Origin of the sequence: Kluyvera chengduensis (assembly GCF_044197065.1) — a bacterium.
Taxonomy (GTDB): Bacteria; Pseudomonadota; Gammaproteobacteria; order Enterobacterales; family Enterobacteriaceae; genus Kluyvera; species Kluyvera ascorbata_C.
In genome coordinates this window covers 507,548-562,939 of record NZ_JBIQOI010000002.1, presented here as the reverse complement: position 1 = coordinate 562,939, position 55,392 = coordinate 507,548, and the positions used below count along the sequence as shown (strand labels likewise).

The window sequence follows — 55,392 nt, the reverse complement described above, 5'->3', positions numbered from 1 at the left end:
TGATGCCCCGCACTACTGGCATTTTGTGAATATGCGCATTTGGCCACGCATCGTTGATGGGGTCGGGATCCTGCGCGGTATTGAGTCAAACATCAAAAACATTGAGGGTGAAATCGATTGTACCGGGCCGATGCTCACGTCGCTTGATTTCATCATCGCCGGTTTCCATGAGCCGGTGTTTGCGCCTCAGGATAAAGAGACGCATACCCAGGCGATGATTGCGGCGATGGCAAGTGGCCAGGTCCACATGATTAGCCACCCCGGTAATCCGAAATTCCCTGTTGATATTCCCGCCATTGCAGAAGCCGCAGCGAAATACCATGTGGCGCTGGAAATTAACAACTCCTCTTTTGTCAGTTCCCGCGTTGGCAGCGAAAGCAACTGCCGCGCAATAGCGGCTGCCGTTCGCGATGCTGGTGGTTGGCTTGCGCTGGGTTCTGATTCACATACTGCTTTTACGCTGGGTGAATTTACCGAATGCCAGAAGATCCTTGATGCTGTGGAATTCCCTGCGGAAAGGATCCTTAACGTTACGCCTCGGCGCTTCCTGAATTTCCTTGAATCGCGTGGAATGGCGCCGATTCCTGAATTTGCTGAATTTTAATGACTGAATGGATTAACCAATGAACGAGTTTTCAATCATCTGCCGCGTGCTTGGCTCCCTGTACTACCGTCAACCGCAGGATCCGCTGTTGGTGCCGCTATTCACGCTGATCCGTGAGGGGAAGCTGGCGGCGAGTTGGCCGCTGGAGCAGGATGAACTGCTGGCTCGTCTGCAAAAAAGCTGCGACATTCAGCAGATTGCGGCTGACTACAATGCGCTGTTTGTGGGGGATGACTGTCGAGTGTCACCGTGCCGTAGCGTATGGGAGGACGGCGCCACCGAAGCCGAAGTTCGTGAATTCCTAACGGAATGGGGCATGCCATTAGGAGATAGCCCAGCCGATCACATCGGCACGCTACTGTTGGCGGCTTCATGGCTTGAAGATAAAGCGGAAGAGGATGACACCGAGGCGCTAGAAACGCTGTTTGGTGATTATATCCTGCCGTGGTTTGAAAGTTTCCTGGGGAAAGTTGAAGCTCATGCGACCACTGCGTTCTGGCGTACGATGGCACCGCTGACCCGTGAAGCTATTGCTGCGATGTGGGATGAGCTGCAGGAAGAAGATAAAGAGTGATTTAAATCACAAATTTAGTGCAACTGAAATGATTGTCATGAGCATTATGTGCTCGTGATCTCATCAAAATGGCGCGCATCTGCTAAGATGCGCGCCATGAACGTTATCTTATCTATTGCAATCACAACAGGCATTCTCTCCGGTCTCTGGGGATGGGTTGCCGTGTCTCTCGGTTTACTGAGCTGGGCCGGATTTTTGGGCTGCACAGCTTATTTTGCCTGCCCGCATGATGGTCTTAAAGGGTTAGCTGTTTCAGCCTGCACGACGATGAGCGGTGTTATTTGGGCGCTGGTCATCATCTATGGCAGTGCGCTTGCTCCCCACCTTGAAATCCTTGGTTATGTCATAACGGGCATTGTCGCGTTTTTGATGTGTATTCAGGCTAAGCAAATGCTGTTGTCATTTGTTCCCGGCACTTTCATTGGCGCTTGTGCAACCTTTGCTGGGCAGGGCAACTGGCGGCTGGTCGTCTCATCATTAGCCGTGGGATTGATCTTTGGCTATGCGATGAAAAACAGTGGGCTATGGCTGGCAAATCGTAGAACGAGAACCATATCATCAAAAGAGTCCGTGCTGTAGAGCGCGCATAAGCGATAAAAGCGGCGACAGGGTAGACCTGCCGCCGCTTTTTTATTGCTGGTGTAGGGCGAATTAGCTCTTGAAATTATCGTTTGCCCAGGAGACAGCTTGGGTCCGATTTTTAACCGAGATCTTTTTAAATAAATGATATAAATGCGTTTTTACCGTACTTTCGCTAATGAATAACGAACGGGCGATTTCAATGTTAGAAGCACCGATGCGCAATTTATTCAGGATCTCTTTTTCTCTGAAGGTCAGGATAGTGCTTTCCTGAGTATCATAACGGTAATTTCCAGAATTCATAATAAGATAGCTCGCCAGCTTACGTGAGAAGTAACATTCTCCCTCCATCACTTTTTGTAAGCCTTTGATCAAAAAGTGTTCTTCATCATGTGCATAGAATATGCCGTGAATATGCGGCCAACTTTCAATATCCTGATAGGCGTAGTCTTCAGGGGTATTGAAAAGTAAGAGTTTTATGCCGCTATTTATTTTACAGAGTTCTTCCTGCCAGGCCTTTATTAACCTCTTATCAATTTCTATCATGTCGAAAAGCACGATACCTTGTGATAAGTTTTCCTGGTTAACAGTATGAATATTGACGATTTTACTGTTCATCCTTAGTGTTTTTTTCAGACTCTGAGAAAGCGCACAGGACTGGAGCGACGGCCTTGTGATGAGAGAAAGAGTCTGGTCCGTAAAACTGAGCTCTTTTTGCATGATGAGACCCCTAATTTCTAACAGCAGGCAAAATTATAAAGGCACCTGGTTAAGCATTGCTGAAATGTGGTTGCTGTTTTGACAAATGTTAAAATAAGCAATTAAAAAGAATGTCTGCTTAATTTAAAATTTAGACGCTGATATTTCTAAAGCAAGAAATAATCATGAAACAAAATGTAAAAATAAATTACAAAACGTAAATAAAGCTTATTTATTAAGTTTTTAACAGATTTTCTTAATGCTCATGTCTGGTGGGGTGTTTTGCTGCTAACTTCATGTAATTTAATATTTTTAATTTTATCATAAATTGTCTATCAGGATCCTCTTAACCAATATGTATGATGAAACCGTGTGATATTAGTCGCTTTTAAAACTTTCGTTGTGCCTGCCTTTTTTTAACGCTTTGTTTTCTGGTTATCTTATCAGGGTTTACTGCCATTGGAGTAGTTAATACTAAAGTTTGATAATATTAAAATTAAATCAAACTTTATTATGAGATCCTCATGTCTTCCAAATATGCATACTCATCCGTATAGCATCGAAACATGAATTATATCGGTGTATGAAGTTTTACATAATTCCATGTCGATATCATTGGCAAGGTGAGGCGGTGTATTTTCAAGAAATATTATGGTGTACACATCCTTGATAAATGTTGAACGGCGAAGTTGAGGGTATTCGTTTAAACCTTTAATTCGTAGGGTAAATATTTATTAATAATAATAACCTTTATAGGTTGTTTATGGATGGCTGTCTGTTTTTACGCCTGCATGTCATGCTTGTATTTATTTTAATCTATTGATAAATGAGGTTTTTACCAACGCTGGTACTTTTTTTATCGCCTGGAATATTTGTAATTCAATGAACGGGTGTCGTGATCATTACCGAACGGTATTTATTTGCATAACGAGTGTTCGGTTATTACGGCAATAGCACACAGCAACTAATAATGCGTGATAGGGCTCATCATGAAAATGAAGCAACTCGCCATAATGGTGGCGCTCACCGTTTTATACCCAGCAACCACAATATATGCCGTAGCGGCAAATGGTAACGGTAATAACGGTAACAACGGCAATAGCGGTCAGAACGCTAACGGGAACGGCAACGGAAATAACGGGAATGGTCAAGGCAATGGAGGCGGTGGAAACGGAAGCGGAAATAACGGCAATGGCAATGCTAACGGCAACGGCGGTGGTCAGGGCGGCGGCAACGGCGGTGGTCAGGGTGGTGGCAACGGCGGTGGCCAGGGGGGTGGCAACGGCGGTGGCCAGGGTGGCGGCAACGGTGGTGGTCAGGGCGGCGGCAACGGCGGTGGTCAGGGCGGCGGCAACGGCGGTGGCCAGGGTGGCGGCAACGGCGGTGGCCAGGGCGGCGGCAACGGCGGTGGTCAGGGCGGCGGCAACGGCGGTGGCCAGGGCGGCGGCAACGGTGGTGGCCAGGGCGGTGGTAACGGCGGTGGCCAGGGTGGTGGCAACGGCGGTGGTCAGGGTGGCGGTAACGGCGGCGGCCAGGGTGGCGGTAACAGCGGCGGCCAGGGTGGTGGTAACGGCGGTGGCCAGGGTGGTGGTAACGGCGGTGGCCAGGGTGGTGGTAACGGCGGTGGTCAGGGTGGTGGCAACGGCGGTGGCCAGGGTGGTGGTAACGGCGGTGGTCAGGGTGGTGGCAACGGCGGTGGCCAGGGCGGCGGTAACGGCGGTGGTCATGGCGGCGGCAGCGGTGGTGGCACAGGCGGCGGTCAGGGTCACGGTGGCGGTCGGGGCGGTGGCAATGGAGGCGGCTATGGCGGCGGCGTAGGAGGTGGTCATGGTCACGGTGGCGGTCAGGGCGGTGGCAATGGAGGCGGCTATGGCGGCGGCGTAGGAGGTGGTCATGGTCATGGTCACGGTGGCGGTCAGGGCGGTGGCAACGGAGGCGGCTATGGCGGCGGCGTAGGAGGTGGTCATGGTCACGGCGGCCAGGGCGGCCACGATGGTAATGGTGGCAGTGGTCATGGTGGTGGCAATGGTCACGGTGGGCATGGTGGACACGGTGGAGGCACCGGCGGCGGCGGTACTGGTGGAGGTACTGGCGGCGGCAGCGGCGGCGGTACTGGCGGCGGCAGCGGTGGAGGTACCGGCGGCGGCAGCGGTGGAGGTACTGGTGGCGGCAACGGTGGTGGTACTGGCGGCGGAAACGTCGGTGGTAACAGCGGAGGCAATGGTAATACCACCAGGGTTAATTTTGGTTCTTTGAATAGTGATTCGTCGAGCTTCGTGAATTCCGGCAGTGCGAATCTGTGCAATCAGCCGGGGGCAATTGGTTGTAACTTCCGTTAGCCAACATTATTTCTGGGCCGTAACCATAAAGGTTACGGCCTTTTTTATTGGCATCCGCACGATACAAAGAGAAGTGATGATCGGATATGCAGCTCTTAATCATATAAATAATCTATGAGAAAAATACTTGAAATCAAAGAGTAAGCACACTAATGTAAACTTAATGTTTACAAAATGTGTATTCATCACGGGTTTCAGATCAGGAAGGGTAGATTCACGGACGACCTTGAATGAGGGGCGTTACCATGAAAACAATTCTTCACTATTTCACATTACCTCTCTCACTGCTGCTACTTAGCAGTACGCCATCATTTGCTGCTTCGGATGGGATCATCCATTTCCGCGGACAAATTGTTGAGTCTCCTTGCGACTACCAACCTACCTCTCAGCGCATAAACGTGAGCTGCTATGAGAATGGAAAGTACAAAGTACAAACCACCAATGTCAGTGACTTGTTGCAAGGAGGTAAATTAACCAACGCAAAGGCGACTGCAAGCATGAAATGGGTCGATCCTAAAAAAAATCTTGCGATATTGACGGTGGTCTATGAATAGTCTGAAACGAAGTTGCGGTCAGTGTTGTCTATGGTAGACAATATTTCCGTCTTAGCTAGAGGATTGTGAGCATGACCGTACGAATTCAGGTGCTGCAGGGGGATATTACCCACCTTGAGGTGGATGTTATCGTCAATGCAGCCAATCCCTCATTGATGGGCGGCGGCGGTGTTGATGGCGCGATTCACCGTGCTGCTGGCCCCTCGCTGCAGGAAGCCTGTGCCGTCGTCCGCCAACAGCAGGGGACCTGTCCGCCCGGACATGCGGTGATTACGCACGCGGGTAACCTGAAGGCAAAGGCGGTCATCCACACTGTCGGACCTGTCTGGCAGGGTGGGGGTGAGAATGAAGCCTCTTTGTTGCAGGAAGCATACCGTAATAGTCTGCAGCTGGCGTTGGATAATGGCTATCACAGCCTCGCTTTCCCGGCTATCTCAACGGGAGCCTATGGTTATCCGCCGAAAGACGCAGCCGAAATTGCGGTGAGCACAGTAGCGGCCTTTCTGACCCGCCGCAGCCTGCCAGAAGTGGTTTATTTCGTCTGTTTTGATGATGAGACCACGCAGCTATATCAACAGTTGCTCAGCCAGACCCCTATTCCGGGTCTGGCAAATGATGCTAATACTTAATGGCTAGCGATCTGCGTTTTTGAGGACTTTTGCTGCGGTTTACCGGAAAAGAGGAAACGCAGCACAGGAATACGCAGATGAATCTCATAAAGGATTAACGCGCAGCCCACCACAAAAATCAGGCCGGTCAAGAAGCCAAGAATATTCGAGCTGATGGCCGGCATAATCCAGGCACCAAAGAACAGCGTCAGCGGATGGTGCACCAAATAGATAAATAAAGAAGCATTGACGAAATAGGTCACGCGGGCGGACTGGAAGTTCAGCATGCGGTGTCCAAACGAGAACACCACGTTCACCATCCATACCCCAAGTACCATCGTAATCACATATTCCGTTTCATACATCCATGCATCACCTGAGCCAAAATGCTGATTCAAGCGATAAGCAATGAAACCAAACAACGCGGCCACAATGCACCATGGTGAAGGCGTGACAAACAGCGTTTTCAGCTTGGGATGAATGAACGCCAGCGCGCCAAGAATAAAGAAGGGAACGTAGAACAGCGTCTGCATCACGACAAAGTTAAACAACCCATCGCTTAGTATTGGCGGGTAAAGCAGGAAAAGCGTCCGACGAATGGCGGCATAAACGATCCCCAATGCTAAAAACATCAACGTGAGCTTTGCCATCGACATATTGTCGAACATATCGGTTCTTCTACGCATCTGGCGGCGGCGCATCAGGCGAAACGCCAGAATACCAAGCGTGGTTAATACCACCAGAACTAATAGGAACCACAGGTGCGACACCAGTTCCCACGCGAGCGTATTATATTTGTCGTAAAAAGAGAGCGTATGCCAGCTTTCCGTCTTACCCTTAACGTACTGCAGCATTAAAAACTGCGGCAACGTCAGAAGAGGGATGGCGGTAAGCATCGGAATACCGACGCGCTCCACGCGTACCTTCCACCATTTTTTCATGGGATAGCGCAAAAACAGCATATACGAAAAGTAGCCGGAGATAACAAAGAACACCTGCATGCGAAAAGCATGAACAAAATCATTGAATAACGTTAGCCACCAGGAGGGTGACGCGCTGTTCATATGCCAGGTGTGGCTGGAGTAAAGCAGAGAGATGTGAAAGGGTATCCCCAGGAGCATCAGCCAGGCCCGAATGGAGTCGAGGAAATATTCACGCTGTGCGGGTTTGTTATTCATAGGGTTAGGTACGATTCTCGGACTAATCGCCTTACCTGATAAGACGATAAAGTTTACATTCGTTCGCAACCCTACACTAACTCTGGTTACCTGTCTCCAGGATAAGCACGCAAAGTGCAAAGCGCGGTTAACAGTTGTTTACTCCATAAGCCACCGCGCTGAACAATACGGGGATTATGTTGTCGGATTGCTTGAATTTCCAGTAAAATGGATCGGATCGATTTAAGCACACAAAGGGGGAAGTGCTTAGTTATATGAAACATACACCACAGATGATGAAACTGCGTTGGTTAGGCGCAGCCGTAATGTTGTCCCTGTGTACTTCATCTGCATGGGCATTCACTATTGATGACGTTGCAAAGCAGGCTAAATCGCTGGCTGACAAGAGCTATGAAGCGCCAAAAAGCAACCTGCCTTCCGTCTTCCGCGATATGAAATATGCGGATTACCAGCAAATCCAGTTCAACCACGATAAGGCATACTGGAGCAAGATAAAGACCCCATTTAAGCTCGAGTTCTACCATCAGGGTATGTACTTCGACACGCCGGTGACCATTAATGAAGTCACGGCAACTTCCGTGCGCAAAATTAAGTACAGCCCGGACTACTTCACGTTCGGCGATGTTCAGCACGACAAAGACACCGTGAAGGATTTGGGCTTCGCCGGTTTTAAAGTGCTTTACCCGCTGAACAGCAAAGACAAAAACGATGAAATCGTCAGTATGCTGGGTGCTAGCTATTTCCGCGTTCTGGGCCAGGGTCAGGTTTATGGTCTCTCTGCGCGCGGTCTGGCTATTGATACCGCATTGCCGTCAGGTGAAGAGTTCCCTCGCTTCCGTGAATACTGGATTGAACGTCCAAAAGCCACTGATAAGCGCCTGACTATCTATGCGCTGCTGGATTCTCCACGTGCGACCGGGGCATACCGTTTCGTTATTATGCCTGGCCGCGACACAGTGGTTGATGTTCAGACCAAAATTTACCTGCGCGATAAAGTGGGTAAATTGGGCGTTGCACCATTGACCAGTATGTTCCTGTTCGGGCCAAACCAGCCTTCTGCGACGACTAACTATCGTCCGGAACTGCATGACTCCAACGGTCTTTCTATTCATGCTGGTAACGATGAATGGATCTGGCGTCCGCTGAACAATCCAAAGCATCTGGCTGTTAGCAGCTTTGCCACCGAAAACCCACAGGGCTTTGGTCTGCTGCAGCGTGGCCGTCAGTTCTCTCACTTTGAAGATCTGGATGACCGCTACGACCTGCGTCCGAGCGCCTGGATCACGCCGAAAGGCGATTGGGGTAAAGGTACCGTCGAGCTGGTGGAAATTCCAACCAACGACGAAACCAACGATAACATCGTCGCTTACTGGACGCCGGACAAGCTGCCGGATGCTGGTAAAGAGATGAACTACAAGTACACCATCACCTTTACCCGTGACGAAGAGAAACTGCACCCGACCGATAACGCGTACGTGATGCAGACTCGCCGCTCTACCGGTGATGTGAAGCAGTCCAACCTGATTCGCCAACCGGACGGCACGCTGGCCTTCGTAGTAGATTTCACCGGCGCAGATATGCGTAAGATGCCGCAGGATACGCCGGTAACGGCGCAGACCAGCATTGGCGACAACGGTGAAATCGTCGAAAACAGCGTACGCTACAACCCAGTCACCAAAGGCTGGCGCTTGATGCTGCGCGTGAAGGTGAAAGATCCGAAGAAAACCACTGAAATGCGCGCTGCGCTGGTCAACGCCGATCAGACGCTGAGTGAAACCTGGAGCTATCAGCTGCCTGCTAATGAATAACACAACGAAGTATATCGACGCATTGTCGCTTACGGATGCAGAAAAAGCGGCGCTCCCGAACAGCTCGCTTCGTGCTGTGCACGAAGCGCTGGACGATGAGCATCAGGCGATTGCCCGTGATGATGACACGCCGCTGGCCTCGGTTAAGGCGCGTCTTGAAGAGAGCTGGCCCGATTCTCTGGGCGGCGATCAGCTTATCAAAGACGATGAAGGGCGCACTCAGCTGCAGGCGATGCCGAAAGCCACGCGCTCCTCAATGTTCCCGGATCCGTGGCGTACCAACCCGGTAGGCCGCTTCTGGGATCGTCTTCGCGGCCGTGACGTCACGCCGCGCTACCTGTCTCGTCTGACCAAAGAAGAGCAGGAACGCGAACAGAAATGGCGAATGGTGGGCTCGCTTCGCCGCTACACCCTGCTGATTCTGACGATTGCGCAGACCGTGGTGGCAACCTGGTACATGAAGACCATTCTGCCCTATCAGGGCTGGGCGCTGATCAACCCGGCGGATATGGTGGGGCAGGACTTATGGGTCTCCTTTATGCAGCTGCTGCCGTATCTGCTGCAAACCGGGATCCTGATTCTGTTTGCGGTGCTCTTCTGCTGGGTCTCCGCTGGTTTCTGGACCGCCTTAATGGGCTTCCTGCAACTGTTGATTGGCCGCGATAAGTACAGTATTTCGGCCTCGACGGTGGGCGATGAGCCGCTGAACCCGGAGCACCGGACGGCGCTGATCATGCCTATCTGTAATGAAGACGTGTCTCGCGTATTCGCCGGTCTGCGTGCGACCTGGGAGTCGGTGAAAGCGACCGGCCAGCAGAAGCACTTTGACGTCTACATCCTGAGCGACAGCTACAACCCGGATATCTGCGTGGCAGAACAAAAAGCCTGGATGGAGCTGATTGCCGAGGTGCAGGGCGAAGGGCAGATCTTCTACCGTCGTCGTCGTCGTCGCATGAAGCGTAAAAGCGGTAACATCGATGACTTCTGCCGTCGTTGGGGTAACCAGTACAGCTACATGGTGGTACTGGATGCTGACTCCGTGATGTCCGGCGACTGTCTGACCAACCTGGTGCGTCTGATGGAAGCGAACCCGAATGCGGGTATTATCCAGTCTTCCCCACGCGCTTCCGGGATGGATACGCTGTATGCACGCTGCCAGCAGTTTGCCACGCGTGTTTATGGGCCGCTGTTTACCGCGGGGCTGCACTTCTGGCAGTTGGGTGAATCCCACTACTGGGGTCACAATGCCATTATTCGCGTGAAGCCATTCATTGAGCACTGTGCGCTGGCACCGTTGCCGGGCGAAGGTAACTTTGCCGGTTCAATTCTGTCGCATGACTTCGTGGAAGCGGCGCTGATGCGTCGCGCAGGGTGGGGCGTCTGGATTGCCTACGACCTGCCGGGCTCTTATGAAGAACTGCCGCCGAACCTGCTTGATGAGCTCAAACGTGACCGTCGCTGGTGTCAGGGTAACCTGATGAACTTCCGCCTTTTCCTGGTGAAAGGCATGCACCCGGTTCACCGTGCAGTGTTCCTGACCGGCGTTATGTCCTACCTTTCTGCGCCGCTGTGGTTTATGTTCCTGGCCCTGTCGACCGCATTGCAGGTGGTACATGCGCTAACCGAGCCGCAGTACTTTCTGCAGCCGCGTCAGCTGTTCCCGGTCTGGCCGCAGTGGCGTCCTGAGCTGGCGATTGCACTCTTTGCCTCAACGATGGTGCTGCTGTTCCTGCCGAAGCTGCTGAGTATCATTCTGGTGTGGTGCAAAGGGTCGAAAGAGTACGGCGGATTCGTTCGCGTGACGCTTTCGCTGCTGCTCGAAGTGCTGTTCTCCGTCCTTCTGGCACCGGTTCGTATGCTGTTCCATACCGTATTTGTGGTCAGCGCGTTCCTGGGTTGGGAAGTGGTCTGGAACTCGCCACAGCGTGACGATGACTCCACACCATGGGGCGAAGCCTTTATGCGCCACGGTTCTCAGCTGCTGCTGGGTCTGGTGTGGGCGGTTGGTATGGCATGGCTGGACCTGCGCTTCCTGTTCTGGCTGGCGCCGATTGTCTTCTCGCTGATCCTGTCACCGTTTGTTTCGGTGATCTCCAGCCGTTCGACTATCGGTTTGCGGACCAAGCGTTGGAAGCTGTTCCTGATCCCAGAAGAGTACAACACGCCGAAGGTGCTGGCCGATACCGAAGCGTATCTGGAACAGAACCGAGCACGTGTGCTGGACGATGGTTTTATGCATGCAGTGTTTAACCCATCGCTGAATGCCCTGGCAACGGCAATGGCTACCGCACGTCACCGCGCAAGCCATGTGCTGGAAATTGCCCGCGATCGCCACGTTGAGCAGGCGTTGAACGAAACGCCGGATAAGCTGAACCGCGATCGTCGTCTGGTGTTGCTGAGCGACCCAGTTACGCTGTCGCGTCTGCACTATCGCGTATGGGCCGCACCGGAGAAATACTCTTCGTGGGTGGCTGAGTACGATAAGCTCAAGTTGAATCCGATGGTGTTAAAAGCCAAATAGCGCGGTGCTTCCCCGGCGGCGCTTCGCTTGGCCGGGCTACGTAACCTGTAGCCCGGACGAGGTGCAAAGCACCGACTCCGGGGAGGACTCAGCGCAACGATTTGCCGTAAGGAAATACCGGCCATCAAGCCGGTATTTTTTTGTCTGTTTAATGAGGTAAACGACGTGATAAGAATGATACTGGTGGCCGCCATGGCGATAATGCTCACCGGATGCGGCAGCATTATCAGCCGGACGATCCCGGGCCAAGGTCACGGGAATCAGTACTATTCGGGTGTGAAGTGGGATCTGCGTGATTCAGCCTGGCGCTATGTCACCATTCTGGACCTGCCATTCTCGCTGGTTTTCGACACGTTGCTGCTGCCGATTGATGCGAGTCACGGCCCTTATGAGTGATTAACGCTCATCCCACTCATCTGCGGCGGCCTGGCCCTCTTCGGTATCCAGCGAGGGCTCAAGCTGATATTCGTCTTCATCCCATTCGTGCAGCGTATTTTCTTCCAGCCATTCCTGACGCAGCTCTATCTCGTCAAAATCACCATCAAACACGCTCTGTGCGGCCTCACCGCTGAGCATTGGCACGCACTCGCCTTCTTCATCCTCTTCGGCGAAGAACTCGGCCTGCCACATGATGTCACCATCCTGTAGAACGTACTTTTGCATATTGAACTGCTCTACGTCCGCTTCACTTTCCTCAAGTCCGGGGTTATCGGCGAGGAAGGTTTCACGTGCCGCATCAATAGCTTCTTCAAGCGTGGCGTATAAAGTCATCTCAACTCCCTGCAATGTGACGAGGTATTCAGGGAAATAATAGCTTAACTTTTGAGTTGTACACGCCCGACGACTTGATTTAACGCAAATCGCCGGGCGTTGTGTTTAAGGACGGGAAGGTTCGGGGCTACGGCGTAGGCTAAAACCGGTATAAATCGCGTTAAATAAGACCACGGCGGCGGTCACGCAGAAGACGGCACGGAAACCATAGTTGGCCGACACGGCAGCGCCGATAAGCGGCCCGGTGACGTTACCAATATCGCGGAACGACTGGTTATAGCTAAAGATACGACCAGCAATCTGGTTGCTGGAGTTATATACCAGCAGCGTCTGCACGGCGGGCAGCAGCGCACCGTCGGCGGCGCCGAGCAGGAAGCGCAGGATACCGAGCTGCAGCGGGTTCTGCACAAATGACATCGGGATCAGCAGCAGTACGGAGACCACCAGCGCTACGATAAGAATTTTTTCCGGGCCGATACGGTCACCGAGTTTACCCAGCCGCGGTGCACAAATCAGCGCCGCCACGCCGGGCACCGACGCTATCATGCCGCTGATAAAAGCAATGTTGCTGATGTTGCCCGCGAGATCGCGCACATAGAGCGTCAGAATAGGGGCGATAGAACCGGTTGCCACCTGGATTATCAGCGTGGTCACGAACAGGCTCAGCACCAGTTCGCGGTTTTTCAGCGAGCCAAACACCTCTTTGACGTGCAGCATCTCTTTTTTCGAAACCGGCGTGAACTGCTCGCGAATGAAAAACAGCGTCATCACGAAGCAGACAAACAATACCGCGGCGGTCATAAAGAACACCGGGCGTAGGCCGTAGTTATCGGCAAGGAAACCGCCGGCTAGCGGCCCTAACAGCGCGCCGCTGACGGCACCCGTCGAAAGTGTACCCAGCGCCCAGCCGCTCTTATGGCGCGGGATCTGCGTGGCGATAAGCGCGTTGGCATTCGGAATAAAACCACCCAGCAGCCCCAGCAGTGCACGGAGGATCAGGAACTGCCAGATATTTTGCGCGAGCCCCATTAACAGCATGACGATGGACATGCCCAGCGCCGAGCGTAGCAGCATTATCTTACGCCCTTTGCGGTCGGCCAGGCCGCCCCACAGCGGTGACGCGATGGCGGAGAACAGGAAGGTAATACTGAAGACCAGACCGGACCACATATTCAGCGAGCTATGGCCGGTAACGCCGAGCGCTTCAACGTAAAGCGGCAGGAAAGGCATGACCAGGCTGAACGCGGCGCCGGTTAAAAAACAGCCGAGCCAGACGACAGCGAGATTACGCTTCCAGTTAATGGGTACATCTGAGGGTTGCATAGGGTTCCGCAGGCGAAACGTCGCCAAAAGAGAGTGTATTTATAAGCCTGCTAATTATGCGCCTGTGTTTATATCACTGCAATGTGGGCAGCTTTTAAAGCTAAAACAAAAACGCACAGCCAGGGCTGTGCGTTAACGTGAGCTAGTAGAGCGATGGAGCGCCTTCCGGTCGTGTTTTGAAGCGCCGGTGCAGCCACATATACTGCTCTGGCGCCATCATGATGCACTTCTCAACAATAGTGTTCATCCATGCCGCGGTTGTCTCGGCATCGTCCAGCGGCGGGCTACATTCCGGCTCAAGGATAATGAGCTCGTAACCTTTACCGTCCGGCTTCCGGCGCGGTACAAAAGGCACCACACACGCTTTTGACATTTTTGCCAGCATCCAGGTGCCAGAGGTGGTTGCGGCATCCTTGACGGCGAACAGCGGCGCGAAGACGCTGGCGCGCGGGCCGTAATCGTGATCTGGGGCGTACCAGATAATTTCACCGTTCTTCAGCGCCCTGATCATGCCTTTCAGGTCTTTGCGGTCAATCATATCTTTGTTCGAGCGCATGCGACCCCAGGTTTGAAGCAGGTCGATCACCGGATTATCGTTTGGCCGATAAACCCCGATCCCAGGGTTATGGATACCGAACATACGAGCACCCATTTCCAGCGTCAGGAAGTGAATACCGATCAGTAAAACACCACGTCCCGAGTCCTGTACGGCGCGAATATGCTCAAGACCACTCGCATCCATCCAGCGGTTTACCCGTTTGGTCGGCCAGAACCAGGCTATACCCGTTTCCATCACGCCCATGCCGACGGACTCAAAATTCTTGACCACCATCTCATGACGTTCCGCTTCACTCTTTTGTGGGAAGCACAGCTCAAGGTTCCGATACGCAATTTGGGCACGACGCTTCATCAGCCGCATCGCCAGACGACCAATGGCATTACCGAGGCGATAGATAACCGGATACGGCAGCTGAACGACCAGCCAGAGTACGCCAATACCTAGCCAGGACGGCCAGTAGCGAGGGTGAAGCAACGCGGCAGTAAATTTGGGTAACTGGGTCATGTCATTCCTGTTATTACGAGCAACTGTCTCTATTGTCGCACTATTTTTCCGACAACCAAAACGGCTGCGTCACGACTGGAGAGTATTCATTCAATTTTTTTACGGCAAATCATTAATCGTGATGTGAATGTAGCGCAAAATGTGGGGATGTAAATTAACGATGATTGCTATATCATGCGCCCCGATTATTACTCACCATTCAATTTTGCAGGATAAGAACACCATGCCAGTGTTACATAACCGCATTTCGAATGAGACGCTGAAAGCGAAGATGCTGGCAGAAACCGAGCCACGCACCACTATCTCATTCTATAAGTACTTCACTATTGTTGACCCAAAAGCCACGCGCGACGCGCTGTACGTTGCGCTCTCTGCGCTTGATGTCTTCGGGCGAGTCTATCTCGCGCGCGAGGGTATTAACGCGCAGATTAGCGTGCCGGAGAGCCGCGTGGAGCAGCTGCGCGAGTGCCTGGACCGCTTTGATCCCGCTTTGAAAGGGCTGCGCCTGAACATTGCGCTGGATGATGATGGAAAATCATTCTGGGTGCTGCGCATGAAGGTTCGTGAACGCATCGTGGCTGATGGCATTGAAGATCCGACGTTTGATGCCAGCAACGTGGGTGATTACCTGAAGGCGGCAGAAGTGAACGCCATGCTTGATGATCCTGATGCGGTGTTTATCGATATGCGTAACCACTACGAATACGAAGTGGGGCATTTCGAACAGGCGATGGAAATCCCGGCGGATACCTTCCGCGAGCAGCTGCCGAAAGCGGTTGAGATGATGCAAGAACATAAAGACAAGAAGATTGTCATGTACTGCACCGGTGGTATCCGCTGCGAAAAAGCCAGCGCGTGGATGAAACATAATGGCTTTAATCAGGTCTGGCATATCGAAGGCGGCATTATTGAGTACGCGCGCCGCGCTCGCGAGCAGGGTTTACCGGTACGTTTTGTCGGTAAAAACTTTGTTTTCGACGAACGTATGGGCGAGCGTATATCAGACGACATCATTGCCCATTGCCATCAGTGCGGTACGCCGTGCGATAGCCATACCAACTGCCTGAACGACGGCTGCCATCTGCTGTTTATCCAGTGTCCTGCCTGCGCTGAGAAGTTTGAAGGCTGCTGTAGCGTAGCCTGTCAGGAAGAGCACAAACTGCCAGAAGAAGAGCAGCGTCTGCGTCGTGCCGGGCGTGAAAATGGCAATAAGATTTTTAACAAATCGCGTGGTCGCCTGAATACGCGTTTGGGTATCCCGGACCCGCAAACTGAGAATGATTAGTTAAAGTAGATCCAGGCGATGTCGAGAAGAGCCAGCAACAGCCAGAGCGCCAGATATAGCATGAGGTGTTCGCGGATGTTGTTGAGCAGGAAGTAGAACAGGCGACGCATAGCATTCTCGATTTAACGGCTCCGATCATTCGGGGCCGTTTTATTTTGTAGGCCGGATAAGCAACAGCGCCATCCGGCACTATGAGACAGATTGCCGGATGACGTTGAATCAGTCGTTAAAGCGGGACAGCGCAAACGGCGACAAATCATATGCAGGCGTTTTCTGCTGCGCGAACTGCGCGGCAATTTCCCCTAGCACGGTGGCAAACTTAAAGCCATGACCGCTCAGCCCACCGATAAACAGCACGTTCGGCTGGCCGGGCAGGGTGTCGATGATAAAATCTTCATCCGACGTGTTGTCATAGGTGCAGGCCGCGCCATACAGACAGCCGCCAATGCCTGGCAGGATCTGGCGCAGGAAGCTGAAGGCCTCAGAGCCGTCGGTTGCCACGGTGCCAAACGCTTTACGTTCTTCCGGGCTATTGATGACCTGACCGCCGTTATGCTTGCCAATTTTCAGCTCGTTTTCTACCGCCGGGAAACCGTAAAACTGGTCGCCGTTCGGAAGCTCACCGGTAAAAGCGGGGAAGTTATTTTTGCGGCTATAGCGACCATCGGCCTGGAACCAGGCAAAGACCTTACGTACAGGTTGGATGGGCAGTTCAGGGTAGAGCTGTTTAACCCAGGTTCCCGCCGTCAGCAGCAGTTTTTTGCCGCGCCAGTTTCCCTCGGAAGTTTCAATGGTGACGCCGTCGGCATCGCTGTGAATGGCGGTGACCGGGCAGTTGAACAGCTGCGCGCAGCCTGCATCTTTTGCCATGGCGATCAGCGTTTTCACCGCGAGTTCGCTTTTCAGTACACCGGAACTCGGCTCAAAGATAGCTTTGTAGTCATCCGGCACGCGAATTTCTGGCCAACGGGCCATGACCGCCTTGGCATCCAGGTGCTCAACCGCCAGGGCGAACTGCTCGGCACTTTTGGCGACGGTGTCCAGGAAGGTGGAATCAGCCGGGCCCAGGTTGACGACGCCGCTTTGCTCAAACAGCGCCTCACCGCTTGTGGCGGCCAGTTCATCCCACAGCGCTTGCGCGCGAAGCACCAGCGGTACGTATTTCTCGCCTTCACCGTAGGCGTGGCGCATCAGGCGGGTATCGCCGTGATGGCTCCCTTGCTGATGGGGCGGCATATGGGCATCGGTCATCAGCACATTTAAACCCGCTTTACGGGCGTAATAACCAGCCGCAGCGCCGACGGAGCCGCTGCCAATAATAATAAGATCGTATTCCATAGTCATTCCCGACACGATGAAAAGCGCAAAGCCAGAGTCTGGTAGAGTAATTAACCCACTGTTGTTATACAAGGGTGAAAATAATTAAGGCACCCGTAGGTGCCTGTTGGTCGTTAATACGACGAAAGTATCAGCATTAATGCCTGCGATACTCATTGACCTGGTAATCGCCAGACTCAATTTTGGCAATCCCGGCTTCCAGTATGGAAATAAACTGACGTGCGACATCGGTGGTTAGCCACAGGGTCTGGCCAACTTCAGCTTCTTTATTGCTCGATTGATTGGGGTCTTGGTAGTGCAGGCGCAGCATCATGGCATCGTAGCTATCAACGGTGCTGATGTCCCATCCGACGAGGGGATGGGTCTGGATGACTTCATTATTCTTTTCCATCATAACCCCTTCTTCATGTGTTAAAAGGCAACAACTCTCGAGGTTTAATGCAATTTTTTGTGAAGCTTTATCAGTATACAACAATTCAATAAATACTCGAGAATTGAAATCAAAAGCAACATAAATTCCTGAATAGACCGGCTGTTCGCACAATAAACAACCATATTGTTCATTGTTTTTGCAGCTAATCTAAAAGATGGGGATGAATGTGAAAATAACAAGCAGAAAAGAACGAAAAAAAGCCGGGGCGACCCGGCAAAAACACAATGAGGGAGCAAATATTAATCGGTGATGAACCAGTCGTCCGCACTCTCCCAGGTTTCCTGGAGGATCTCGCTGATGCGGTCTTTATCTTCTTTAATGCCGCCGATGACGGAGAGGTTGTTATTGGCCGCGTAGCGCACGCTGACGGTGCCTCCGCTATCCGGAAATTGGTCGTTAATACGGCGGGAAAGTTCGTCTGCCAGCGCATCTAGCGCCCCTGCAGGCAGTGCAGTGGTTTTTGCAACGGTAACTTCAATACGCATAATTGCCCCCTGTATAATATACTGTATATTTATACAGTTACCTTGCGGCTTTTACAACAGGGGGGGCGAAATTATTTTTTCACCGTCCAGCGCAGCGTTTCACCGGCCAGGAACGGCACCAGCGTATCGTCGCTGAGGGTGATGGTTTCGGCAACCTGGCTCTCTTCGCGTACCAGTTCGACATAATCTTCGTTCACCGGCAGGCCGTAGAAGCGCGGGCCGTTCAGGGAACAGAAGGCTTCAAAGTGCTCCAGCGCATTCATCTCTTCGAACACGGTAGCATAGCTACCCAAAGCCGTCGGGGCGTTGAAACAGCCTGCGCAGCCGCAGCTTGCCTCTTTGCGATGACGAGCGTGTGGGGCGGAGTCGGTGCCAAGGAATGCGCGGGTAAAGCCGCTGGCGACCAGTTCACGCAGCGCCTGCTGGTGAATGTTACGCTTCAGGATAGGCAGGCAGTACAGGTGAGGGCGAACGCCGCCAACCAGCATATGGTTACGGTTGAACATCAGATGCTGAGGGGTAATGGTGGCGGCAATCAGTTCGTTACCGTCGCGCACGTATTCCGCCGCATCTTTGGTGGTGATGTGTTCGAAGACGACCTTCAGGCCCGGCAGGCGTTGGCGCAGTGGTTCCATCACGGTGTCGATAAAGCGCGCTTCGCGGTCGAAGATATCAATCTCCGCGTGGGTGACCTCACCGTGCACCAGCAGCGGCATACCCAATTTTTCCATGCGCTCAAGCACTGGCATAATCGCATCGGTGCTGGTGACGCCGTGGCTGGAGTTAGTGGTGGCATTCGCTGGATACAGTTTTGCTGCGGTGAATACGCCCGCGTTAAAACCGCGCTCCAGCTCGTTTGGGTCGAGGGTGTCGGTTAAGTAGCAGGTCATCAGCGGCGTGAAGTTGTGCCCGGCTGGCACGGCGTCAAGAATGCGCTGGCGGTAGGCGATAGCCGCATCCACGGTGGTAATTGGCGGAACCAGGTTCGGCATGATAATCGCGCGGCCATACAGCTCACTGGTATACGGGACAACCGTTTTCAGCATCTCGCCATCGCGAAGATGGATATGCCAGTCGTCTGGGCGGCGAATTTTCAGAACTTGCGGTAATGCGGTCATTTGAGGCTCCGGCTGGTGGGATATCAGTCATTTTTTGCCGGGCACTAAGGATAAGCGTAAACGTTTTCCTTTGCATCCTTTTCCGTAAAATTTGTTTGTGAAAGCGGAGATGAACGTGGAGGCGCTGTTGCGCTACCTGTCAGTTGTAGGCCGGATAAGCAAAGCGCCATCCGGCAATGTGCCATAGTGTGCCGGATGGCGCTTTGCTTATCCGGCCTACAGTGAACAGTCTGGCAATTTAGGTACCACTAAATACAGTGGAACCTTAGTCAGTGAACGGGATAATAATTTCGCCTGGTTTAACCTCAATGCCTTTGGCGAATTTCTTCGCCAACGCTTCACCCTGGCTGGCATCTTCCTTCAGCACGTAGGCCGGTTGCTTATTGAAATACGTACGCAGCGACTGGTTAAGATAAGGGATCAGCGTTTGCACCACCGTTTGCATTTTCTCCGGGGTCACTTTCGCATCCTGGATCTCCATCTCCTGCAGATAGATAGCACCTTGTTCCTTGTTGAACACCGGTAGTGCTTTCAGCGTCAGAGCGATATTCGCTTTCTGGCTACCGAAAAGGGAATTCATATCCAGCTTGGCATCGCCGCTCAGCGTTACTTTGTTCGGTTCTTCACGCCCAATGGCGCTGGAGAGGTTGCTCAGGACGATATGGGCATCGGCAACGCCGGGCACGCCAATATCCTTAGAGAAATTATTCCGCTTCTGTAAAGCCTGATTAATTTCCTGCTCGCTGACGGAATACTGCGTGAGTTGATTGCAGCCAACCACCAGGCCGCTGACGATCAGTGCGGCAATAACAAACAATTTTTTCATGAGGTTCCTCAAGGTGAAGCGTTCTGTGCATCCTGACATAAAGCAGCATACCCTGTCAGTATGACTCTGACAGCGGAAAATACTGAAAGTGCCGTAGCGTAGGCATCCGGGACCACGTTTTAGTGGTAGAAAACACCTATTTTTACTGCAGAACGCTCACTCCGCACCCGGTTCTTTTGTTGCGTGTAGCACCAGAAGCGCGCACGTATCAAGCCTGCTTGTCTTTCGCGCCAGCGGTTTCGCCTGACGCTTTCTTCTCATTGAGAAAATCCGCATCGTTTACGGCGCTGTGGTCATCGTTCATGGCTTTTTTAAAGCCTTTCAGCGCTGCACCCAGGTCGGCGCCAAGAGAACTAAGTTTTTTGGTTCCAAACAGCAGAACAACAAGCACGACAATAACCAGGAGTTTGGTGACGCTAATTTCGCCCATGATGGTACCTTGCCAGGAAGTTAAAGAGCCGCTGTTGTGTAATGGCGGCTACGTCATTATTACGTTTGCGAATTTTCGCAAACCAGAGATTAAATTATTTGTCTCTTAATGGCATTGATGGTGCGTTCGACTGACTGATTAATAACCTCACGTATTTACCATGGCCAAGGCAAAGCCGACTGAAGCGATAACATCTTCAATTTGCCGGACTATCTCACTTTTTCTCATATTGCCAGCGGTAGGGCTTTTTTATCACAATGCATCATGACAGATTGTTGTTTTCATTGGTCGTCGTGGGAAGGTACAGTTAAACGACCAGGGTGTACGTCAGGTACAGGAGTAGTGAGATGTTTGGCTATCGCAGTAATGTGCCGAAAGTTCGGTTGACCACAGACCGGCTGGTCGTGCGTCTGATTCACGACCGGGACGCCTGGCGTCTGGCGGATTATTACGCCGAGAATCGGCAGTTTTTAAAACCCTGGGAACCTATTCGGGATGACAGTCATTGCTATCCATCCGGCTGGCAGGCGCGACTGTCGATGATCAATGAGTTTCATAAGCAAGGCACCGCTTTCTATTTCGCCCTGCTCGATCCTGAAGAGAAAGAGATTATTGGCGTGGCGAACTTCTCTAACGTGGTGCGCGGATCGTTCCACGCCTGCTACCTCGGCTATTCCATCGGCCAGAAGTGGCAGGGGCAGGGGATGATGTATGAAGCACTGACCAGCGCTATACGTTATATGCAGCGTACCCAGCATATTCACCGCATTATGGCCAACTACATGCCGCACAATAAGCGCAGTGGCGATCTGCTGGCGCGGCTGGGGTTTGAAAAAGAAGGCTACGCGAAGGACTACTTACTGATTGACGGCGAATGGCGCGATCACGTTCTGACCGCGTTGACCACCCCTCAATGGACTGCAGGTCGATAAGGAGACCCAAATGAAATATCAACTGAGCCCGCTGGAAGCCCGCGTGATTGGCTGCTTGCTGGAAAAGCAGGTCACCACACCGGAGCAATATCCACTCTCCATCAACGGCGTGGTGACGGCCTGTAATCAGAAAACCAACCGTGAACCGGTGATGACGCTCAGTGAAGCGGAAGTGCAGGATCAACTCGATACGCTGGTGAAACGCCACTACCTGCGCACGGAGAGCGGCTTTGGTAATCGCGTGACCAAGTATGAGCAGCGCTTTTGCAACTCAGAGTTTGGCGACCTGAAGCTGTCGACGGCGGAAGTGGCGCTGGTGACGACGTTGCTGCTGCGCGGTGCCCAAACACCGGGTGAACTGCGCGGTCGTGCGCAGCGCATGCATGAATTTGCTGATATGGCGGAAGTCGAAAATACCCTGGAACGTCTGGCTAATCGTGAAGATGGCCCGTTTGTGGTGCGTCTACCGCGCGAGCCGGGCAAACGTGAAAGCCGTTATATGCATCTGTTCAGCGGGGACGTTGACCTTCAGGCGATGACGGCACAAAACGGTGCGCCGGTGGCGGATGAGGGCCTGCTGGCTCGCGTCGAGATGCTTGAAGGTGAGGTCGCCGAACTTAAACAGCGCCTGGATTCACTGCTGGCGCACCTCGGGGAGTAAGCGTTATGGCGAAGATTCGCATTGGTGTGGTTGGGCTTGGCGGTATTGCCCAGAAAGCCTGGCTACCGGTATTGAGTGCCGCCACGGACTGGACGCTGCAGGCCGCCTGGTCACCGGGCAAAGAGAAAGCGCTGAAAGTATGCGAAACCTATCGCCTGCCTTACGCCGACTCGTTGGCCGCGCTAGCGGCGCAGTGCGATGCGGTCTTTGTACACAGCTCGACGGCCTCGCACTACGCGGTGGCGAGTGAGCTGCTGAACGCTGGCGTCCACGTCTGTGTGGATAAACCGCTTGCCGATAAGCTTGACGACGCGGAAAGGCTGGTGGCTCTGGCGGCACGCAAGAATCTGACGCTGATGGTCGGTTTTAACCGCCGCTTCTCGCCGCTTTATCGTGAGCTGAAAAAGCGCGCCGGGGAGATGTCGTCGCTGCGCATGGATAAACACCGCGCCGACAGCATTGGTCCGCACGATCTGCGCTTCACGTTGCTTGATGATTATCTTCACGTGGTGGATACCGCACTGTGGCTGGCGGATGGCAAAGCAACGCTCCATGATGGTGTCCTGCAAACCACCGACGAGGGTCATCTGTTTTACGCCGAGCACCATTTCAGTCAACCGGGGCTACAAATTACCACCAGTATGCACCGTCGTGCGGGCAGCCAGCGCGAGTGGGTGCAGGCGGTGGCCGACGGTGGATTGTTTGAGGTGACGGACATGCGTGAATGGCGCGAGGAGCGCGGTTCTGGCATCGTGACCCGGCCGATTCCAGGCTGGCAGACGACCCTTGAGCAGCGTGGGTTTACCGGCTGTGCGCATCATTTTATTCAGTGTGTGCAGAACCAGACGGTACCAGAGACGGCAGGGGAACAGGCGATAGCGGCGCAGCGAATTGTGGAAGGATTGTGGCGAGAGGCGATCCGCGAGTAGACAATACTGCCCTGTAGGCCGGATAAGCGAAGCGCCATCCGGCAATGTGCTAAATAATGCCGGATGGCGCTTCGCTTATCCGGCCTACGACTCTCCAGAGTAATCCGACACTAACCAGCTGTAACATCTGGCAGTAGCAATTCATCCCGAACCCGGTAGACTAACGCCACTTTTTTAGTGCTCATCCATCGAGCGCTTTAATCCGGGTTGTGGAATCACAAGTTAATGAATCTATTAAAATCGCTGGCAGCCGTCAGCTCGATGACCATGTTTTCACGCGTACTGGGATTTGCGCGTGACGCGATCGTAGCGAGGGTATTTGGTGCCGGGATGGCGACCGATGCCTTCTTTGTGGCCTTTAAGCTGCCAAACCTGCTGCGTCGAATTTTTGCCGAAGGCGCTTTCTCGCAGGCGTTTGTGCCGATTCTGGCTGAATACAAAAGCAAGCAGGGCGAAGATGCCACGCGGGTTTTTGTCTCCTACGTCTCGGGGCTGCTGACGCTGGCGCTGGCGCTGGTCACCGTTGTTGGGATGCTGGCGGCGCCGTGGGTTATCACCATTACCGCACCGGGTTTTGCCGACACCGCGGATAAGTTTGCCCTGACGACCCAACTGCTGCGCATAACCTTCCCCTATATTCTGCTGATTTCACTGGCCTCGCTGGTCGGCGCAATCCTCAACACCTGGAACCGCTTCTCCGTACCGGCCTTTGCGCCGACGTTCCTGAACGTCAGCATGATTGGTTTTGCGCTGTTTGCCGCGCCGCACTTCCATCCGCCGGTTCTGGCGCTGGCGTGGGCGGTGACCGTCGGCGGCGTGTTGCAGTTGGCCTATCAGCTGCCGCATCTGAAAAAAATCGGCATGCTGGTGCTGCCGCGCATCAACTTTAAAGATGCTGGCGCGGTGCGCGTGGTGAAACAGATGGGCCCGGCGATCCTTGGTGTCTCCGTGAGCCAGATTTCGCTTATCATCAATACCATTTTTGCCTCCTTTCTCGCGTCTGGCTCCGTCTCCTGGATGTACTATGCTGACCGTCTGATGGAGTTCCCGTCCGGCGTGCTGGGCGTAGCGCTGGGGACTATCCTGCTGCCGTCGCTGTCGAAAAGCTTTGCCAGCGGCAACCACGATGAGTACTGCCGCCTGATGGACTGGGGTCTGCGTCTGTGCTTCCTGCTGGCGCTGCCGAGCGCGGTTGCGCTGGGCATTCTGGCGAAGCCGCTGACGGTGGCGCTGTTCCAGTACGGTAAATTCACCGCCTTTGATGCCGCGATGACCCAGCGTGCGCTGGTGGCCTATTCTGTGGGCTTGATGGGGCTGATTATCGTTAAAGTGCTGGCACCGGGTTTTTACTCGCGTCAGGACATCAAAACGCCGGTTAAAATTGCTATCGTCACGCTGATTATGACGCAGGTGATGAACCTCGCGTTTATCGGCCCGCTGAAGCACGCGGGGCTGTCGCTGTCGATTGGTCTGGCGGCCTGTCTGAACGCCGCGCTGCTCTACTGGCAGCTGCGCAAGCAAAAGATCTTCACGCCGCAGCCGGGCTGGACGGCATTCTTAGTGCGTCTGGTTATTTCGGTGCTGGTGATGTCGGCGGCGCTGCTCGGCTTGCTGCACGTCATGCCTGAATGGTCACAGGGAACAATGCCTTATCGTCTGCTGCGCCTGGTTGGCGTCGTGGTGGCCGGGATCGCGGCCTATTTCGTCACGCTGGCTATTCTGGGCTTTAAGATTAAAGAGTTTGCACGCCGGACGGCGTAAAAGAAAGGCACTGCGCGGGGCACATTCTGTGGCCCCGCCGCCATTCAGACTGAATATTTCTTCGCGCTGCGCGCCACTGGGGCTCCTGCCGCCTGACCATCTTTGCCGTAAAGTCCGGTTTCCTGGAACGGCTTAAGCACGTCAATCGCCTGCTGATTGCGAAGGATCTGACCTTCCAACAACCAGCCGTTGTGCTGATTAAGACGACGCAGTTGCTGCGTGGTCTCGGTAATCACCTGCCAGCGGTCGCCAATATCTTCACGCGTTTCTCGCTGGGCGTCCTGTTCGACGCGACGCTGCTTCTCCAGATAGTCTAACGTAGCCAGCAGAGAGCTTTTCTCTTCAGTGATGCTGGCAAGCTGCAGGCCGTTGACGTTGCCTGCGGAGAGTTGCAGCTGTTCAGCATCCATCACCGCTTTCAGCGAGTTCAGGATGCTGGTCATTTGGTCCAGTATGGCTGACAAACCGCTCATCTCTTATTTACTCTGCAGATAATCTTGTGTGTCCTGAATCAGCGCGTCGGCGATTTTGCCGGTGTCCATTTTTAACTCGCCGTTACGGATAGCGGTTTTCAACTCTTCCACGCGAGCCATATTAATGTCACCGGCAGAGGAACGGGTTAATGCCGTTTGCGCGTTGCTTAACGTTACGCTGGCGCTGGTGGCTGTCGCCGTTTTTTCCGCCCGCACTTTTGGCGCGCTGGTCTCAGGGGTTTCACGCTGCTGGACGCTGGTAACCGCTTTCAGAGAAGATGTACGATCGATGCTCATGGTTCTTTCCTCATTGAGGCTCTTGTATGGCGCAGGCGCCGACTCTCTTAAATGTTAATTATCTATCGGCAAGCGACACATATTCTTTATAACGTTTATAGATTAATCAGAATATTCCCATCAGTATCGACCTGTCCGCTCACAATTTGGCCTGACGGCATCCGCACTCGCGCATTCTGCGTGACGGCGGCGTTGTTCATTGCCTGCCCTTCGCCGTTGATGCTAAAGCCTTCGCCCTGGGCAATCACCATCACTTTTTGTCCCGCTTTTACGCGCCATGACTGGCGCACCATCGACAACTGAAGCGGCTGGCCGATGGCGACGTCGCGCAGGCTGATAGCGTCCTGGGCCTGTGAAAGATTGAGCATCGTTCGTGGCGGTAGCTGATCGAGCCGCCCGCGCATCAGCGTCACGCTTTGCGCTTCAATGGGCGTACCGCGCACGATAGGCGCGGCGGCCACCACATATTCGCCCACGGCCTGCACGTTAACCTGCAAATACTGTTTCGCGTTCCCGCACTGCGCCACCACCGCCAAATTTCCCCACAGCCGCGAATTACCCGGCGTGCTGAACGCGGGCTCGTCGCACGCGAGCTTAAGGTTTTGCGTATTACGCAGCTTCACCGTGACTTCATTGCTGAAGCCCGTCAGGCGCTGGGTAAAAAATTCAGTGAGCTGCGTCTGGATATCGGCCGCTAAAGCCAATGGGCTAAAGACCAGTGCCGCAGTGATGAGAGGGGCAATGAGCTGACGCATGGAACGCTCCAGTGAAGAGATAATGCACGCATTTTACCCATCTTGTTGCCACATCAACGCAACAAATAGCGACGCATATTGCGTTTATTCCGTCGATGACGCGCGTGTAAGGGGATTTAAGCTGTCGGCTGAAACTTTGTCATTAGCGGAGGAGACATGCTCGACAAACTCGACGCCGCCTTACGTTTTCAGCAAGAAGCGCTGAACCTACGCGCTGAACGTCAGGAAATTCTGGCGGCTAATATCGCGAACGCGGATACCCCCGGGTATCAGGCGCGCGATATTGATTTTGCCAGTGAACTCAAAAAAGTAATGGCGCGCGGACGGCCGGAAAGCAGCGGCGTAGCGCTGACGCTGACCTCCGAACGCCATATTCCCGCGCAGACTGTCTCAACGCCAGAGGCTGATCTGCTTTACCGCATTCCCGACCAGCCTGCGATGGATGGCAACACCGTCGATATGGACCGGGAACGTACGCAGTTCGCCGATAACAGCCTCCAGTACCAGACCGGTCTTACGGTTCTTGGCGGACAAATCAAGGGCATGATGAGTGTCCTGCAGCAGGGGAACTAATCCATGGCATTACTCAATATCTTCGACGTCGCTGGGTCGGCGCTCACCGCGCAGTCCAAGCGTCTCAACGTCGCGGCCAGTAACCTCGCTAACGCCGACAGCGTCGCCGGGCCGGACGGTCAACCGTACCGCGCCAAGCAGGTGGTGTTTCAGGTGGATGCGCCAATCGGTGCGGCCACCGGCGGCGTGAAGGTGGCTGACGTGGTGGAAAGCCAGGAGCCGGACAAGCTGGTCTATCAGCCGGGAAATCCGCTGGCGGACGCCAAGGGCTACGTTCGTATGCCTAACGTGGATGTGGTGGGCGAGATGGTCAACACCATGTCGGCGTCGCGCAGCTACCAGGCCAACGTCGAGGTCCTCAACACCGTGAAAAGCATGATGCTGAAAACGTTGACGCTTGGACAATAAGGGAGATAACCGATGTCTATCGTAGCCAATATTAATGATACCACCAGCAGTAGTTCAGCTTCGTCGGCGCTGAACAGCACCGGGACCAACAGTTCATCTGATCTGCAAAGCAGCTTTCTGACGCTGCTGGTGGCGCAGTTGAAAAACCAGGACCCAACCAACCCGCTGCAAAACAACGAATTAACCTCACAGCTGGCACAGATCAGCACCCTGAGCGGGATTGAAAAACTCAATACCACGCTCGGTTCCATCTCCGGACAGATCGATAGCAGCCAGTCGTTGCAGGCCAGTTCTCTGGTCGGCCACGGCGTGATGATCCCGGGTTCGACCATTCTGGCGGGGAAAAGCAGCAGCGACGACAGCGTCGATACCACGCCGTTTGGTATTGAGCTAACGCAGGCAGCGGACAAAGTCACCGCCACCATTACTGACAGTAGCGGCAAGGTTGTCCGCACGTTGAACGTGGGGGCGCAGACCGCAGGCGTTCATACCTTTACTTGGGATGGCACGTTGGACGATGGCTCTGCGGCGCCGGACGGCGCTTATAAAGTCAGCATTGCCGCAAGCCAGGGGACAACACAGCTGGTGGTTCAACCGCTGCAGTTCGCGCTTGTGCAGGGCGTAACGCTCGGCAGCGATGGCAACAAATTGGATTTGGGAACCTACGGCACCACCACGCTGGATCAGGTTCGCCAGATTATCTAAGCCTTTAACTATTTCAGGAGAGACGTTATGGCCTTTTCACAAGCGGTCAGCGGTTTAAACGCGGCTGCCACCAACCTCGATGTTATCGGCAACAACATCGCCAACTCCGCCACCTATGGCTTTAAATCCGGTACCGCCTCATTTGCGGATATGTTTGCCGGTTCTAAAGTGGGTCTCGGCGTTAAAGTGGCGGGCATCACCCAGGACTTTACCGACGGTACCACGACCAGCACCGGACGTGCGCTGGATGTGGCCATCAGCCAGAACGGTTTCTTCCGTCTGGTCGACAGCAACGGCTCCGTTTACTACAGCCGTAACGGCCAGTTTAAGCTCGATGAAAACCGTAACCTGGTGAACATGCAGGGGCTGAGCGTCACCGGTTACCCGGCGACCGGCAACCCGGCAACCATCCAGCAGGGGGCCAACCCGGTTGCACTGACTATCCCGAATACGTTGATGTCGGCAAAAACGACGACGACTGCGGCGATGCAGATGAACCTGAACTCCACGGATGAGGCTATCGATACTACGGCCAAGCCATTCGATGCTACTGACCCAGATACCTATAACAAAAAAGGAACCGTGACGGTTTACGATAGTCTCGGGAACTCCCATGACGTTAACGTTTATTACGTCAAAACGGAGGCGAACAAATGGGACGTCTATACGCTGGATTCTAGCGATAGTAAGGCGACGGCGGTAAAAGCAGCGCAAATGTCGTTCAATGACAACGGTACGCTTGAGTCGGTGACCAGCTATGACTCGACGTCTACCGCGACCGGCATGTCGATTAATGTTGGCCTCAATTCGCTGAATGGCTCGGCAGCTGGTTCGTTCAACCTGAGCTTCCTCAACTCCATGCAGCAAAACACGGGCTCGAACGATATCGTTGCCACCACGCAGAACGGTTTCGCGCCGGGTAACCTGGTGAGCTACCAGATCAACGAAGACGGCACCGTGGTGGGGAACTACTCCAACCAACAGAGCCAGCTTCTGGGTCAGATCGTGCTGGCGAACTTCGCCAACAACGAAGGCCTGCAGTCCGAAGGCGATAACGTCTGGTCCGCGACCCAGTCTTCTGGCGTGGCGCTGCTGGGGACGGCAGGTACCGGTAACTTTGGCTCGCTGACTAACGGCGCGCTCGAGGCGTCCAACGTCGACCTGAGTAAAGAGCTGGTGAATATGATCGTGGCGCAGCGTAACTATCAGTCGAACGCCCAGACCATCAAAACCCAGGATCAGATCCTCAACACGCTGGTTAACCTGCGTTAATCGTCTAATAGGGTGACCTCATGGATCACGCGATATATACGGCAATGGGTGCCGCTAGCCAGACCATGCAGCAGCAGGCGGTCACGGCGAGCAACCTTGCCAATACATCCACGCCGGGCTTTCGTGCCCAGCTAACCGCCATGCGCGCGGTGCCGGTCGTGGGGCCGTCCGTTGAGACGCGTACTCTGGTGGCTGCTACCACGCCGGGTGCGGATATGACCCCAGGCCAACTGGACTACACCGCGCGTCCGCTGGATGTGGCCATTCAGCAGGACGGTTGGCTGGCGGTGCAGTCGGCAGACGGTACTGAAGGCTATACCCGTAACGGGAATATCCAGGTCAGCGCCACCGGGCAGCTCACCATTCAGGGCAATCCGGTGATTGGTGAAGCCGGGCCGCTGAGCGTGCCGGAAGGCTCGCAGGTGACCATTGCCTCTGACGGCACCATTTCCGCGCTGACGCCGGGCGACCCGCCAAACACGGTTTCTCCCGTCGGCAAGCTGAAGGTGGTGAAAGCGACGGCAACGGAAGTGACGCGCGGTGATGATGGACTGTTCCACCTCACGCCGTCGGCAATTGCGACGCGTGGGCCAACCTTACAGGCTGACCCAACGCTGCGCCTGCAGTCTGGCGTGCTGGAAGGCAGCAACGTAAAACCCGTGGCGGCAATGGCAGACATGATTGCCAGCTCACGCCGTTTTGAAATGCAGATGAAGGTTATCAGCAGCGTGGATGAAAACACGCAGAAAGCTAACCAGTTGCTGTCAATGAGCTAAGGAAAACTATGATCAGTTCATTATGGATCGCGAAAACCGGTCTCGACGCGCAGCAAACCAATATGGACGTTATCGCCAACAACCTGGCGAACGTCAGTACTAATGGTTTTAAGCGCCAGCGCGCGGTGTTTGAAGACTTGCTCTATCAAACCGTTCGCCAGCCGGGTGCGCAATCATCCGAACAAACGACGCTGCCATCAGGGCTGCAGATCGGTACCGGGGTGCGTCCCGTGGCGACCGAACGCCTGCATAGCCAGGGCAACCTGTCGCAGACCAACAACAGTAAAGACGTGGCGATCAAAGGCGACGGGTTCTTCCAGATCCTGCTGCCGGACGGCTCTTCGGCCTATACCCGTGATGGTTCGTTCCAGGTTGACCAGAACGGTCAGTTGGTGACCGCCAGCGGCTATCAGGTGCAGCCAGCAATCACCATTCCGGCGAATGCTATCAGCATCACTATCGGTCGTGACGGTATCGTCAGCGTGACTCAGCAGGGGCAGGCTAACCCGGTTCAGGTTGGGCAGTTGAACCTGTCGACCTTTATGAACGACACCGGGCTCGAGAGTATTGGTGAAAACTTGTACATCGAAACCCAGGCTTCCGGTGCGCCGAACGACACCACGCCGGGGCTGAACGGTGCGGGTCTGCTGTATCAGGGTTATGTCGAAACCTCTAACGTCAACGTGGCGGAAGAGCTGGTTAACATGATTCAGGTGCAGCGCGCGTACGAAATTAACAGTAAAGCGGTATCGACGACTGACCAGATGCTGCAAAAACTGACGCAGCTGTAAGGCTTCGCCGGGTGTTCCCCGGGGTCGCTTCGCTCGTCCTGGTTGCCGGATGGCGGCTGGCGCCTTATCCGGCCTACGAATTGTAGGCCTGATAAGACGCGTGAGCGTCGCCATCCGGCGTTTTGTAGCCCGGACGAGCGAAGCGGCTCCGGGATCTCTCCGGACAAACATTGAGATTCAGAAGAAGAAAGCAATGCAAAAATCCGCAGCGTTTCGTTATCCGCTTTTAACCATTGTCGCACTCAGCGTGGCAGGGTGTGCTCTGGTGCCGTCTAAGCCGCTGGTGGAAGGGGCGACGACCGCCCAGCCGATTCCTGGCCCGGTCCCGGTGGCGAATGGCTCTATTTTCCAGACCGCGCAGCCGATTAACTACGGCTACCAGCCGCTGTTTGAAGACCGTCGTCCGCGCAATATCGGCGATACGCTGACTATCGTGCTGCAAGAAAACGTCAGTGCGAGCAAAAGCTCGTCGGCCAACGCCAGCCGCGATGGCAAAACGAATTTTGGCTTTGACACCGTACCGCGTTACCTGCAGGGCCTGTTTGGCAATGCGCGCGCCGATGTTGATGCCTCCGGTGGCAACACCTTTAACGGTAAGGGCGGTGCAAACGCCAGTAATACCTTCAGCGGCACGCTGACGGTGACCGTCGATCAGGTGCTGGTCAACGGCAACCTGCATGTCGTGGGTGAAAAGCAGATTGCTATCAACCAGGGCACGGAATTTATCCGCTTCTCCGGGGTGGTTAACCCGCGCACCATCAGCGGCAGCAACACCGTACCTTCTACCCAAGTGGCGGATGCGCGCATCGAATATGTCGGCAACGGCTATATCAACGAAGCGCAGAATATGGGCTGGCTGCAGCGCTTCTTCCTTAATTTATCGCCGATGTAACGAGGTGAACCATGTTTAAAACTCTGCTAACCCTGGCGCTGGTGCTGGTCACCGGCCTGGCGCACGCCGAACGCATTCGCGACCTCACAAGCGTACAGGGAGTGAGGGAAAACTCGCTGATTGGCTATGGCCTGGTGGTGGGGCTTGATGGCACGGGTGACCAGACGACGCAAACGCCGTTTACCACCCAGAGTCTTAACAACATGCTCTCCCAGTTAGGGATCACCGTGCCTGCAGGCACCAACATGCAGCTGAAAAACGTAGCGGCGGTGATGGTCACCGCGCAGCTTCCGGCGTTTGGCCGCCAGGGGCAGAACATCGACGTGGTGGTCTCCTCTATGGGTAACGCCAAAAGCCTTCGCGGCGGTACGCTGCTGATGACCCCGCTGAAAGGCGTGGACAGCCAGGTGTATGCGCTGGCGCAGGGCAACATTCTGGTCGGCGGCGCTGGTGCGGCCGCTGGCGGCAGCAGCGTGCAGGTGAACCAGCTGAATGGCGGACGCATCACCGGCGGGGCGACCATTGAACGTGAACTGCCTACGCAGTTTGGCGCAGGTAACACCATCAACCTGCAGCTGAACGACGATGACTTCACCATGGCGCAGCAGATTGCCGACACCATTAACCGTCGCAGCAGCCTCGGTAACGCCACCGCGCTGGATGCGCGTACGGTACAGGTGCGCGCACCGGTGGGCGGCAGCGGCCAGGTACGTCTGCTGGCGGATATTCAAAACCTTGAGGTGGGTACCACACCGCAGGATGCGAAGATCATCATTAACTCCCGTACCGGCTCTGTCGTGATGAACCGCGAAGTGACGCTGGATAGCTGTGCCGTCGCGCAAGGTAACCTGTCCGTTACCGTCAACCGCTCTGCGCAGGTGAACCAGCCGGATACACCGTTTGCTGGCGGCCGTACCGTCGTCACACCGCAAACGCAAATTGACCTTCGCCAGAGCGGCGGTTCGCTGCAAAGCATTCGTGCTAGCGCCAACCTGAATAACGTGGTGCGTGCGCTGAACGCGCTGGGGGCAACGCCAATTGAACTGATGTCGATTATCCAGGCGATGCAAAGCGCAGGCTGCCTGCGTGCCAAGGTGGAGATTGTCTGATGCTGACCGACAGCAAATTACTGGCGAGCGCCGCCTGGGACGCGCAGTCGCTGAACGAACTGAAAACCAAGGCCGGGCAGGATCCGCAGGCCAACCTGCGGCCGGTAGCGCGTCAGGTGGAGGGGATGTTCGTGCAGATGATGCTGAAAAGCATGCGTGAAACGCTGCCGAAAGAGGGTCTTTTCAGCAGCGAACAAACGCGGCTCTACACCAGTATGTATGACCAGCAAATCGCCCAGCAGATGACGGCAGGCAAAGGCCTGGGCCTGGCGGAAGAGATGGTCAAACAGCTGTCGGCACAGCAACAGGAGCCAGCCGACAACGTTGGCCAGGTGCCGATGAAGTTCGATATGCAGACGGTTACCAGCTACCAAAACGCCGCGCTGACGCAGATGGTGCGTAAAGCGCTGCCGAAGGCGCCGGACAATAGCGACACGCCGCTTTCCGGCGACAGCAAAGACTTCCTCGCCCAGCTGTCGCTTCCGGCGCGGCTGGCGAGTGAGCAGAGCGGTATTCCTCACCACCTGATTCTGGCGCAGGCTGCGCTGGAGTCCGGCTGGGGGCAGCGACAGATCCGTCGGGAAAACGGCGAGCCAAGCTTCAACCTGTTTGGTGTGAAAGCGTCCGGTGACTGGAAGGGCAAGGTGACGGAAATCACCACCACGGAGTTTGAGAACGGCGAGGCGAAGAAGGTGAAAGCGAAGTTCCGTGTCTACAGCTCGTATCTGGAAGCGCTGTCGGACTATGTGAATCTACTCACCCGCAATCCACGCTATGCGGCGGTGACCTCGGCATCAACGGCGGAGCAGGGCGCACAGGCGTTGCAGAACGCTGGTTACGCCACTGACCCGCAGTATGCGCGCAAATTAACCAGCATGATTCAGCAGTTGAAAGCGATGAGCGATAAGGTCAGCAATGCCTACCGTAACGACATCGAAAATCTGTTCTGACGAGCCTCAAGTTTGCCGTCCGCCATCCGATAAGTAATACCATGGTCTTAAGAAGGAGCGTTCATGTCCAGTTTAATTAACAGCGCGATGAGCGGGCTGAGTGCCGCACAATCTGCACTGAATACCACCAGTAACAACATTTCCAGCTATAACGTTGCTGGCTACACCCGTCAGACGACGGTGCTGGCTGCAGCCAACAGCACGCTTGGCGCGGGCGGTTGGGTGGGCAATGGCGTTAATGTCTCCAGCATTCAGCGTGAATATAACGCCTTTATCACCAACCAGTTGCGTTCGGCGCAGAGCCAGAGCAGCGGATTGACGGCGCGTTACGATCAGGTCTCTAAGCTCGATAACATGTTCGCCAGCACGACCAATAATATCTCGACGACCCTACAGGATTTCTTCAGCAGCCTGCAGACGCTGGTTAGCAACGCCGAAGATCCGGCGGCTCGCCAGACTGTGCTGGGTAAGGCTGATGGCGTGGTGAACCAGTTCAAGGTTGCCGACCAATACCTGCGCGATCAAGACAAGCAGATCAACCTGAGCATTTCGTCGACCGTTGATCAGATAAACAACTACACTTCGCAGATTGCCAGTCTGAACGACAAGATCTCGCGTCTGACCGGCGTCGGTGCTGGCGCATCGCCAAACGATCTGCTGGACCAGCGCGATCAACTGGTGAGCGACCTGAACAAGCTGGTGGGCGTTGAAGTCAACGTCCAGGACGGCAGTACCTACAACATCACTATGGCAAATGGCTATACGCTGGTGGCGGGGACGAAGTCTAACCAACTGGCGGCGGTACCGAGCAGCGCCGATCCTACGCGCACGACCGTGGCTTATGTGGATAACGTGGCGGGCAATGTTGAGATCCCAGAAAAGCTGCTGACGACCGGTTCACTGGGCGGCATGTTGACGTTCCGCTCTCAGGATCTGGACCAGACGCGCAATAGTCTTAATCAGATGGCGCTGGCCTTCGCTGACGCCTTCAACACGGTGCATCAGCAAGGTATCGATGCCAACGGCGACACCAAAAAGGACTTCTTCAGCTTCGGTAAACCGTCCGTGCTGGCAAATAGCAAAAATATCGGTGATGCCGAGCTGACGGCAACCGTTACCTCATCATCTGCGGTACAGGCGACGGATTACCGCGTGGTGAAAACCGACAGCGGTTGGCAGGTGACGCGTACTTCCGACAACACCACCGTGAAGCTGGATGCGGATAGCGATGCAACTACGCTGAAATTTGACGGCCTGGCGGTTTCTATTGGCGGAACGGGCGCGGCGAATACCGGTGATAGCTTCACCGTTAAACCGGTCAGCGACACTATCGTCAACATGAAAGTCGCTATCAGCAGCGAGTCTGAAATTGCGATGGGGCTGCCGGACACTAACGGTGACAGCATCGGTGAGAGCGATAACCGTAACGGCCAGGCGCTGCTGGATCTGCAAAACAGTAAAGTGGTTGGCGGCTCGAAGAGCTTCAGCGATGCGTACGCGGCGCTGGTGAGTAGTATCGGTACCAAAACGTCGACGCTGAAGAGCAGCAGTACCACGCAAGCAAACGTGGTCACCCAATTAACAGAGCAGCAGCAGTCTATCTCCGGGGTTAACCTTGATGAAGAATACGGCAACCTGCAGCTCTATCAACAGTACTATCTGGCCAATGCGCAGGTGCTGCAAACCGCAAGCACCATCTTCGACGCATTAATTAATATTCGCTAAGAAGAGGGACCATCATGCGCGTTAGTACCTTAATGATGTACCAGCAAAACATGCGAGGCATTACTGATTCTCAGTCTGCATGGTTGAAATATGGTGAACAGATGTCGACCGGCAAGCGGGTTAACCGCGCGTCGGATGACCCGGTTGCGGCCTCGCAGGCGGTCGTGTTGTCGCAGGCGCAGGCGCAGAATAGCCAGTTTGCGACGGCGCGTGGCTTTGCGACACAGCGAGTGTCGATTGAAGAGAGCACGCTCTCACAGGTGACCACGGCCATTCAGTCGGCGCAGGAAAAGATCGTTAACGCCGGTAACGGTACGTTAAGCGATGATGACCGCGCCTCTTTGGCAACCGAACTGCAGGGGATTCGTGACCAGATCCTCAACCTGGCAAACAGCACCGACGGTAACGGGCGCTATATTTTTGCCGGTTATAAAACTGACACCGCGCCGTTTAACGACAACGGCGATTATGTTGGCGGCGCTATCAACGTTGAGCAACAGGTCGACTCTTCGCGTACCATGGTGATTGGCCATACGGGTAACCTTGTGTTTGATAGCGCGACCAGCAACGCGAAGCCGGATGCGGATACCAACATTTTCCAGTCTCTTGATTCGGCCATTAAAGCGCTGCAAACGCCGCTCGAGAATGAAGATGATGATACGGTAAAAGATTCGGTATCAGCGGCAATTGACCGCACCAACCGTAGTCTGAGCAACTCACTGAATAACGTGCTGTCCGTGCGCGCCGAACTGGGTACCCAGCTCAACGAACTGGATAAGCTCGATTCACTGGGGGATGACCGTGCGCTGGCGCAAACCCAGCAGATGAGCAACCTGGTCGACGTAGACTGGAACGAAACGATTTCGAATTACACCATGCAGCAAACCGCACTACAGGCAGCGTACAAAGCGTTTACGGATATGCAGGGAATGTCGCTGTTCCAACTGAATAAATAAAACATGTAGGTTTTGACATATCTGGAAACTGGGTATGTTTTATCGCCCGCGTCACTACCCCGTCGCGGGCTTTTTTTTCAGCTTTTATTGTGCATTCAGCGCCGCGTTACGCAGGCGGTAGGTCTCACTGATGCGAATCACCAGTGCCACCAGACCCGCAACGGTAGCCAGCATAACCACACCTTCCCAGCCGGCCATCGCATAAACCTGCGTACCCAGCACCGACCCGACCGACATCCCAATAAACACCCCGGTGAACAGCAGTGCGTTCAGGCGGCCACGAGCTTGCGGCTCCAGGCTATAAACCAGATTCTGGTGTGCCACCAGACTTGACTGCAGGCCAAGGTCAAAGCCGACGGCGGAGACAGCAATCAGCGCCAGTTGCGCCATCGGCGGCAGGACAGGGAGCAGCAGCATCAGGGCGAACGAGAGGCTGACCAGCAGCGCCCCCAACTGAGTGACTTTCTCGGCGCCGACTTTATCGGCTAAACCACCCGCCAGAGGGGCGGCTAATGCACCTGCCGCACCGGCAATACCGAAACCACCGGCAACGGCGCTGCCCATGTGATAGTGCTCGGCAAGCATCACCGCAAGCGTAGACCAGAAAGCGCTAAAGGCGATGGAGAGAAAACCCTGGGCCATGGCGGCACGACGCAGCGTTGGGTAGCGACGCCACAGGTGTGCCATCGAGGCCATCAGCGCCGGGTAGTGCAGCTCCGAGTGAGCGGTAAAGTTTGGCAGCACGCGCCACAGCAGCGCACCAATCAGCGCGATACTGACGGCAGCGGCCTGATACATCACGCGCCAGCCAAAGAGTTCGCCGACCACGCCGCTTACGGTACGTGATAGCAGGATGCCGAGCAGCAGACCGGTCATCACCGTACCCACCATTTTCCCCTGTTTACCCGCAGGAGCGAGGATGGCGGCGGCGGGCACAATATCCTGCGCCATGGTCGCGGCCATTCCGATAAGCAGGCTTATCGCCAGCAGCGAATGAAATTGCTGAGTCAGGCTATAAATCAGCAGCAGCACGGCCAGTGCCAGGCTTTTAAACAGAATCAGCGTTCTGCGGTCGTAGCGGTCGCCCAGCGGCAGCAGGAATAAAATACCCAGTGCATAACCGGCTTGCGTTAGCGTGGGAATCAACCCCATCCCTTCAACGCTGAGATTTAAGGTTGCGCCCATCAGCGGCAGCAGCGGCTGCGCGTAGTAAATGGCGGCGACGCTGAACCCAGCGCCCAGCGCCAGGATGAAAATAAGCAGGCTGTTGACCTGTGTTGATGCACTGTGACTGTTCATAATGTTGTTGTCCTCAACGGTGTATGAGGCGCATTTTCCGCGTCTTTGGGGTGGAGTGGTAGTCAGCCTGGTGGTAAAACAGTTATACGTTTGACGTATAGGCAAAGTAATGATGAAAAGAAATGAGCGTATAGACCGCGTAGAGCTGATGCGGACCTTTATTCGTATCGTCGAATCCGGTTCGCTCTCCGCGGCGGCCAGGCAGTTGCAGACCACCCAGGCTACCGTCAGTCGCCGCCTGCAATCGCTGGAGGAGATGCTGGGGGCCAGGTTATTACAACGCTCTACGCATGCCATGAAGCTGACCGACGATGGCGAGCGCTGCTATCAACACGCTCGTCAGGTGGTGGAGTCATGGCTGGCGCTGGAAGATGCGCTACAGTTTGCCGATGACCAGCCGGTCGGGACGCTGCGGGTGCGCGCACCGCATGCCTTTGGTCAGCAGCAGTTGCTGATGCCGTTGGTGGGCTTTCTGGCGCGTTATCCCCAGCTGTCGGTAGAGTGGATGCTGCATGACAAAGCGGTGGACTTTATCAGCGACAATATTGATTGTGCCATTCGTGTAGGCGCCGATGTTGACCCGGCGACGGTATCTGTGTTACTGGCGGAGGTGCCGCGCTGCATTGTGGCGTCACCTGAGCTGCTGTGCCGCTATCCGGCGGTGGAAACCCCCGAGCAGCTTTCGGCATTACCGTGGATTGCAATCAGTACCTTCTACCAGCATGAAGTGGTATTGCGTCAGGCGGGGAGCGAGCAGGTGGCTAATGTGGCGGTGGCGGCGCGATTGAGCACTGACAGTCTGTATGTCGCGAAAAACGCGGCGCTGGCGCATGTTGGTGTGGCGGTGGTGTCGAGCTGGACGGTGGAAGCAGAGCTGGCGAGTGGGCAGTTGATTGAGTTGCTGCCGCAATGGCAGGCCGCGCCGCTGCCGGTGCATCTGGTGTATCCGTGGGCACGGTACTACCCAACGCGACTGCGTAAGTTTCTCGACCTGATGCGGGAAGTCATGCCGCAAATTGCCGGCATGCAGCAGCCAAAAAAAGGATAAAAAAAATCGGCCACCAGGGCCGATTTTTTATTTTACTCGCGAGCAGTTATTCAACCGGCTGCGGGCGGGTTGGACCCGAGGTCGCGGTATGAGTTGCGCTGTGACCACCGGCAGAACCTTTACCGTCGAAGTCAAAGGCAGGGCGAACCCAGTCGCTTTGACGCGGCGCTTCAGGCACGTAGGCTGGCGCTGGCGCGCGAGTCATCGGTGCGGTCGAGTGGTGAGCCGCTGCAGGTGCAGGCTCAGCCACAACCGGCGCTTCGACTACCGGTGCTGGAGCGGCCACTGGCGCTTCAACGACCGGAGCAGCCGCAACCACTGGTGCTTCTACTTCAGGCGTTGCGACGACAGGCGCTTCAACCACTGGCTCAGCGGCGGCTGGTGCTTCCACGTTTGCTTCTTTAACCGGCGCTGCGGTTTCGGCAACCGGCTGTACCGGCGCTTCTTCAACAACGGCTGGCTCTTCAGCTACCGCTTCTGCAACCACAGGTGCAGGCGCTTCTTCCTGTGCTGGTGCGGCTTCTTCAGCGGCAACAGCAACAGGTTCAACCACGGCTTCTGGTTCAACCACTTCCGCAGGCTGTACCGGCGCTTCAACAGCAGTTGGTGCCACTGGCTCAGCAGCGATAGGCGCTACGGCGTGCTCTACGGTTTCTGCCACGATTGGCTGGGCAATTTCTTCCTGCTCAACCGGTGCATCAACGATGGTCTGATCCTGAACCTGTGCAACTGGGTAGCGGATCCACACTTTACCGGATGCCAGTTCTGGCGACGCACAGGCGACGGTCAACGGCATTGGTGATTGGGTTGGATAACGCTCATCGCGGTAACGACGACGACGCTGGCCGCTAACACGCAGGTGACGCGGAGAACGACGTGAACGACGCGGCATACCGTTGTTATCACGGCCTTCAGCGTTATCGTCCTGCTCGGTCTGAACCGGTGCGTCAACCACGGCTGGCAGGTCAACTTTCGCCAGAGCGGTACGCGGTGCTTCTTCCTGCTGCGGTTCATCTGCAATCAGTTCGCGTGCTGCGGTCTGCTCAGGAGTTTCGATACGCACTTTCTGCGACAGCTGACGCGGCTTGCGGCGCGGCATGGTCTGAACGCGTTCTTCCTGTGCAGCTTCGTCGACAACGACCGGCTGTTCTTCGCGGTTCTGCGGCTTGGCTTCCTGCGGCTGCTGACGTTTTTCGTCGTTGCGGCGGCGGTTGCGTTCGCGGCGGGACTGCTGCTGATCGTCACGGGATTTCGCTTTCTCGCTGTCGTCTACGGCAGCAACCTGGCGGTTTTCACGGACTTCACCGATTTGCTGCGGTTTTTCACGACGGTTACGACGGTTGTCCTCGCGACCTTCACGGTTTTCGCGCGGTTCACGGCCTTCGGCGTTTTCACCGCGGTTGTTACGTTCGTTTCGTTCGTTGCGATCGCCGCGGCGGTCGTTACGGTCACCGCGATCGTTACGGTCGCGACGGTTGTTCTGACGCGGTTTACGGCGTTCCTGCTGACGTTCTGGTTTGGCTTCCTGTTTCTCTGGCTGAGCTTCAACTGGCGCTTCCGGGGTACCGGCAAACAGGTTTTTCAGCGCGCCGAAGAAACGGGAGATCAGACCCGGTGCGGCCGGTTCGGCAACAGCGGTCGCTTTTGCCTGTGGTGCAGCAGCGGCAACAGTGGCTTTAACCGCCGTTGGCTCTGGCACTTCAGGCATCACGAAGGTCGCCAGCGCTGGCTGTTCTGGCAGCTTACGCTCAACGAACTCTTCTTCTACCGGCAGCGCCATTGCTTCTTCATGCAGCTTCGGCAGCAGGTAGCTCAGAGTCGTGGTCTCTTCACCTTTACGTACACGCAGTACGGAGTAGTGCGGAGTTTCCATCTGATCGTTTGGCACGATAATGCAGCGAACATCGCCCTGACGGGATTCGATGGCGCTGATAGCGGCGCGCTTTTCGTTCAGCAGGTAAGAGGCAATTGGCACTGGGACAATCGCGTGAACTTCTTTGGTGTTCTCTTTCAGCGCTTCTTCTTCAATCAGACGCAGAATAGAGAGCGACAGCGATTCGTTGTCACGCACGGTACCGGTACCGGAGCAGCGTGGGCAGACGTGATGGCTGGACTCACCGAGAGAGGGGCTCAGACGCTGACGGGACATCTCCAGCAGGCCGAAGCGAGAAATGTGGCTAATCTGGATACGCGCACGGTCCTGGCGCACCGCTTCACGCAGGCGGTTTTCAACCGCGCGCTGGTGGCGTACCGGGGTCATGTCGATGAAGTCGATAACAATCAGGCCGCCGAGGTCACGCAGGCGGAGCTGACGGGCGATTTCATCGGCCGCTTCCAGGTTGGTGTTGAATGCGGTTTCTTCGATGTCGCCGCCGCGGGTTGCACGCGCGGAGTTGATATCGATAGCAGTCAGGGCTTCGGTGCTATCGATAACGATAGACCCACCTGACGGCAGACGGACTTCACGCTGGAAAGCCGATTCAATCTGCGATTCGATCTGGTAGTGGCTGAACAGCGGGATTTCGCCGGTGTACAGTTTGATTTTGCTGCTGAAATCCGGGCGGCCCAGCGCAGAAATGTGCTGACGCGCCATTTCCATCACTTTCGGGTTATCGATCAGGATTTCGCCGATGTCCTGGCGCAGGTAGTCGCGGAAAGCGCGAACGATGACGTTACTTTCCTGGTGAATCAGGAACGGCGCAGCGCGGCTTTCAGCGGCTTTCTGGATTGCTTCCCAGTGCTTAAGACGGAAGCTTAAATCCCACTGCAGCGCTTCGGCGGATTTACCCACACCAGCGGTACGTACGATTAAGCCCATGCCGTCTGGCAGTTCGAGGCTTGCCAGCGCTTCTTTCAGCTCAGTGCGATCGTCACCTTCGATGCGACGGGAGATACCGCCAGCACGTGGGTTGTTCGGCATCAGCACCAGATAGCTGCCTGCAAGGCTGATAAAGGTGGTCAGTGCAGCGCCTTTGTTACCGCGCTCTTCTTTATCAATCTGAACAATGACTTCCTGGCCTTCGCGCAGGACGTCTTTGATGTTCGGACGGCCATGGGCGTTGTAATTAGCTGGGAAGTATTCGCGAGCGATTTCTTTGAGGGGGAGGAAACCATGACGTTCGGCGCCGTAATCAACAAATGCGGCTTCGAGGCTTGGCTCAATACGGGTAATTTTGCCTTTGTAGATGTTCGCTTTTTTCTGTTCGTGTCCTGGGCTTTCAATATCCAGATCGTACAGACGCTGCCCATCAACGAGGGCGACACGCAACTCTTCCTGCTGAGTTGCGTTGATTAACATTCTTTTCATCGTAACTTACTCATTATTCTTACATTGACGACTAAGCTGCGAGCAGAGTGTTGCCTTTCCGGGGTAAACCGATGGCCTCGTGACTATTCACGTCGCCAACCTCACGGTTGTCGCTCGCTTAAGAGGCGCAGAGTGTCGGTAGCCTGTGTTTCAAGCGGAAACACAGCGCAATTATTTGGGGAACAGCCTGGGATAACTCTCCAGAGAAGATTCCATTTATACTCGTCATCTTTCAGAAGGTAGAGGTCTGCACGGATGTTTCCCGTTGCGTTTTCTGTCTGCCATCTAAAATTCGTACAGTATATGTACCGGTAAGGACTGCAACTCGCAGCCCGCTAACTGTCTGAAAGATCAATACGTCTTACGCCATTGCTGCGTGGATGATCGGACAGACAAAACTGGTCATTCCGTAAATATCCTTGTTATTCCAGGTTCAACACGGAAAACAGATTCATTATTCCTTGCTAACCTAGTTATAGCAAGATGACTTTCACCTTTTATCACCCGGTTACTCACAGTTTTTTCACCTATCCGATGCGATTGTTCTAATAACAAACAATTCACGGGATGAAGCAACGAGAGTAATCAGACAATGATAAATATAAGCATAGAAAAATGAGTGGCGCTATCGAGCGGGGATATTTAGAATCGCGCACCATGAAAACTGAGACTCCGACCGTAAAAATGGTTGCCATCAGCGCTGATGAAGCCGGGCAACGAATCGATAACTTTTTGCGCACCCAACTTAAGGGTGTGCCGAAGAGCATGATTTATCGCATCCTGCGTAAGGGCGAAGTGCGGGTAAACAAAAAACGCATTAAACCTGAATACAAGCTGGAAGCGGGGGATGAGGTGCGTATCCCGCCGGTACGCGTTGCCGAGCGTGAAGAAGATGCCGTATCGCCGCATCTGCAAAAAGTCGCCGCCCTGAGCGATGTGATTCTGTATGAAGACGATCATATCCTGGTGCTGAACAAACCTTCTGGTACCGCGGTGCACGGCGGTAGCGGCCTGAGCTTTGGCGTCATTGAAGGCCTGCGCGCCCTGCGCCCGGAAGCGCGCTTCCTGGAGCTGGTTCACCGTCTGGACCGCGATACCTCCGGCGTACTGCTGGTTGCGAAGAAGCGTTCGGCGCTGCGTTCACTGCATGAACAGCTGCGCGAGAAGGGGATGCAAAAAGATTACCTGGCGCTGGTTCGCGGTCAGTGGCAGTCCCATGTCAAAGTGGTGCAGGCTCCGCTGCTGAAAAATATTCTGCAAAGCGGTGAGCGCATCGTGCGCGTGAATCAGGAAGGGAAGCCGTCGGAAACCCGCTTTAAGGTGGAAGAACGCTATACCCACGCGACGCTGGTGCGCTGCAGCCCGGTGACGGGACGTACTCACCAGATTCGTGTCCACACGCTGCATGCTGGCCACCCCATCGCCTTTGACGATCGCTATGGCGACCGCGAGTTTGATAAACAGCTGGCGGGTACTGGCCTGAATCGTCTGTTCCTGCACGCCGCGGCGCTGAAATTTACCCATCCGGGTACCGGCGAAGTGCTGCGTATCGAAGCGCCGCTGGATGACCAGCTCAAGCGCTGCCTGCAGGTGCTGCGCAATCAAAGCAAGCAGTAATAAGCCGTAATGATGAATAGACATTCATCATTACGCGGATAAGGCCGTAGGCCGGATAAGCGAAGCGCCATCCGGCAGATGTGCCTGGGTTGCCGGATGGCGGCGTAAACGCCTTATCCGGCCTACCAGCCTCTTTTATTCCCTCACTTCAGCCATTTATCCAGCCAGGGGAAAACCTCCTCCTGTTGTTGCTGGTAAAAGACGTGGCCTAACGACGGCCAGGTTTTGGTGACGAGTCTATCGTCGGCGTTTTGCGAAGACCAGACGCGGTGCGCTTTAGCAAAGGCATCGTTGACGGCGTTCGCCGGGAACAGTTTGTCCTGACCGCCGCTAAAGATGAGCATTGGCTTCGGCGCGGCGAGACTGGCGATATCAGGGATATCCATTTTCGCGGGCATGCCCGGATGCAGCATGTAGAAGGCGGATTGGCCACGCAGCACATTATTGCCCGGCGTCATCAGCCCATTGTAGGTACCGAACCAGGAGATGACCGCCGTCGCTGCCACTTTGTCGGAAAGCGCTGCCAACTGCCAGGCGCGGAAGCCGCCCATCGAGAAGCCGAGCACGCCAATGCGTTGGTTGTCGACGCTTTTCAGCGACGCGATAAAATCAACGGTGCGCATATCTTCATAGGCCACTTCACCGGCCAGCGAGCGCCCAAGGTTGAAATAGTTGCTTGCCAGCGCCTGCTGCTGTTCGTAGACCATCGGCCCGCGGTCGCCCCAGCCGGGGCTATCGATAGCGATAACCACATAGCCGCGTTTAGCCAGTTCGTCGCCAATAAAGCGTCCGGTGAAGAATTTATCGGCCCAGGCCTGGGCGCTAGTGCGTTGCTCTGCGTTACCCCAGGGGCGGATAAGCTTCTCTTTACCAATATCAAACTTAGAGCCGTGGTCGTGCAGCAGCACAATCGCTGGATGTGGGCCTGGGGTTTTAGGCGTGAGCATCAATGCGGCGATGCGATTATCGTCGGTGATGTTAAGGGAGAGCTTTTCGGCGGTGTAGCTACCCCGGTCTTCGCTGGCAATTTGCTTTGCGTCGAAGGGCTTCGTAGAGTCAGGGGTAAGCAACGATTGACGGAACTCCTGGCGTGCATGCTGCTGCCACTGTTTGAAGTCGGTGTAGCGCCCTGAAAGCCACGAGTCGGGATACTGCATTTGCGATTTCATTTGCTGCCAACTAACAGGAAGGTTGCCTTCGGTAATGCCCTGACGCTGCCAGTCATCTGCGGCATTGGCCTGCACCGCGGTCAGCATTGCCAGCATAAAGAACAGTTTATGGTTGCCACGCATCCTCTTTCCTTAAATTAAAACAATGTTTCAATGTGGAGTGTGGATTGTAATGGTGGTGGAAAAATAAACTGTGATCGTGCGCGAGGTTTCCCAGCGTCGCTTCGCTCGGCTGGGCTACATTTGAGGCGTTTACGCCGACTCCGGGAGCATTAATCCATCAAAGGGTTAAAGCTCTCCCGGCGCAGCATTTTGCACAGCGCAATCAGCGGTAAACCAATCAGCGTGTTTGGGTCGCGGCCTTCAAGACGGTCAAATAATGCGATGCCTAACCCCTCACTTTTAAAACTGCCGGCGCAGTTAAGTGGGTTTTCTTTACGGATGTACGCGTTGATTTCTTGCTCACTTAAATGACGGAAATGGACGTCGAACGGCTCGCATTCCGTTTGTAACTGGCCGTTAGCGGAGTTATAGAGCGCCAGCCCGGTATAAAACGTCACCACATTTCCGCTGGCCTTTTTTAATTGCAGGCGAGCATTCTCTTCGGTGTGTGGTTTACCGGTGATTTCGCCGTCCAGTAAACAAACCTGATCGGAGCCGATAATCAGATGGTCAGGAAAACGTGCGGCCAACGCCTGGGCCTTTGCCTGCGCCAGTCGCAGCACCAGGCTGCGCGGGGTTTCGCCTGGTAACGGCAGTTCATCAACTTCGGGTGCGGCGCACTCGAAGGGGAGGCCGAGTTTCTCCAGAAGCTGTTTGCGATAGGGGGATGTCGAGGCAAGAATCAATTCAGGCATAATTTTTTAAATAGACGGTAGCGAATTAGATTCCGACATTTTAAACTATAGGCCGCAATGTGTGCGAATTATTGGCAAAAGGCAACCTGAGGCTGCCTTTTTCTTTGACTCTATGACGTTACAAAGTTAATATGCGCGCCCTATGCAAAAGGTAAAATTACCCCTGACTCTCGATCCGGTTCGTACGGCTCAAAAACGCCTTGATTACCAGGGTATCTATACCCCCGATCAGGCGGAGCGCGTCGCTGCGTTCGTCGTCAGTGTAGACAGTGATGTTGAATGCGACATGTCTTTCAATATCGATAACCAACGCCTCGCGGTCTTGACCGGCGATGTGAAGGTGACGGTATCGTTGGAGTGCCAGCGTTGCGGGAAACCGTTTACTCATCATGTTTACACAAAGTATTGTTTCAGCCCGGTCAAAAATGATGATCAGGTTGAGGCACTCCCGGAAGCGTATGAGCCGATTGAGGTTAACGAATTCGGTGAAATCGATCTGCTGGCGCTGGTTGAAGATGAAATCATCCTCGCCTTGCCGGTAGTTCCGGTGCATGATTCTGAACACTGTGAAGTGTCCGAGGCGGACATGGTCTTTGGTGAATTGCCTGAAGAGGCACAGAAGCCAAACCCATTTGCCGTATTAGCCAGCTTAAAGCAAAAGTAATTGAGGAGTAAGGTCCATGGCCGTACAACAGAATAAACCAACCCGTTCCAAACGTGGCATGCGTCGTTCCCATGACGCTCTGACCGCAGTCACCAGCCTGTCTGTAGACAAAACTTCTGGTGAACAACACCTGCGTCACCACATCACTGCCGACGGTTTCTACCGTGGCCGTAAGGTAATCGCTAAGTAATCACGCGATACTCGGCGAATTTCAAGCTTCGGCGCGAAAGACAATGAGTGCAAGCGTGGTGAAGCTTAGTGAGGCTTTCCCCGTGTAAGCGGGGATAAACCAAACCAAGCGGCGACGATACCTTGACACGTCTAACCCTGGCGTTAGATGTCATGGGGGGCGATTTTGGCCCTTCCGTGACAGTGCCTGCAGCATTGCAGGCACTGAGTTCTAATCCGCAACTCTCACTTCTTTTAGTCGGCAATCCCGACGACATTACGCCATTACTTGCCAAAGCTGACTTTGAACAACGTTCACGTTTGCAGATTATCCCTGCCCAGTCGGTTATTGCCAGTGATGAGCGGCCATCGCATGCTATTCGCCATAGTCGCGGTAGTTCAATGCGCGTGGCGCTGGAGATGGTGAAAGAAGGGCGGGCCGAAGCTTGCGTCAGCGCCGGGAATACCGGAGCGTTGATGGGGCTGGCAAAATTATTGCTCAAGCCCATTCAGGGGATTGAGCGTCCGGCGCTGGTGACGGTTCTGCCACATCAGCAAAAGGGCAAAACGGTGGTGCTGGATCTCGGTGCCAACGTGGATTGCGACAGTACCATGCTGGTGCAGTTTGCCGTCATGGGCTCGGTCATGGCCGAGGACGTGCTGGGGATTGAAAACCCGCGCGTGGCACTGCTGAACATCGGTGAAGAAGAGATTAAGGGGCATGATAGTATTCGTGATGCCTCGTTAGTGTTAAAAACAATCTCTTCCCTCAACTATATCGGCTATCTTGAAGCCAATGAGCTGTTGACGGGAAAAACCGATGTATTGGTTTGCGATGGCTTCACAGGTAACGTCACCTTAAAGACGATGGAAGGGGTTGTCAGAGTCTTCCTTTCACTGCTGAAATCGCAGAGTGAGGGGAAAAAACGGTCGTGGTGGCTGTATTTATTAAAGCGTTGGTTACAAAAAAGCCTGACAAGGCGATTCAGTCACCTCAACCCCGACCAGTATAATGGCGCCTGTCTGTTAGGATTGCGCGGCACGGTGATTAAGAGTCATGGTGCGGCCAATCAGCGAGCCTTTGCGATCGCTATAGAACAGGCAGTGCAGGCGGTGCAGCGACAAGTTCCTCAGCGAATTGCCGCTCGCCTGGAATCCGTATACCCCGCAGGATTCGACACACTGGAAGCTGGCAATAAATAGTGCCAGCTCCCCGGTCGTTGAATAGGGCGGCTATATTAGCGAAAAGTGACTGAGCGTACATGTATACGAAGATTATTGGTACCGGCAGCTATCTGCCTGAGCAAGTGCGGACTAACGCCGATCTGGAAAAAATGGTAGATACCTCTGACGAGTGGATTGTCACCCGTACAGGTATCCGCGAGCGCCGTATTGCTGGCCCTGATGAAAACGTGTCTACGCTGGGTTACGAAGCGGCAAAACGCGCGCTGGAAATGGCGGGCATTGAAGCCAGCGAACTGGGGCTGATTGTGGTGGCTACCACTTCTGCGACCCACGCTTTCCCAAGTGCAGCCTGTCAGATTCAGGAAATGCTGGGCGTGAAAGGCGCACCGGCATTCGACGTCGCGGCAGCGTGCGCAGGTTTCACCTACGCGCTGAGCGTGGCCGATCTGTACGTCAAAACGGGCGCAGTGAAATATGCGCTGGTGGTGGGGGCGGATACGCTGGCACGCACCTGCGATCCTACCGATCGCGGTACGATCATTATCTTCGGTGACGGTGCAGGCGCTGTGGTGCTGGGTGCGTCCGAAGAACCGGGCATCATCTCTACCCATCTGCATGCAGACGGTAGCTACGGTAAGCTGCTGACGCTGCCGAACGCCGATCGCGTGAACCCGGAAAACTCCATCCATCTGACGATGGCCGGTAATGAAGTCTTTAAAGTCGCGGTAACTGAACTGGCGCACATCGTTGATGAAACGCTGGAGGCCAATAACCTCGACCGTTCTGAACTGGACTGGCTGGTGCCACACCAGGCGAACTTACGTATTATCAGCGCAACGGCGAAGAAACTCGGCATGTCGATGGACAACGTCGTGGTGACACTCGACCGTCACGGTAACACCTCTGCGGCTTCCGTGCCTTGTGCCTTTGACGAAGCCGTGCGCGATGGCCGTATTAAACGCGGTCAACTGGTGCTGCTCGAGGCCTTCGGTGGCGGGTTCACCTGGGGTTCCGCGCTGGTTCGTTTCTAAGTATAAGGATTATAAACATGACGCAATTCGCTTTCGTGTTCCCGGGTCAGGGTTCACAAGCGGTAGGCATGCTGTCTGAACTGGCAGCAACCTATCCGGTTATTGAAGAAACTTTCCAGGAAGCTTCCGCTGCGCTGGGCTACGATTTATGGGCGCTGACCCAGCAAGGTCCAGCTGAAGAGCTGAACAAAACCTGGCAGACCCAGCCGGCGCTGCTGACCGCTTCTGTTGCCCTGTATCGTCTGTGGCAGCAGCAGGGCGGTAAAGCACCTTCTCTGATGGCCGGTCACAGCCTGGGTGAATACTCTGCGCTGGTTTGTGCGGGCGTGATTGCTTTCGCTGATGCAGTGCGTCTGGTTGAGATGCGCGGCAAGTTCATGCAGGAAGCGGTACCAGAAGGTACCGGCGGAATGTCTGCTATCATCGGTCTTGACGATGCGGCTATCGCTAAAGCGTGTGAAGAGTCTGCTGAAGGTCAGGTGGTTTCTCCGGTTAACTTCAACTCGCCGGGCCAGGTGGTTATTGCCGGTCACAAAGAAGCGGTTGAACGTGCAGGTGCCGCCTGTAAAGCAGCAGGCGCTAAGCGTGCGCTGCCGCTGCCGGTGAGCGTGCCATCCCACTGCGCGCTGATGAAGCCTGCGGCGGAAAAACTGGCCGTTGAACTGCAGAAAATTACCTTTAACGCGCCGACCGTTCCGGTTGTGAACAACGTCGACGTGAAGTGCGAAACCGATGCCGACGCGATTCGCGACGCGCTGGTTCGCCAGCTGTACAGCCCGGTTCAGTGGACCAAAACCGTTGAGTTTATGGCATCCCAGGGCGTAGAGCATCTGTATGAAGTTGGTCCGGGTAAAGTCCTCACCGGCCTGACCAAACGTATTGTAGATACCCTGACTGCATCGGCCATTAACGAGCCGGCTGCCCTGTCAGCGGCACTTGCGCAATAAAGAGGAAAGCATGAGCTTCGAAGGAAAAATTGCACTGGTAACGGGTGCAAGCCGCGGTATTGGCCGCGCAATCGCTGAAACTCTCGTCGCTCGCGGCGCGAAAGTTATCGGTACTGCGACCAGCGAAAGCGGCGCGCAGGCGATTAGCGATTATCTGGGTGCAAACGGTAAAGGTCTGCTGTTGAATGTGACCGACCCGGCATCTATTGAATCTGTTCTGGGAAATATCCGCGCTGAGTTTGGCGAAGTAGACATTCTGGTCAATAATGCCGGGATTACTCGTGATAACCTGTTAATGCGCATGAAAGATGACGAGTGGAACGATATCATCGAAACCAACCTGTCATCTGTTTTCCGTCTGTCAAAAGCGGTAATGCGCGCTATGATGAAAAAGCGTCATGGGCGTATCATCACTATCGGTTCTGTGGTTGGTACCATGGGAAATGCGGGTCAGGCTAACTACGCTGCGGCGAAAGCGGGTCTGATCGGCTTCAGTAAATCACTGGCGCGTGAAGTTGCGTCACGCGGTATTACTGTGAACGTTGTTGCTCCGGGCTTTATTGAAACGGACATGACGCGTGCGCTGACCGATGAGCAGCGTGCGGGTACACTGGCGGCAGTTCCTGCGGGGCGCCTCGGCACTCCAAATGAAATCGCTAGTGCGGTTGCATTTTTGGCCTCCGACGAAGCAAGTTACATCACTGGTGAAACGTTGCACGTAAACGGCGGGATGTACATGGTCTGATTGTGTTTTGCACAAAGTGCTCAGACAACGGGCAATCTACGTATGTCTGAGTATGATTAGTGCAAAATCATTTGCGTTATGAGGGCAAACACCCTCAAAATAGCGTAAAATCGTGGTACGACCTGCCGGGATTTAGTTGCAAATTTTTCAACATTTTATACACTACGAAAACCATCGCGAAAGCGAGTTTTGATAGGAAATTTAAGAGTATGAGCACTATCGAAGAACGCGTTAAGAAAATCATCGGCGAACAGCTGGGCGTTAAGCAGGAAGAAGTGACCAACAATGCTTCCTTCGTTGAAGACCTGGGCGCAGATTCTCTTGACACCGTTGAGCTGGTAATGGCTCTGGAAGAAGAGTTTGATACTGAGATTCCGGACGAAGAAGCTGAGAAAATCACCACCGTTCAGGCTGCCATTGATTACATCAACGGTCACCAGGCGTAAGTGAACATCTCCAGGCGGTCATTCGACCGCCTGAGTTTTATCTTTTTCTCCCATAAGTATCAATTTTATCCCTCCCTGGAGGACAAACGTGTCTAAGCGTCGTGTAGTTGTGACCGGACTGGGCATGTTGTCTCCTGTCGGCAATACCGTAGAGTCTACCTGGAAAGCTCTCCTTGCCGGTCAGAGTGGCATCAGCCTGATCGACCATTTCGATACTAGCGCCTATGCAACCAAATTTGCTGGCTTAGTAAAGGATTTTAACTGTGATGACATTATCTCGCGCAAAGAACAGCGCAAGATGGATGCCTTCATTCAATATGGAATTGTGGCTGGCGTTCAGGCCATGCAGGATTCTGGCCTTGAAATTACGGAAGAGAACGCTCACCGTATTGGCGCCGCTATCGGCTCCGGTATTGGCGGTCTCGGTCTTATCGAAGAAAACCACACCTCCCTGGTGAATGGTGGTCCGCGTAAGATCAGCCCGTTCTTCGTTCCGTCGACGATTGTTAACATGGTGGCAGGTCACCTGACCATCATGTTCGGTTTGCGTGGGCCAAGCATCTCCATCGCGACCGCCTGTACTTCCGGTGTGCACAACATCGGTCAGGCTGCGCGTATCATCGCTTACGGCGATGCAGATGCGATGGTTGCCGGTGGCGCTGAAAAAGCCAGTACCCCTCTGGGCGTTGGTGGTTTTGGTGCGGCGCGTGCGCTGTCTACGCGCAACGATAACCCGCAGGCGGCGAGCCGTCCGTGGGATAAAGAGCGTGATGGCTTTGTGCTGGGTGACGGCGCGGGCATGGTTGTACTCGAAGAGTATGAACACGCGAAAAAACGTGGCGCGAAAATCTATGCTGAAGTCGTTGGCTTCGGTATGAGCAGCGATGCGTACCACATGACTTCACCGCCGGAAAACGGCGCGGGTGCTGCGCTGGCGATGGTTAACGCCATTCGCGACGCGGGTATTGACGTGGGCCAGATTGGCTACGTGAACGCCCACGGTACCTCTACGCCTGCAGGCGATAAAGCAGAAGCGCAGGCCGTTAAGTCTGTCTTTGGCGACGCTGCAAGCCGCGTAATGGTCAGCTCCACCAAGTCAATGACCGGTCACCTGCTGGGTGCCGCTGGTGCAGTAGAATCTATCTACTCTATCCTGGCCCTGCGCGATCAAGCCGTACCGCCAACCATCAACCTGGATAACCCGGATGAAGGTTGTGACCTGGACTTCGTGCCTCACGAAGCACGTCAGGTTAGCGGCATGGAATACACCCTGTGTAACTCCTTCGGCTTCGGTGGTACTAACGGCTCGCTGATTTTCAAACGCGTGTAGTTAGTCACTGATCCATGAAAAACGGAGCGCATAATGCGCTCCGTTTTCTTTTGAACCCGCAATAAGCTACTGGTAGGTAAATGTTAACTGCACGGTGGTATTAAATTCACCTGCGGCTACCTTTCCTGTTGGGGTGTACATCCTCGCTGAAAGGGGGAATGTCGCCCGACGTGATTGACTGTCTACGCTGACGGCTAACTCACCTGCCGGGGAAATCTCAGTCAGGTGATCGCGGGTCATTATTTGTAGCGCCAATCCATCTGCACTACCCTGCGCATTGGCGAACTTTGTCACATCATCATTATCAGCATCGCCGCTGAACAACGCAGTCACCTGCGTGGTTGATGCAGGGCACGCGGAAAGCGTCAGTTCAAAATCCTGCCATTCACTGGTATCCCCAACGCGCAAATAATCCACGGCACGAGCCTGGTCAAAGGTCACCGTTTGAGCCTGAGTACTGGTATCGACAGTACACGGGGAGGCGACTACCGTGCCGCTGAGGTTAATGTCAGTGGCTTGAGCAGCGCTAACGTGGCACGCCACCCACAGGCAGATAAGGGCGGGTAGAATGGGTTTGAGATGTGGCGCCATTATCCTCTCTCCGGTTACTGGTAAGTAAAGGTAGCCTGGACCTGGCTGACAATAGTACCAGGCATCACGTTGCCTTTAGATACTGCGCGAGCGCGCATGACCAGATCGTAGGCATGGCTCGAAGGGATAGCGACATTACTTAAAATTGCGCCGTTTTTGAACGCCTTATTGCTACCGCTGTCCGTCAATTCCAGTTTCAGATTGGTGGCCGTACCGTTATTGAGATAATAGTCCGCATCATCATCAGCGGTACCCGCAAACGCGACGCTAAATGAACTGGTGGAGGACGGACAGCCAGTCAGTGAAAGTGTTACCGTCTTCCAGCTAGTGACGCTGCCCGCCGTTGCTAAGTCGCTTGCCTGAATATCATTCCCTAGATCCACAACAAGTGAATCATTGCTGCCATTAACGATGCAGGGAGATGCCACGACTAAACCGGTGATATCAATATTGACGGCCTGACTGGTTGAAGAAAAAAGCCCTCCACAGGCCAGAATCAATGCTGCTATTTTTGTTCCATTTTCGATTTGCATTATGCGTCCTTATTAGTTGTAGCCGAGAGTGAGTTCAAGCACCGCCTTGACGTTACCGGCCGTGACGGTTTCAGTATCGTCAATGTAGTAAGCCACCTTAAAATCAGGGAGAACATAGTCACCAGAGCCGTCATAGTTACTGATGCCAACAGATGTATTTATTTTGTTGTATGCCGTGCCATCGTCCTTTTGGAGTTGCACATACACGTTTTTGGCATAGCCATCACCGGTTTGGGTTGCAATCACGCCGTTAGCCGCGCTATGCGTGGTCGAGGAGAATCTGTAATTGATACCGGTACGCGCACCAGGGCAGTTGGTGAGTTTGATGGTCGGTATTTCTGTGACATGCATTGCGCCATTTTGTAGCGTGTTGCCATAAAGCGTGGGCAGTTTGATTTCTGTTGGGGCATCAATCGTGCAGGCGGTAATCTTTGGTTGTGAAGAGACCGCGCCGCTATAGGCGATAAAAGAGGTTAACGGATCGCCCAATCCGTCGGGGTTATGTATGAATACCGTCACTATTGGTGCTGATGTGATTAACCCCGCCGGGACTTTTTCCTGTAATCTGACCAACTTGTATTGGACGTGCAGGTATGTATAGGCGTTTACAGCCAATTGATCTGTCAGATTGTAACGAAAGTCTGGTGCTGTTTCTGTACCAACACCCGTCTCAGTAGTATAAGAAACGTTGGTTTTAAATTTGATGCCGATAGCTGAATTGCTTGTTGCGTAGGTGTTATTACCCAGATATGTGCCATCAACTGATAACGTTATATAAGAGCCTGTAGTGGTGCTCGTGGCGGTGCTTATGCCAATGGAGGTCGGATCTGTCCAGTAAGACGAACTTTCGCCAACGGTTGCTGGGATGCCTACATCCCAGTTATTGAAATCATAACCCATTGTTTTAGGCGTTACCCCGGAAAAATAATCGGCTTGTGCCGCAGGTATCATCACCAGACAGCTGAGCATCAATAGGGTATGTAGTTTACTTATCATAGAGTGTATCCCTTTCTCTTTATTGACATACCGTCGTCAGTTCTACGACACCGCTTGCTGGCGTGGTCTCCGGCAGTTGCCAGTGGATTTGGCACTGTTCATTGGTGCTATTTCCCCATTTCACCGTGGCCGTACCGCTGTTCTCCATCCCGGAAAGATAGACCTGTCCGTTGTCACCGACGATACTGCTGACGGAGCGGCTATCGGTCACCATTGCACCAAATGGAACCGCCTGGCCGTTGCGCCGGATCAGCGTTATCAACACCCGCTTACCTACGCGGGTATCAAAGCGTGCTCGCACAATCGCGCCACGAGTAGGCGTAATGGTTTGGCTGGTGAGCCCAATATCCGCATCATCCGGCAGGGTTTCAGTGCTCAGGGTGACCGTTCCTTCTCGGTAAGGAGTAACGTAAGGAATAAGGGTGTAACCGCGGAAGTCGGTTCGCACCCCAGTCTGGTTATTCACGGTAACGCCACCTGCGCCCGGCGCTTCGACTAACGCCGATGTTTCTCCCAGCGCCTGGCTGAGGGTGACGCCGTTAGCATGGGCGACGACACCGCCTTCAATGCCGTAGTTAACGCGTTTCTGATCGTTGTCGTAGCTATAGGCGGAGTTGATGCGCGCATAGGTGCCCTGGTAGTCCAGGCTGGCGTACCCACCGTTGCCTACACCGTGGTTGGTTTGGCTCTGTTGTACGCTCCAGTTGAGGTTATCGTGCTCCAGTGCCGAGCCGTTTAACCCCACCGTATGGCTGGTGTCACCTTGCTTACTGGTATTCAGGTTGTAGCTGGCATAGCTGTTGCTTAACCAACGATCGAGCGGGATGCTGACGCTAAGTGAGAAGATCTGATCTTTGTCGTAGGTTTTGTTGTTGTCGGAATCAAGGGTATTGCGGTTATAGCTGTAGTTGAGGTTATACGAAATACCCGCCCAGTTATTGCTGTAGCCGACGCTAAG

59 protein-coding genes (2 of these 59 only partly in view) are annotated in these 55,392 nt (G+C 54.4%); 35 read left to right on the top strand and 24 right to left on the bottom strand.

The annotated features are described in order from the left end of the window. From ACH1XZ_RS08375 to ACH1XZ_RS08365, 3 genes are all read left to right on the top strand, one after another. A protein-coding gene (locus tag ACH1XZ_RS08375; RefSeq protein ID WP_035896180.1) for a phosphatase crosses the window boundary here: on the top strand, window positions 1-604 show its 3' portion. The gene continues 134 nt to the left of window position 1, outside the view; only the last 604 of its 738 coding nucleotides appear in the window; its start codon lies beyond the left edge, outside the window; the stop codon is at window positions 602-604. Between the two features lie 19 nt (window positions 605-623). Continuing rightward, on the top strand, window positions 624-1,178 hold the full coding sequence (locus ACH1XZ_RS08370) for a TorD/DmsD family molecular chaperone (RefSeq protein ID WP_395595161.1): 555 nt from the start codon (window positions 624-626) through the stop codon (window positions 1,176-1,178). Between the two features lie 96 nt (window positions 1,179-1,274). Next, a complete protein-coding gene (locus ACH1XZ_RS08365) occupies window positions 1,275-1,757 on the top strand; it encodes a DUF1097 domain-containing protein (RefSeq protein ID WP_395595160.1) in 483 nt (160 codons plus the stop codon). A gap of 72 nt (window positions 1,758-1,829) precedes the next feature. Here ACH1XZ_RS08365 and csgD read toward each other — a convergent pair whose 3' ends face one another. Together csgD and ACH1XZ_RS08355 are read right to left on the bottom strand one after the other, a co-directional pair. Next, window positions 1,830-2,477: a biofilm master transcriptional regulator CsgD gene (gene csgD / locus ACH1XZ_RS08360; RefSeq protein WP_395595159.1), complete on the bottom strand. Its 648-nt coding sequence runs from the start codon at window positions 2,475-2,477 to the stop codon at window positions 1,830-1,832. 1,010 nt (window positions 2,478-3,487) lie between these two features. Beyond that, on the bottom strand, window positions 3,488-4,471 hold the full coding sequence (locus ACH1XZ_RS08355; protein WP_395595158.1) for a hypothetical protein: 984 nt from the start codon (window positions 4,469-4,471) through the stop codon (window positions 3,488-3,490). Here ACH1XZ_RS08355 and ACH1XZ_RS08350 point away from each other — a divergent pair. The 3 genes from ACH1XZ_RS08350 (at window position 4,449) to ymdB (ending at window position 5,978) form a co-directional block, all read left to right on the top strand. Further along, window positions 4,449-4,712 (top strand): hypothetical protein, encoded by a 264-nt coding sequence (locus ACH1XZ_RS08350; RefSeq protein WP_395595157.1) that lies wholly within the window; start codon window positions 4,449-4,451, stop codon window positions 4,710-4,712. The genes ACH1XZ_RS08355 and ACH1XZ_RS08350 overlap by 23 nt on opposite strands. A gap of 328 nt (window positions 4,713-5,040) precedes the next feature. Continuing rightward, window positions 5,041-5,349 carry a type 1 fimbrial protein gene (locus tag ACH1XZ_RS08345; protein ID WP_395595156.1) on the top strand — a complete coding sequence of 103 codons (309 nt, stop codon included), beginning with the start codon at window positions 5,041-5,043 and terminating at the stop codon, window positions 5,347-5,349. A gap of 71 nt (window positions 5,350-5,420) precedes the next feature. Further along, on the top strand, window positions 5,421-5,978 hold the full coding sequence (gene ymdB, locus ACH1XZ_RS08340; protein WP_395595155.1) for an O-acetyl-ADP-ribose deacetylase: 558 nt from the start codon (window positions 5,421-5,423) through the stop codon (window positions 5,976-5,978). On the opposite strand, the gene mdoC is transcribed toward ymdB, so the two are convergent. After that, the gene (mdoC, locus tag ACH1XZ_RS08335; RefSeq protein WP_395595154.1) at window positions 5,975-7,135 is read right to left on the bottom strand and encodes a glucans biosynthesis protein MdoC; all 1,161 of its coding nucleotides are present in this window, start codon (window positions 7,133-7,135) and stop codon (window positions 5,975-5,977) included. The genes ymdB and mdoC overlap by 4 nt on opposite strands. 254 nt (window positions 7,136-7,389) lie before the next feature. On the opposite strand from mdoC, the gene mdoG reads away from it, so the two are divergent. From mdoG to ACH1XZ_RS08320, 3 genes are all read left to right on the top strand, one after another. Next, on the top strand, window positions 7,390-8,943 hold the full coding sequence (mdoG, locus tag ACH1XZ_RS08330) for a glucans biosynthesis protein MdoG (protein ID WP_395595153.1): 1,554 nt from the start codon (window positions 7,390-7,392) through the stop codon (window positions 8,941-8,943). Further along, window positions 8,936-11,464, top strand: a complete 2,529-nt coding sequence (gene mdoH / locus ACH1XZ_RS08325) for a glucans biosynthesis glucosyltransferase MdoH (RefSeq protein WP_395595152.1) — start codon at window positions 8,936-8,938, stop codon at window positions 11,462-11,464. Before mdoG ends, mdoH begins: the two co-directional genes overlap by 8 nt. 174 nt (window positions 11,465-11,638) lie before the next feature. Beyond that, complete coding sequence (locus ACH1XZ_RS08320) at window positions 11,639-11,860, top strand: YceK/YidQ family lipoprotein (RefSeq protein WP_191091979.1); 222 nt, start codon at window positions 11,639-11,641, stop codon at window positions 11,858-11,860. On the opposite strand, the gene ACH1XZ_RS08315 is transcribed toward ACH1XZ_RS08320, so the two are convergent. The 3 genes from ACH1XZ_RS08315 to ACH1XZ_RS08305 all read right to left on the bottom strand — a co-directional run bounded on the left by ACH1XZ_RS08315 (window position 11,861) and on the right by ACH1XZ_RS08305 (window position 14,621). Further along, complete coding sequence (locus ACH1XZ_RS08315) at window positions 11,861-12,235, bottom strand: MysB family protein (RefSeq protein WP_395595151.1); 375 nt, start codon at window positions 12,233-12,235, stop codon at window positions 11,861-11,863. It lies immediately after the preceding gene. Between the two features lie 105 nt (window positions 12,236-12,340). After that, a complete protein-coding gene (gene mdtG, locus ACH1XZ_RS08310; RefSeq protein ID WP_395595150.1) occupies window positions 12,341-13,558 on the bottom strand; it encodes a multidrug efflux MFS transporter MdtG in 1,218 nt (405 codons plus the stop codon). A gap of 142 nt (window positions 13,559-13,700) precedes the next feature. Continuing rightward, on the bottom strand, window positions 13,701-14,621 hold the full coding sequence (locus ACH1XZ_RS08305) for a Kdo(2)-lipid IV(A) acyltransferase (RefSeq protein WP_395595149.1): 921 nt from the start codon (window positions 14,619-14,621) through the stop codon (window positions 13,701-13,703). A gap of 223 nt (window positions 14,622-14,844) precedes the next feature. Here ACH1XZ_RS08305 and trhO point away from each other — a divergent pair, with 223 nt between their 5' ends. Beyond that, entirely contained in the window at window positions 14,845-15,906 is a 1,062-nt protein-coding gene (gene trhO / locus ACH1XZ_RS08300) for an oxygen-dependent tRNA uridine(34) hydroxylase TrhO (RefSeq protein ID WP_395595148.1), read from the top strand. Here the strand turns inward: trhO and ACH1XZ_RS08295 are convergent. The 7 genes from ACH1XZ_RS08295 to tatE all read right to left on the bottom strand — a co-directional run bounded on the left by ACH1XZ_RS08295 (window position 15,903) and on the right by tatE (window position 20,536). After that, entirely contained in the window at window positions 15,903-16,016 is a 114-nt protein-coding gene (locus ACH1XZ_RS08295; protein WP_395595147.1) for a DUF2770 family protein, read from the bottom strand. The two genes, trhO and ACH1XZ_RS08295, sit on opposite strands and share 4 nt — an antisense overlap. 109 nt (window positions 16,017-16,125) lie before the next feature. Beyond that, a complete protein-coding gene (solA, locus tag ACH1XZ_RS08290; protein WP_395595146.1) occupies window positions 16,126-17,244 on the bottom strand; it encodes an N-methyl-L-tryptophan oxidase in 1,119 nt (372 codons plus the stop codon). Between the two features lie 136 nt (window positions 17,245-17,380). Beyond that, window positions 17,381-17,635, bottom strand: a complete 255-nt coding sequence (bssS, locus tag ACH1XZ_RS08285; RefSeq protein WP_035896892.1) for a biofilm formation regulator BssS — start codon at window positions 17,633-17,635, stop codon at window positions 17,381-17,383. Between the two features lie 281 nt (window positions 17,636-17,916). Then, window positions 17,917-18,162 carry a DNA damage-inducible protein I gene (gene dinI, locus ACH1XZ_RS08280; RefSeq protein ID WP_270501927.1) on the bottom strand — a complete coding sequence of 82 codons (246 nt, stop codon included), beginning with the start codon at window positions 18,160-18,162 and terminating at the stop codon, window positions 17,917-17,919. 71 nt (window positions 18,163-18,233) lie between these two features. Further along, window positions 18,234-19,280, bottom strand: coding sequence for a dihydroorotase (pyrC, locus tag ACH1XZ_RS08275; RefSeq protein ID WP_395595145.1), 1,047 nt, complete (start codon window positions 19,278-19,280; stop codon window positions 18,234-18,236). Between the two features lie 265 nt (window positions 19,281-19,545). Further along, entirely contained in the window at window positions 19,546-20,106 is a 561-nt protein-coding gene (locus tag ACH1XZ_RS08270) for a lipoprotein (RefSeq protein ID WP_035896888.1), read from the bottom strand. A 208-nt stretch (window positions 20,107-20,314) separates the two neighbouring features. Continuing rightward, on the bottom strand, window positions 20,315-20,536 hold the full coding sequence (tatE, locus tag ACH1XZ_RS08265; RefSeq protein ID WP_395595144.1) for a twin-arginine translocase subunit TatE: 222 nt from the start codon (window positions 20,534-20,536) through the stop codon (window positions 20,315-20,317). A gap of 347 nt (window positions 20,537-20,883) precedes the next feature. On the opposite strand from tatE, the gene rimJ reads away from it, so the two are divergent. From rimJ to murJ, 4 genes are all read left to right on the top strand, one after another. Continuing rightward, complete coding sequence (rimJ, locus tag ACH1XZ_RS08260; protein ID WP_035896479.1) at window positions 20,884-21,468, top strand: ribosomal protein S5-alanine N-acetyltransferase; 585 nt, start codon at window positions 20,884-20,886, stop codon at window positions 21,466-21,468. A gap of 10 nt (window positions 21,469-21,478) precedes the next feature. Then, window positions 21,479-22,129: a YceH family protein gene (locus ACH1XZ_RS08255; protein WP_395595143.1), complete on the top strand. Its 651-nt coding sequence runs from the start codon at window positions 21,479-21,481 to the stop codon at window positions 22,127-22,129. A 5-nt stretch (window positions 22,130-22,134) separates the two neighbouring features. Then, a complete protein-coding gene (locus ACH1XZ_RS08250; protein ID WP_395595142.1) occupies window positions 22,135-23,058 on the top strand; it encodes a Gfo/Idh/MocA family protein in 924 nt (307 codons plus the stop codon). 225 nt (window positions 23,059-23,283) lie between these two features. Then, entirely contained in the window at window positions 23,284-24,819 is a 1,536-nt protein-coding gene (murJ, locus tag ACH1XZ_RS08245) for a murein biosynthesis integral membrane protein MurJ (RefSeq protein ID WP_395595141.1), read from the top strand. Window positions 24,820-24,863: 44 nt separating this feature from the next. Here murJ and flgN read toward each other — a convergent pair whose 3' ends face one another. From flgN to flgA, 3 genes are all read right to left on the bottom strand, one after another. Continuing rightward, window positions 24,864-25,292 carry a flagella biosynthesis chaperone FlgN gene (gene flgN / locus ACH1XZ_RS08240; protein WP_395595140.1) on the bottom strand — a complete coding sequence of 143 codons (429 nt, stop codon included), beginning with the start codon at window positions 25,290-25,292 and terminating at the stop codon, window positions 24,864-24,866. A gap of 3 nt (window positions 25,293-25,295) precedes the next feature. After that, the gene (flgM, locus tag ACH1XZ_RS08235) at window positions 25,296-25,589 is read right to left on the bottom strand and encodes a flagellar biosynthesis anti-sigma factor FlgM (RefSeq protein ID WP_035896484.1); all 294 of its coding nucleotides are present in this window, start codon (window positions 25,587-25,589) and stop codon (window positions 25,296-25,298) included. A gap of 95 nt (window positions 25,590-25,684) precedes the next feature. Next, entirely contained in the window at window positions 25,685-26,344 is a 660-nt protein-coding gene (gene flgA, locus ACH1XZ_RS08230; protein ID WP_395595139.1) for a flagellar basal body P-ring formation chaperone FlgA, read from the bottom strand. A gap of 156 nt (window positions 26,345-26,500) precedes the next feature. On the opposite strand from flgA, the gene flgB reads away from it, so the two are divergent. The 11 genes from flgB (at window position 26,501) to flgL (ending at window position 36,501) form a co-directional block, all read left to right on the top strand. Beyond that, complete coding sequence (gene flgB / locus ACH1XZ_RS08225; RefSeq protein WP_035894208.1) at window positions 26,501-26,917, top strand: flagellar basal body rod protein FlgB; 417 nt, start codon at window positions 26,501-26,503, stop codon at window positions 26,915-26,917. Window positions 26,918-26,920: 3 nt separating this feature from the next. Then, window positions 26,921-27,325, top strand: a complete 405-nt coding sequence (flgC, locus tag ACH1XZ_RS08220; RefSeq protein WP_035894207.1) for a flagellar basal body rod protein FlgC — start codon at window positions 26,921-26,923, stop codon at window positions 27,323-27,325. A 12-nt stretch (window positions 27,326-27,337) separates the two neighbouring features. Continuing rightward, window positions 27,338-28,030, top strand: coding sequence for a flagellar hook assembly protein FlgD (flgD, locus tag ACH1XZ_RS08215; RefSeq protein WP_270501923.1), 693 nt, complete (start codon window positions 27,338-27,340; stop codon window positions 28,028-28,030). Window positions 28,031-28,057: 27 nt separating this feature from the next. Then, window positions 28,058-29,302, top strand: coding sequence for a flagellar hook protein FlgE (flgE, locus tag ACH1XZ_RS08210; protein WP_395595138.1), 1,245 nt, complete (start codon window positions 28,058-28,060; stop codon window positions 29,300-29,302). Window positions 29,303-29,322: 20 nt separating this feature from the next. Then, entirely contained in the window at window positions 29,323-30,078 is a 756-nt protein-coding gene (locus ACH1XZ_RS08205; protein WP_395595137.1) for a flagellar basal body rod protein FlgF, read from the top strand. A gap of 8 nt (window positions 30,079-30,086) precedes the next feature. Next, on the top strand, window positions 30,087-30,869 hold the full coding sequence (gene flgG, locus ACH1XZ_RS08200; RefSeq protein ID WP_035894201.1) for a flagellar basal-body rod protein FlgG: 783 nt from the start codon (window positions 30,087-30,089) through the stop codon (window positions 30,867-30,869). A 193-nt stretch (window positions 30,870-31,062) separates the two neighbouring features. Further along, window positions 31,063-31,761: a flagellar basal body L-ring protein FlgH gene (gene flgH, locus ACH1XZ_RS08195; protein ID WP_035894212.1), complete on the top strand. Its 699-nt coding sequence runs from the start codon at window positions 31,063-31,065 to the stop codon at window positions 31,759-31,761. 11 nt (window positions 31,762-31,772) lie between these two features. After that, complete coding sequence (locus ACH1XZ_RS08190; protein WP_395595136.1) at window positions 31,773-32,870, top strand: flagellar basal body P-ring protein FlgI; 1,098 nt, start codon at window positions 31,773-31,775, stop codon at window positions 32,868-32,870. Beyond that, on the top strand, window positions 32,870-33,820 hold the full coding sequence (flgJ, locus tag ACH1XZ_RS08185) for a flagellar assembly peptidoglycan hydrolase FlgJ (RefSeq protein WP_395595135.1): 951 nt from the start codon (window positions 32,870-32,872) through the stop codon (window positions 33,818-33,820). Before ACH1XZ_RS08190 ends, flgJ begins: the two co-directional genes overlap by 1 nt. Before the next feature lie 63 nt (window positions 33,821-33,883). Beyond that, complete coding sequence (gene flgK, locus ACH1XZ_RS08180; protein ID WP_395595134.1) at window positions 33,884-35,545, top strand: flagellar hook-associated protein FlgK; 1,662 nt, start codon at window positions 33,884-33,886, stop codon at window positions 35,543-35,545. A gap of 14 nt (window positions 35,546-35,559) precedes the next feature. After that, complete coding sequence (gene flgL / locus ACH1XZ_RS08175; RefSeq protein ID WP_395595133.1) at window positions 35,560-36,501, top strand: flagellar hook-associated protein FlgL; 942 nt, start codon at window positions 35,560-35,562, stop codon at window positions 36,499-36,501. An 84-nt stretch (window positions 36,502-36,585) separates the two neighbouring features. Here flgL and ACH1XZ_RS08170 read toward each other — a convergent pair whose 3' ends face one another. Beyond that, window positions 36,586-37,800: an MFS transporter gene (locus tag ACH1XZ_RS08170; protein WP_395595132.1), complete on the bottom strand. Its 1,215-nt coding sequence runs from the start codon at window positions 37,798-37,800 to the stop codon at window positions 36,586-36,588. 109 nt (window positions 37,801-37,909) lie between these two features. Between ACH1XZ_RS08170 and ACH1XZ_RS08165 the strand changes: the two genes are divergently transcribed. Beyond that, on the top strand, window positions 37,910-38,848 hold the full coding sequence (locus ACH1XZ_RS08165) for a LysR family transcriptional regulator (RefSeq protein WP_395595131.1): 939 nt from the start codon (window positions 37,910-37,912) through the stop codon (window positions 38,846-38,848). Between the two features lie 46 nt (window positions 38,849-38,894). On the opposite strand, the gene rne is transcribed toward ACH1XZ_RS08165, so the two are convergent. After that, window positions 38,895-42,155 carry a ribonuclease E gene (gene rne / locus ACH1XZ_RS08160; RefSeq protein ID WP_395595130.1) on the bottom strand — a complete coding sequence of 1,087 codons (3,261 nt, stop codon included), beginning with the start codon at window positions 42,153-42,155 and terminating at the stop codon, window positions 38,895-38,897. 657 nt (window positions 42,156-42,812) lie between these two features. Here rne and rluC point away from each other — a divergent pair. Beyond that, the gene (gene rluC / locus ACH1XZ_RS08155) at window positions 42,813-43,772 is read left to right on the top strand and encodes a 23S rRNA pseudouridine(955/2504/2580) synthase RluC (RefSeq protein WP_395595129.1); all 960 of its coding nucleotides are present in this window, start codon (window positions 42,813-42,815) and stop codon (window positions 43,770-43,772) included. Between the two features lie 143 nt (window positions 43,773-43,915). On the opposite strand, the gene ACH1XZ_RS08150 is transcribed toward rluC, so the two are convergent. Together ACH1XZ_RS08150 and ACH1XZ_RS08145 are read right to left on the bottom strand one after the other, a co-directional pair. Beyond that, a complete protein-coding gene (locus ACH1XZ_RS08150) occupies window positions 43,916-45,037 on the bottom strand; it encodes a dienelactone hydrolase family protein (RefSeq protein ID WP_395595573.1) in 1,122 nt (373 codons plus the stop codon). Between the two features lie 176 nt (window positions 45,038-45,213). Next, window positions 45,214-45,798 carry a Maf family protein gene (locus tag ACH1XZ_RS08145; RefSeq protein WP_395595128.1) on the bottom strand — a complete coding sequence of 195 codons (585 nt, stop codon included), beginning with the start codon at window positions 45,796-45,798 and terminating at the stop codon, window positions 45,214-45,216. A gap of 142 nt (window positions 45,799-45,940) precedes the next feature. Between ACH1XZ_RS08145 and yceD the strand changes: the two genes are divergently transcribed. The 8 genes from yceD to fabF all read left to right on the top strand — a co-directional run bounded on the left by yceD (window position 45,941) and on the right by fabF (window position 52,314). Then, window positions 45,941-46,462 carry a 23S rRNA accumulation protein YceD gene (gene yceD / locus ACH1XZ_RS08140; protein ID WP_035894179.1) on the top strand — a complete coding sequence of 174 codons (522 nt, stop codon included), beginning with the start codon at window positions 45,941-45,943 and terminating at the stop codon, window positions 46,460-46,462. A 16-nt stretch (window positions 46,463-46,478) separates the two neighbouring features. Next, window positions 46,479-46,652, top strand: a complete 174-nt coding sequence (gene rpmF / locus ACH1XZ_RS08135; RefSeq protein ID WP_003036242.1) for a 50S ribosomal protein L32 — start codon at window positions 46,479-46,481, stop codon at window positions 46,650-46,652. Between the two features lie 122 nt (window positions 46,653-46,774). Beyond that, a complete protein-coding gene (plsX, locus tag ACH1XZ_RS08130) occupies window positions 46,775-47,833 on the top strand; it encodes a phosphate acyltransferase PlsX (protein ID WP_395595127.1) in 1,059 nt (352 codons plus the stop codon). A 59-nt stretch (window positions 47,834-47,892) separates the two neighbouring features. Further along, window positions 47,893-48,846: a beta-ketoacyl-ACP synthase III gene (locus ACH1XZ_RS08125; protein ID WP_395595126.1), complete on the top strand. Its 954-nt coding sequence runs from the start codon at window positions 47,893-47,895 to the stop codon at window positions 48,844-48,846. 17 nt (window positions 48,847-48,863) lie between these two features. After that, the gene (fabD, locus tag ACH1XZ_RS08120; protein WP_395595125.1) at window positions 48,864-49,793 is read left to right on the top strand and encodes an ACP S-malonyltransferase; all 930 of its coding nucleotides are present in this window, start codon (window positions 48,864-48,866) and stop codon (window positions 49,791-49,793) included. Between the two features lie 10 nt (window positions 49,794-49,803). Beyond that, window positions 49,804-50,538 (top strand): 3-oxoacyl-ACP reductase FabG, encoded by a 735-nt coding sequence (fabG, locus tag ACH1XZ_RS08115; RefSeq protein WP_035894171.1) that lies wholly within the window; start codon window positions 49,804-49,806, stop codon window positions 50,536-50,538. Between the two features lie 209 nt (window positions 50,539-50,747). After that, entirely contained in the window at window positions 50,748-50,984 is a 237-nt protein-coding gene (acpP, locus tag ACH1XZ_RS08110) for an acyl carrier protein (RefSeq protein WP_000103754.1), read from the top strand. 88 nt (window positions 50,985-51,072) lie between these two features. Further along, window positions 51,073-52,314 (top strand): beta-ketoacyl-ACP synthase II, encoded by a 1,242-nt coding sequence (fabF, locus tag ACH1XZ_RS08105; protein ID WP_395595124.1) that lies wholly within the window; start codon window positions 51,073-51,075, stop codon window positions 52,312-52,314. 66 nt (window positions 52,315-52,380) lie between these two features. Here the strand turns inward: fabF and ACH1XZ_RS08100 are convergent, their stop codons facing one another. The 4 genes in view from ACH1XZ_RS08100 to ACH1XZ_RS08085 are tightly spaced (at most 19 nt apart) and all read right to left on the bottom strand, a layout consistent with a single transcriptional unit that may run on beyond the window. Further along, complete coding sequence (locus tag ACH1XZ_RS08100) at window positions 52,381-52,905, bottom strand: fimbrial protein (protein WP_395595123.1); 525 nt, start codon at window positions 52,903-52,905, stop codon at window positions 52,381-52,383. Window positions 52,906-52,919: 14 nt separating this feature from the next. Beyond that, window positions 52,920-53,438, bottom strand: coding sequence for a fimbrial protein (locus ACH1XZ_RS08095; protein WP_395595122.1), 519 nt, complete (start codon window positions 53,436-53,438; stop codon window positions 52,920-52,922). A 12-nt stretch (window positions 53,439-53,450) separates the two neighbouring features. Then, a complete protein-coding gene (locus ACH1XZ_RS08090; protein ID WP_395595121.1) occupies window positions 53,451-54,434 on the bottom strand; it encodes a fimbrial protein in 984 nt (327 codons plus the stop codon). Between the two features lie 19 nt (window positions 54,435-54,453). Continuing rightward, on the bottom strand, window positions 54,454-55,392 hold the 3' portion of the coding sequence (locus ACH1XZ_RS08085) for a fimbria/pilus outer membrane usher protein (protein ID WP_395595120.1). 1,605 nt of this gene lie beyond the right edge of the window; only the last 939 of its 2,544 coding nucleotides appear in the window; its start codon lies off the right edge, out of view — the gene reads right to left on this strand; it ends in the stop codon at window positions 54,454-54,456.

What these genes read in the sequence shown, in the direction of transcription:
- mdtG (WP_395595150.1), bottom strand. Translation starts at nt 13,558, where the DNA reads ATGCAACCCTCAGATGTACCCATTAACTGGAAGCGTAATCTCGCTGTC.
- ACH1XZ_RS08320 (WP_191091979.1), top strand. Translation starts at nt 11,639, where the DNA reads ATGATACTGGTGGCCGCCATGGCGATAATGCTCACCGGATGCGGCAGC.
- fabG (WP_035894171.1), top strand. Translation starts at nt 49,804, where the DNA reads ATGAGCTTCGAAGGAAAAATTGCACTGGTAACGGGTGCAAGCCGCGGT.
- ACH1XZ_RS08145 (WP_395595128.1), bottom strand. Translation starts at nt 45,798, where the DNA reads ATGCCTGAATTGATTCTTGCCTCGACATCCCCCTATCGCAAACAGCTT.
- flgB (WP_035894208.1), top strand. Translation starts at nt 26,501, where the DNA reads ATGCTCGACAAACTCGACGCCGCCTTACGTTTTCAGCAAGAAGCGCTG.
- mdoG (WP_395595153.1), top strand. Translation starts at nt 7,390, where the DNA reads ATGAAACATACACCACAGATGATGAAACTGCGTTGGTTAGGCGCAGCC.
- csgD (WP_395595159.1), bottom strand. Translation starts at nt 2,477, where the DNA reads ATGCAAAAAGAGCTCAGTTTTACGGACCAGACTCTTTCTCTCATCACA.
- flgC (WP_035894207.1), top strand. Translation starts at nt 26,921, where the DNA reads ATGGCATTACTCAATATCTTCGACGTCGCTGGGTCGGCGCTCACCGCG.
- yceD (WP_035894179.1), top strand. Translation starts at nt 45,941, where the DNA reads ATGCAAAAGGTAAAATTACCCCTGACTCTCGATCCGGTTCGTACGGCT.
- ACH1XZ_RS08255 (WP_395595143.1), top strand. Translation starts at nt 21,479, where the DNA reads ATGAAATATCAACTGAGCCCGCTGGAAGCCCGCGTGATTGGCTGCTTG.
- ACH1XZ_RS08250 (WP_395595142.1), top strand. Translation starts at nt 22,135, where the DNA reads ATGGCGAAGATTCGCATTGGTGTGGTTGGGCTTGGCGGTATTGCCCAG.
- fabD (WP_395595125.1), top strand. Translation starts at nt 48,864, where the DNA reads ATGACGCAATTCGCTTTCGTGTTCCCGGGTCAGGGTTCACAAGCGGTA.
- flgM (WP_035896484.1), bottom strand. Translation starts at nt 25,589, where the DNA reads ATGAGCATCGATCGTACATCTTCTCTGAAAGCGGTTACCAGCGTCCAG.
- mdoC (WP_395595154.1), bottom strand. Translation starts at nt 7,135, where the DNA reads ATGAATAACAAACCCGCACAGCGTGAATATTTCCTCGACTCCATTCGG.
- ACH1XZ_RS08170 (WP_395595132.1), bottom strand. Translation starts at nt 37,800, where the DNA reads ATGAACAGTCACAGTGCATCAACACAGGTCAACAGCCTGCTTATTTTC.
- ACH1XZ_RS08125 (WP_395595126.1), top strand. Translation starts at nt 47,893, where the DNA reads ATGTATACGAAGATTATTGGTACCGGCAGCTATCTGCCTGAGCAAGTG.
- tatE (WP_395595144.1), bottom strand. Translation starts at nt 20,536, where the DNA reads ATGGGCGAAATTAGCGTCACCAAACTCCTGGTTATTGTCGTGCTTGTT.
- flgK (WP_395595134.1), top strand. Translation starts at nt 33,884, where the DNA reads ATGTCCAGTTTAATTAACAGCGCGATGAGCGGGCTGAGTGCCGCACAA.
- ACH1XZ_RS08270 (WP_035896888.1), bottom strand. Translation starts at nt 20,106, where the DNA reads ATGAAAAAATTGTTTGTTATTGCCGCACTGATCGTCAGCGGCCTGGTG.
- solA (WP_395595146.1), bottom strand. Translation starts at nt 17,244, where the DNA reads ATGGAATACGATCTTATTATTATTGGCAGCGGCTCCGTCGGCGCTGCG.
- ACH1XZ_RS08305 (WP_395595149.1), bottom strand. Translation starts at nt 14,621, where the DNA reads ATGACCCAGTTACCCAAATTTACTGCCGCGTTGCTTCACCCTCGCTAC.
- flgE (WP_395595138.1), top strand. Translation starts at nt 28,058, where the DNA reads ATGGCCTTTTCACAAGCGGTCAGCGGTTTAAACGCGGCTGCCACCAAC.
- ymdB (WP_395595155.1), top strand. Translation starts at nt 5,421, where the DNA reads ATGACCGTACGAATTCAGGTGCTGCAGGGGGATATTACCCACCTTGAG.
- ACH1XZ_RS08100 (WP_395595123.1), bottom strand. Translation starts at nt 52,905, where the DNA reads ATGGCGCCACATCTCAAACCCATTCTACCCGCCCTTATCTGCCTGTGG.
- ACH1XZ_RS08150 (WP_395595573.1), bottom strand. Translation starts at nt 45,037, where the DNA reads ATGCTGGCAATGCTGACCGCGGTGCAGGCCAATGCCGCAGATGACTGG.
- ACH1XZ_RS08355 (WP_395595158.1), bottom strand. Translation starts at nt 4,471, where the DNA reads ATGACCACTGCCACCATTACCATCGTGGCCGCCCTGGCCGCCGTGACC.
- rimJ (WP_035896479.1), top strand. Translation starts at nt 20,884, where the DNA reads ATGTTTGGCTATCGCAGTAATGTGCCGAAAGTTCGGTTGACCACAGAC.
- flgG (WP_035894201.1), top strand. Translation starts at nt 30,087, where the DNA reads ATGATCAGTTCATTATGGATCGCGAAAACCGGTCTCGACGCGCAGCAA.
- dinI (WP_270501927.1), bottom strand. Translation starts at nt 18,162, where the DNA reads ATGCGTATTGAAGTTACCGTTGCAAAAACCACTGCACTGCCTGCAGGG.
- murJ (WP_395595141.1), top strand. Translation starts at nt 23,284, where the DNA reads ATGAATCTATTAAAATCGCTGGCAGCCGTCAGCTCGATGACCATGTTT.
- flgN (WP_395595140.1), bottom strand. Translation starts at nt 25,292, where the DNA reads ATGAGCGGTTTGTCAGCCATACTGGACCAAATGACCAGCATCCTGAAC.
- flgJ (WP_395595135.1), top strand. Translation starts at nt 32,870, where the DNA reads ATGCTGACCGACAGCAAATTACTGGCGAGCGCCGCCTGGGACGCGCAG.
- flgH (WP_035894212.1), top strand. Translation starts at nt 31,063, where the DNA reads ATGCAAAAATCCGCAGCGTTTCGTTATCCGCTTTTAACCATTGTCGCA.
- pyrC (WP_395595145.1), bottom strand. Translation starts at nt 19,280, where the DNA reads ATGACCGCATTACCGCAAGTTCTGAAAATTCGCCGCCCAGACGACTGG.
- ACH1XZ_RS08370 (WP_395595161.1), top strand. Translation starts at nt 624, where the DNA reads ATGAACGAGTTTTCAATCATCTGCCGCGTGCTTGGCTCCCTGTACTAC.
- rne (WP_395595130.1), bottom strand. Translation starts at nt 42,155, where the DNA reads ATGAAAAGAATGTTAATCAACGCAACTCAGCAGGAAGAGTTGCGTGTC.
- rpmF (WP_003036242.1), top strand. Translation starts at nt 46,479, where the DNA reads ATGGCCGTACAACAGAATAAACCAACCCGTTCCAAACGTGGCATGCGT.
- mdoH (WP_395595152.1), top strand. Translation starts at nt 8,936, where the DNA reads ATGAATAACACAACGAAGTATATCGACGCATTGTCGCTTACGGATGCA.
- ACH1XZ_RS08190 (WP_395595136.1), top strand. Translation starts at nt 31,773, where the DNA reads ATGTTTAAAACTCTGCTAACCCTGGCGCTGGTGCTGGTCACCGGCCTG.
- ACH1XZ_RS08095 (WP_395595122.1), bottom strand. Translation starts at nt 53,438, where the DNA reads ATGCAAATCGAAAATGGAACAAAAATAGCAGCATTGATTCTGGCCTGT.
- acpP (WP_000103754.1), top strand. Translation starts at nt 50,748, where the DNA reads ATGAGCACTATCGAAGAACGCGTTAAGAAAATCATCGGCGAACAGCTG.
- ACH1XZ_RS08350 (WP_395595157.1), top strand. Translation starts at nt 4,449, where the DNA reads ATGGTAATGGTGGCAGTGGTCATGGTGGTGGCAATGGTCACGGTGGGC.
- flgD (WP_270501923.1), top strand. Translation starts at nt 27,338, where the DNA reads ATGTCTATCGTAGCCAATATTAATGATACCACCAGCAGTAGTTCAGCT.
- bssS (WP_035896892.1), bottom strand. Translation starts at nt 17,635, where the DNA reads ATGGAAAAGAATAATGAAGTCATCCAGACCCATCCCCTCGTCGGATGG.
- ACH1XZ_RS08090 (WP_395595121.1), bottom strand. Translation starts at nt 54,434, where the DNA reads ATGATAAGTAAACTACATACCCTATTGATGCTCAGCTGTCTGGTGATG.
- rluC (WP_395595129.1), top strand. Translation starts at nt 42,813, where the DNA reads ATGAAAACTGAGACTCCGACCGTAAAAATGGTTGCCATCAGCGCTGAT.
- ACH1XZ_RS08345 (WP_395595156.1), top strand. Translation starts at nt 5,041, where the DNA reads ATGAAAACAATTCTTCACTATTTCACATTACCTCTCTCACTGCTGCTA.
- trhO (WP_395595148.1), top strand. Translation starts at nt 14,845, where the DNA reads ATGCCAGTGTTACATAACCGCATTTCGAATGAGACGCTGAAAGCGAAG.
- ACH1XZ_RS08205 (WP_395595137.1), top strand. Translation starts at nt 29,323, where the DNA reads ATGGATCACGCGATATATACGGCAATGGGTGCCGCTAGCCAGACCATG.
- ACH1XZ_RS08315 (WP_395595151.1), bottom strand. Translation starts at nt 12,235, where the DNA reads ATGACTTTATACGCCACGCTTGAAGAAGCTATTGATGCGGCACGTGAA.
- ACH1XZ_RS08365 (WP_395595160.1), top strand. Translation starts at nt 1,275, where the DNA reads ATGAACGTTATCTTATCTATTGCAATCACAACAGGCATTCTCTCCGGT.
- flgA (WP_395595139.1), bottom strand. Translation starts at nt 26,344, where the DNA reads ATGCGTCAGCTCATTGCCCCTCTCATCACTGCGGCACTGGTCTTTAGC.
- flgL (WP_395595133.1), top strand. Translation starts at nt 35,560, where the DNA reads ATGCGCGTTAGTACCTTAATGATGTACCAGCAAAACATGCGAGGCATT.
- ACH1XZ_RS08165 (WP_395595131.1), top strand. Translation starts at nt 37,910, where the DNA reads ATGATGAAAAGAAATGAGCGTATAGACCGCGTAGAGCTGATGCGGACC.
- ACH1XZ_RS08295 (WP_395595147.1), bottom strand. Translation starts at nt 16,016, where the DNA reads ATGCGTCGCCTGTTCTACTTCCTGCTCAACAACATCCGCGAACACCTC.